The sequence below is a fragment of the Caproicibacter sp. genome, assembly GCF_046707225.1.
In the GTDB taxonomy this organism is placed as follows: Bacteria; Bacillota; Clostridia; order Oscillospirales; family Acutalibacteraceae; genus Caproicibacter.
On record NZ_JBJKOP010000026.1, the window covers coordinates 115,344 to 161,275 of the forward strand.

Consider the following 45,932-nt stretch of genomic DNA (forward strand, 5'->3'; position numbering starts at 1 on the left):
GGAAGTGACCGGCGGGGACGTACTCGGCACCGTGCAGGAAACGGAAATCGTGGAGCACCGCGTTCTGGTTCCGAACGGGATGGACGGCACCGTCGTGTCGGTCACGGAGGGCGATTTTACCGTGGAACAGTCCGTGGCGAAAATCAAAACGGCGGACGGCGCGGAGCAGGATGTTACGCTGATGCAGAAATGGCCCGTGCGTGTCGGCCGTCCCTATAAAACCAAGCTGTCGCCCGATATGCCGCTCATTACCGGCCAGCGTATCATCGACACCATGTTCCCGATCGCGCGCGGCGGCACCGCGGCGGTTCCCGGGCCGTTCGGAAGCGGCAAGACCGTCGTGCAGCACCAGCTGGCAAAATGGGCCGACGCGGATATTGTCGTCTATATCGGCTGCGGCGAGCGCGGCAACGAGATGACGGATGTTCTGAACGAATTCCCGGAGCTGAAAGACCCGAAAACGGGTTACTCGCTGATGAAGCGCACCGTGCTGATCGCCAACACCTCCGATATGCCGGTTGCCGCGCGTGAAGCTTCGATTTACACGGGGATCACCATCGCGGAATATTTCCGCGACATGGGCTATTCCGTCGCTCTGATGGCGGACTCCACCTCCCGCTGGGCGGAAGCCCTCCGCGAGATGTCCGGCCGTCTGGAGGAAATGCCCGGTGAAGAGGGCTACCCGGCTTACCTCGGCAGCCGTCTGGCGCAGTTCTACGAACGCGCGGGGCGCGTCGTGACTCTCGGCAAAGAGGGCCGCGAGGGTTCGCTTTCCGTCATCGGAGCGGTTTCTCCCCCGGGCGGCGACATCTCTGAGCCTGTTTCGCAGGCGACGCTGCGCATCGTGAAAGTATTCTGGAGCCTTGACTCCGCGCTGGCTTACGCACGGCATTTCCCGGCCATTAACTGGCTGACCAGCTATTCGCTCTACACCGATTCGCTGGGAAAATGGTTCAATGAAAATGTTCATGAGGACTGGATGGATCTGCGGGCGAGGGTTATGCTTCTGCTTCACGATGAATCCGAACTGGATGAAATCGTCAAGCTGGTCGGCATGGACGCGCTCTCCGCACCGGACCGCCTGAAGCTGGAAGCCGCGCGGAGCGTCCGCGAGGACTTTTTGCAGCAGAACGCTTTCAATGAAGTGGATATGTTCACGCCGCTGGAAAAGCAGTACCTGACGATGAAGCTGGTCCTGCGTTTTTACGACGATACGGTTGAAGCCCTGAGACAGGGGGCGCCCGCGGACGAACTCGTGAAGCTGGCGGTCCGTGAACGGATCGGACGATTTAAGTATATTCCGGCGGATCAGGTCGCCAAGGAATTTGATGCGATTACAACGGAGCTCGCAAAAGAAATTGAAGAGCTGCTCAGCCGAAAGGAGGACTTCTGATGCCGAAGGAATATAAAACCATTCAGGAGGTCGCGGGTCCTCTGATGCTGGTGCGCGGCGTGGAAGACGTCGCTTACAACGAGCTTGGCGAAATCGAGCTTGCGAACGGCGAAAAACGCCGCTGCAAGGTGCTGGAAATCGACGGCGGCAACGCGCTGGTACAGCTGTTCGAAAGCTCCACCGGAATCAACCTGGATAACAGCAAGGTGCGCTTTCTGGGCCGCAGCATGGAGCTCGGTGTTTCGGAGGATATGCTCAGCCGCATTTTTGACGGCCTTGGGCATCCGATTGACGGCGGGCCGGAGATTCTGCCGGAAAAACGCCTCGATATCAACGGCCTGCCGATGAATCCGGCGGCGCGCAACTATCCGCAGGAATTCATTCAGACCGGCGTTTCCGCGATCGACGGACTGAATACGCTGGTGCGCGGGCAGAAGCTGCCGATCTTTTCCGCCAGCGGCCTGCCGCACGCGAATCTGGCGGCGCAGATCGCCAAGCAGGCGAAGGTTATCGGGACGGAAGAGCCGTTCGCCGTGGTGTTCGCCGCCATCGGCATCACCTATGAGGAATCGAACTACTTTATCCAGAGCTTCCGCGAGACCGGCGCCATCGACCGCACCGTCGTGTTCGTCAACCTGGCGAACGACCCGGCTGTCGAGCGTATCGCTACGCCGCGCATGGCCTTGACCGCCGCGGAATATCTCGCGTTCGACAAGAACATGCACGTGCTTGTCATCCTGACGGACATCACGAACTACGCCGACGCGCTGCGTGAAATCTCCGCCGCGCGAAAGGAAGTTCCGGGCCGCCGCGGATATCCGGGCTATATGTACACGGACCTCGCGTCCCTGTACGAACGCGCCGGCAGGCAGAAGGGGAAGAGCGGCAGCATTACGCTGATTCCGATTCTCTCCATGCCCGAAGACGACAAGACCCATCCGATTCCCGACCTGACCGGATATATTACGGAAGGCCAGATCATCCTGAGCCGCGAGCTTTACCGCAAGGGGATCGCGCCGCCGATCGACGTTCTGCCGTCGCTGTCCCGTCTGAAGGATAAGGGCATCGGCAAGGGCAAAACCCGCGCCGACCACGCGGACACGATGAACCAGCTGTTTGCCGCCTATGCGCGCGGCAAGGACGCGAAAGAGCTGATGGTCGTTCTCGGCGAAGCGGCCCTGACGGAGATCGACAAGCTTTACGCAAAGTTTTCCGACGAGTTTGAAAAGCAGTACGTTTCGCAGGGCTACGACAGCAACCGCGGCATTGAAGAAACGCTGGACCTTGGCTGGAAGCTGCTTTCCATCCTGCCGCGCGGCGAACTCAAACGAATTAAGGATCAGTATCTGGACGAATATTACGGCAAGTTTTAGGAAGGGGGCGACGGTATGGCCGCCACACATGTGAATCCGACCCGTATGGAGCTGACCCGTTTAAAGAAAAAGCTGGTCACGGCGATGCGCGGGCATAAGCTCCTCAAGGATAAGCGCGACGAACTGATGCGGCAGTATCTGGACCTGGTCCGCCTGAACCGCTCCCTGCGTGAAAAGGTCGAGGAGGGAATCCGCTTTGCCAACCGGAATTTTGTCCTGGCCCGCGCAGGCATGCCGGACGAGGAGGTCAACGTTGCCCTGATGGCCCCGAAGCAGGAGGTTTCTCTGGAAGTTTCCGAGCGCAACGTCATGAGCGTGGAGGTCCCGGTCTTTGAGTATCAGACCAGAACCTCCGACCCGAACGACATTTACTCCTACGGCTTCGCGTTCACCTCCGGCGATCTGGACGACGCGGTGAAATCCCTCGCCGACCTGATGCCGGATATGCTCAGGCTTGCGGAAGTGGAGAAGTCCTGCCGCCTGATGGCCGCCGAGATCGAAAAGACCCGCCGCCGCGTCAACGCGCTGGAACACATCATGATTCCCGATTTGCAGGAGAACATCAAGTATATCACGATGAAGCTCGACGAAAACGAGCGCTCCACGCAGATTCGCCTGATGAAGGTCAAGGACATGATGCTGGAGGAAGCCCACCACTACAAAGAGAGGGCCGAAGAGGCTTTCGCGGGCTAAGTTTTAGCGGAACAGGTGATTTTGACCTACTTTTTACCAAGAATAGAATAGCACGCAATAAAATAAGGCGGTACTGACCGGAATGATCCGGGAAGCACCGCCTTTTGTTTGGAAGTAAGACATATGAGAAAGAAAAAGAAAATTATAAGAAAGATACTGGTATCTGCTGTTGGTCTCGTCGTCTTGTTTCTGCTGAGCATGACGATTTTCAATCAGATCATGTTGACAAAAGAATCCAAATGGATAAAACCTAATGGGACATTCGTAACGGTTGACGGTTATAAAATGCACGTATACACAGTAGGGCCGAAGGAAAACAGACCTACTATATTGATTTTGTCGGCCTTTGGGACTGCCGCACCCGGATACGACTACAAGGTACTGTATTCAAAACTGTCGAGTGAATATCATATCGTCGTTGTTGAAAAATTCGGGTACGGCTATTCGGATATAAGCGGTCTGCCACGAGATGTCGGCACGATTGTAAAAGAATACCGCGAGGCATTAAGGCTTTCGAATGAAAATGGTCCTTTTGTGCTAATGCCCCATTCCATGTCCGGTCTGGAAGCCCTCTATTGGGCACAGCATGATCCAAACGAAGTTTCGGCGATCGTGGGGCTTGATATGTCTGTCCCTGAGTATTACCGGTTTCGGGATCATAACCCTATTACGCGCTTTTTGAGTTCTTCCAAATTCCTGAAGGCTTTGGTTTCTATGGGCTTGGATCGGATTCCGGGCGTCGGTTTAATAAGCGATAGAAGTTTGACGAAAGAAGAATTTGCCCAAAACCAATACTTAACATACAAAATGCTGCTGAACAAGGATGTGTTAGCGGAGTCGGACGCGGTTAAAAGCAATGCCCAGACAGTTCAGAAGGGCGGCATGCCAAATATCCCGATGCTTCTGTTTTCGTCGAATGGTACCGGGCTTGGTGAGAAATGGGTACAATGTGAACGCAGCTTTGCGAGGCAATCAGGTAAAATCAAACTTATCCAGCTTGATTGCAGTCACATGATACAGTATTTCAAGTCTGCCGATGTTGCTCAAGAGACAAAACTTTATTTGCAAGAAATCTTCGCTGAATAAAACAAATCAACAGCATAGCGGTGGAGAGACAGTTCAGTTTCGTGATGGAAGATATTGTGTGAAAGAAGACCGGTTAAATTCAGAATTTTGAATCGGTGAATCCAAACCGAAAGCATAAAGTCTGGCAAAATCAAATCTCTGATGATATAATCGCCGTAGGAAAGCATATCAGGAAAAGGTCTTTGTCACAACGGCCCCTCTCTGCAAACGAAAGAGACCGTTTTGCGATAAAAGCCTTTGAAACCGAGAGGGCTGGGAGGGATTACCTATGAAAAAATGCCTGATACTCTATGAGTCTTACCACCATGGCAATACGGAAAAAATTGCTCGCGCGATGGCAGAGCAAGCAAACGCCAAAGTCTGTACGATTGACAAGGTCCATACGGTCCGAGTGGAAGAATATGAAATCATTGGTTTCGGAGCGGGAATTGCTTACGCCAGACCTTACGATAAAATGCTGAAGGCGGCAGCGCAGTTAAATCTGCAAGGGAAAGCTGTGTTTGTGTTCTCTACAAGCGGGATGGGAAAGGCTAAATATAACTCCGCGCTCGTTGAGCTGCTGAAAAATGCGGGTGCTTCCTTAGTTGGTACCTTCGCCTGCAAAGGGTATGACACGTTTGGGCCGATTAAGATGATAGGCGGTATCGCAAAGGGCCATCCCGATGAAAAGGATATTGCCGCGGCGAAACGGTTTATTCAGCAAATGGTAGTTTCGTAACAACGGATCAAAGAAAAGGGAAAATAATGATCATGCCGCTGCCTCAACTTTCGAAATATATTCGCAATTAAGGATAAAATAAAAGCACAGAATCTTTCTAAATACAATCGGAGGTTTAGCGATGTATTATTCCAGCGGTAACTATGAAGCGTTCGCGCATCCTGAAAAGCCGGAAGGTGTCGACAAAAAATCCGCTTACCTTGTCGGTTCCGGGCTGGGCGCACTTGCGGCGGCGTGCTTTCTTGTTCGCGACGGCCAAATGGATGGGCACAAAGTGCATGTTCTTGAAAAAGACCCGATTCCAGGCGGGGCCTGCGACGGATACCATTATGACAACCTCGGGTATGTGACGCGCGGCGGCCGTGAAATGGACAACCACTTCGAGTGCATGTGGGACCTGTTTCGGTCGATTCCATCGATTGAAACAAAGGGCGTCAGCGTTCTTGACGAATACTATTGGCTTAATAAGCACGACCCCAATTACTCGCTGATGCGCGCGACGGTAAATCAGGGCGAAGATGCCCGCACCGACGGCCAATTCGGGCTTTCCGACAAAGGCGCTCTGGAGATCATGAAGCTTTTCTTTACGCCGGAGGAAGATTTGTATGAGAAACGAATTGACGAAGTCTTCGATGAAGAAGTCCTGAATTCACATTTCTGGATGTACTGGCGCACGATGTTTGCTTTTGAGAACTGGCACAGCGCGCTGGAAATGAAGCTGTACCTCAAACGGTTCATTCATCACGTCGGCGGCCTGCCGGACTTCAGGGCGCTCCGTTTCACAAAGTACAATCAGTATGAGTCCATGATCCTGCCGATGATCGAATACCTGAAATCATACCATGTTCAGTTTCACTATCTTACCAAGGTTGTAAATGTGGAATTTGATATTCAGAAGGACAGAAAAATCGCAAAGCGCATTCTCGTCGAACGGGACGGAAAAGAGGAACACATCGATCTGACCGAAAACGATCTTGTCTTTCTCACCAACGGCGGCTGTGTCGAAAATTCCGCCCTTGGGGACCAGAATCACCCCGCGCCGTTTCATACGGAGATTAAAAAAGGCGGCGGATGGGACTTGTGGCGGAAAATTGCCGCGCAGGACCCGGCCTTTGGCCATCCGGACAAATTCTGCTGCGACCCGGAGCAGAGCAACTGGATGTCCGCGACCGTGACAACGCTGGATGACCGCATTCCTCCTTATATCCGGAAAATCTGCAAACGGGACCCTTTCAGCGGCAAGGTGGTTACCGGGGGCATTGTTACCGCCAAAGACTCCAACTGGCTGCTCAGCTGGACCTTTAACCGTCAGCCGCAGTTCCGGGATCAGCCGGAAAACCAGCTGGTGGGCTGGGTATACGGGCTGTTCAGCGACAAGCCGGGCAATTATGTGAAAAAGGCAATGCGTGAGTGCACGGGCAAAGAAATCTGTATGGAGTGGCTGTACCATATGGGCGTGCCGGTAAGCGAGATCGACCAACTGGCTGAAAACAGCGCCAACACCGTGCCCTGCATGATGCCCTATATCACCGCCTTTTTTATGCCCCGCAGCGCAGGCGACCGCCCGGCCGTCGTACCGCAGGGCGCCGTGAACTTCGCGTTCCTGGGGCAGTTTGCCGAAACGGAGCGGGACACCATCTTTACGACGGAATATTCAATCCGTACCGGGATGGAAGCGGTCTACACTCTGCTGGGGATCGACCGCGGTGTGCCGGAGGTTTGGGGCAGCGCCTATGATCTTCGCGATTTGCTCAGCGCGGCCGTCCAATTACGCGACGGCAAAAAAATCACGGATATGGACCAGGGACTCATTGAAAAACTGGCGCTGAAGGCAATCCTGAAAAAAGTCGGCGGTACCGATATTGAAAAGCTGTTGAAGGAATATCATGCGATCTGATTTTTGCTCCTTTGTTTAATGGTATTTTAATGTAATTGTTTATCATTAAGGTCAAACAGATTTTTAAGGAGACATGAAACTTGAACGTCCAGTTTTTGTTTGACCTTTTTCTGCACTTGGACCGTTATCTGAGCACATTGTTCAGCCAATATCCGTTTTGGGCATACTGGATATTGTTTTTGATCATCTTCATTGAAACCGGGTTGGTTGTCACTCCTTTTTTGCCCGGCGATTCCCTGATTTTCACGACCGGCGCCATCGCCGCGGCGAGCGGACAGATTTCCGTGCCGTTTGTACTGCTTTTGCTTTACGTCGCCGCCGTCGCCGGCGACACGGCGAACTATTATATCGGCTGTTTTTTCCGCGAAAAAGTGAATCAAAAGAAAGAGATTCGTTTCATAAAGGCGGAGTACCTTACGCGGACGCAGGCTTTCTTTGACCGAAACGGCGGAAAGACGATCACCGTTGCCCGGTTTATCCCGATTATTCGGACGTTTGCCCCGTTTGTGGCGGGAGCCTGCACAATGTCCTATCCCCGTTTCTTAGGGTATAATATCGTCGGAGGAATTGCCTGGGTATCGCTCCTGTTTTATCTGGGATTTTTCTTCGGAAATATCGGTTATGTAAAAAGCCATTTTGGCCTCGTAGTCATTGCGATTATCGTCCTGTCGGTTATCCCGGGGGCGGTATCCTTTGTAAAGAGTGGATTGGCAGGGAGTCGCACCCAACGGGAGCAATCAAGTCAGGGAGGAAAGAAATGTGGTAACGGCACCCGCAAAAAGGATATTGATCGTTGAGGATGAAAAACGGATCGCGCGGTTAATCGAACTGACCCTGCTCCACGAGGAATATGACGCTGAAATCCGCTACGACGGATTGAGCGGCCTGAAAAGCGCCTCGGAACGGGAGCCCGACCTGATTCTTCTGGACTTGATGCTTCCTGAAATCGACGGCCTGGAGGTATGCCGCAGGGTTCGGGAATTTTCTTCTGTGCCGATCCTCATGCTGACCGCGAAAGGCGAGACGGAAGATAAGGTGGCGGGACTCGACATCGGTGCTAACGACTATATTACAAAGCCGTTTGAAATTGACGAACTGCTGGCGCGCATCCGCGCGGCGCTGCGAAGCAGCGCGTTGGCGGAGGAAACTCCGGAATGGAGGATTCATGATCTTTGTATCAACCTGCCGAGACATACCGTGAAACGCGGTAACATTCCTATTTCCCTGACCAAACGGGAGTTTAACCTGTTGACTTATCTTGCGAAAAACGAGGGTATCGTTCTGACAAGAGAACAAATCCTCGACCGCGTCTGGGGCATTGACTACGAGGGCGAAGCAAACGTGGTTGACGTATATATCCGTTACCTGCGCGGTAAAATCGATGAACCGTTCGAACCAAAACTGATTCATACGGTGAGGGGGTTCGGGTATGTTCTCAAAGATGGGCCTGATTGAAAAAATACGGCCCCGAAAAATATCATGGAAGCTGACAATTTCCTATGCCGTTCTTTTTTCCGCTGTTTTAATCGCACTGAATGCCGGAACGCTTTTTGGCATCCGGTTTTACTTGAGAGAGCAGGCAAAATCCCAGGTGATCAGCAGCACCGCCGATACCCTGAATTTGATTTCCGCAGGACAGAGCATTGATCTGTCCGATCCGGACTATCTGAGCGAAGCGGAAGCATTCCCGTCCATAGGCGTCCGGATCACCGACCTGAGCGGCAACACGGCCGCTTCATCCGACCGTGTGCTTCAGACGCTGCCGACACCGGAAGAAAATATCGGGTCCGTTTTTCTGACGGAGAGGAGCGACCATCATTTCGTTGCGGAGAACAGCCGGATCGAAAAAATGGGGCGGGTGATCGGTTATCTTCAGATATCCTATAATATGGATTCGGACTATCGCTTTATGAAGCTGCTGGCGGTTTTTTTGGCGTTCACCGATTTTCTCGGGGTGGCGCTGTCGGTGCTGACCGGCTTCCTGCTTGCAAGGCGCGCACTCAGGCCCATCGACAGCCTGACGAAGGCAGCCGCGCGGATCAGCGCCGGAGACCTGAAACAGCGGGTTGTGGTGGGAATGGCGGACGATGAGCTGACACGCCTTGCCGTTACGTTCAACGACATGATTGAAAGGCTGCAAACCGCCTTTGAAAAGCAAGGCCGCTTTGTTTCCGACGCTTCCCACGAACTGCGCACGCCGATTGCGGTGATTCAGGGTTATGCCGCCCTGATTGAAAAATGGGCGAAAGACGATCCCCAGGTACTGGCGGAATCCGTATCGGCGATTCGCAAGGAGGCGAAGGGCATGGCTGCCATGACCGAACAGCTGCTGTTTCTCGCGCGCGGCGACAGCGGGAAACGCAGGCTGAAAAAGGAGACCTTCCGGGCGGCCGGCCTGCTGGCGGAATTGGCGGATGACAGCATGCTTGTTGACCCGGACCACAATTTTGAGTGGAAGGCGCCGGAAGAAATTTTTCTTTTTGCGGACCGGGAGCTTCTCAAACAGGCGCTGCGTGCCGTAGCGGACAACTCCGTCAAGTACACCCCAAAAGGTGGAAATATTCGGTTCCTGGCCTATCCTGCCGACGGACTTGCCGTGCTGGAAATTTCTGATACCGGGATTGGCATCCCGCACAGCGAGCTTTCAAAATTGTTCGACCGTTTCTACCGTGTGGATAAAAACCGCTCCAAGGAAACGGGAGGGAGCGGTCTCGGCCTGTCCATCGTAAAGGAGATCGTGGAGGCGCACGGAGGAACCGTGTCGGTCCAAAGTGAAAAAGGATCCGGAACGACCGTTTCGATCCGGCTGCCGGATGGAAGCGGCGAGAATTCCGGGGCACAATTTTAAAGGATTGGCGGCGCTTTTATCATTGCGCAGATCAGGGGGGTCCTTGCGGACCAAAATCTGATTCACATCGGTTTTGAAATTACTCTGTTGCTCAAAGGAATCGACGGCCTTTTGGAAATCGCCGGCGGTTTTCTGATGATGTACTTGAACCCGGATCGGATCAGCAGATTGGTGTTCCTTTTGACAAGTCACGAATTGTCGGAAGACCCGAAGGATCTGATTGCCAATTCGCTGCTCCGGTTCAGCCACAGCTTTTCCATCGGCACGCAAAGCTTCGGGGTGATTTATCTTTTGTCCCACGGGGCGATCAAGCTGGTGCTGATTCTTCTGCTGTGGCGAAGAAAGCTCTGGGCCTATCCGCTGACCATCGCTTCGCTCCTGCTTTTTATCGCTTATCAGATTTACCGCTATACGTTCAGCCATTCCGTGTTTCTCCTTTTTCTCACGGCATTTGATCTCCTGATGGTTGCTCTGACTGAACTGGAATACAGAAAAATGAAATATTCTGTGTAGCCCGCGTCCTATTTCGGACCCTCCCTGGCAAAAGCACCTTTTCTGTTGATGAACGAGAGTAAAATCGCCAGCCACGCGAATCCCGCGAGGAATCCGCCGACAACGTCGCTGGCATAATGCACGCCGAGGTAAATCCGGCTCAGGCCGATGAAGAGGATCAGAATCATGAAAAGCACCGAAAAAAGCTGTTTCCACGGCTTTTTCAGGAAGATGACGCACAGATAGATCAGATAGCCGTAAAAAGCCGCGCCGATCATGGAGTGCCCGCTCGGAAAGCTATATCCGCCTGCGTGGACCAGCACTAAAATATCCGGTCTTGTACGATGAAAAAATGTTTTGAATAAAAGATTCATCCCGGCAGCGACAAGAAGGTTCACGGTCATGATTTTTGTGTAGTACAGAACGCGTTTCCTTTTCCAGGAAACGTACCAGAATACCGCCAGAATCGAACCCAGCGTATACGAAGCCCCTGAATCCGAGAGAAGCTTGATCCAGACGGTCAGGTCCGGCGAAATAAGCGTTTGGAAGTTATGATAGATCAGGCTGTCGAATGGACTGAGCTCGTTTTCCAGAAGCTCCGAAGCCCATAGGATAAAAGCGACCGCAAGAATACCAAAGGCGGTAAATAAGAGCCGTTCCGGCTGCAGATACTTTTGAATCAGACCCTGCGTTTTGTCCCTTGGCGATGCGAAATGTTTCATATTCCACCTGCCTTACTATATTTTTTCACAACCCATGCTTCCGCCTTAAAATAGATTTCTGAAGTTTTTTTCAACAGGAATTTGTGATACAGAAAGCCGCTGCCGGCTGCGATCAGATACGACGCGGCAACATCCAGGGGGTAATGATGCCCCACATAGATCCTTGAAAAGCCAACCAGAAAGGATAAAACGATCATTAAAAGGCCTAACACCCGGTTCCCGTATTTCAGGCCGATCGCGATGCTCATCGAGGCCGTCGCGTGATCGCTGGGGAAAGAGGAATCCGGCGCATGCGGGTAAAGCAAATGCACTTGATGTTCCGTGAACGGCCGTGGAACATATATTATCGTTCCTATTATAAGGTTTATTATGAGGTTGACCGCTGTCAGCAGAACCGTTTGGAATGCCGTCTCCCTGTATTTCCTGTTTTGATTGATGATTCCGGACAGATACAGAATCAGAACGCAGAAAGCCATGAGATACGGAAGATATTCCGATGAAAATAGCATGATATGATCCAGCAGTGGATTCCGGTTTGCCAGCCCGTTAATCAAAAGAAATACTTTGTAGTTCATGCAATTCGCCCTCCGGGTTGAAGTTTAGAATTCTATTTTAAACATTCAGATTAAAATAACGTTAAAAATCAATTCTTTGTCTGGCTTTCGGCCATGGCAAATGAGGAATATTTACGGACGGACCGGGCCGTAACGCTGGCATAAGCGGAGGAAAGCCTTGAATTTTTGCCAAGAGAGTGATATTATTTGATAAACCGTAAGTCAAAGAGGGCTTCCTTTTCACAGGAAAGCCCTCTTTTTTTGTCGGTTTTAAGAATCTGAACAGGGGGAATGCCAAATGTACAAAGACATCTGCACCGTGTCGGTTGTCACCTTTCACGCGGCATGGGGTCAAAAAGAAGTTAACTTAAACAGAATCAAGGGATACATTGAATGTGCTGCCAAAAGGGGAAGCGATTTTGTCATTTTTCCGGAAATGGCTTTGACCGGGTATGACGATGAATCCGACAAGCCGCTGAAAGAAAAAATGCAGTATCGGCTGGCGGAAACCATTCCCGGCCCGACAACGATGGAAATAGAGAAACTTGCGAAGGACCTTGGCATATATGTGGTCATGGGAATGCCGGCAAGAGACGAGCAGAATTCCGACGTAATTTATAACGCGCTCGCGGCTTTTTCACCGGAAGGTTTAGCCGGAGTCTATCACAAAATGCATCTGCCTCCCCCGGAGCCGAACTGGGCGACACGGGGAGATAAACCTTTTATCCTGGAGACCCCCTGGGGCCCGGTCGGATGCGCGATTTGTTACGATTCGTACTGTTTCCCGGAATTGATGCGTTATTATGCCTCAAAGGGATGCAGACTGTATATTAACTCGACCGCGCTTGCCAAGTGCCACGGCAAGTGCCTGGGCACGTCAACTCTGGAAGCCGCCGTCATTCGGGAGGGAATCTATATCGCTTCCGCAAACCTTGGAGGACTGGATGTGGATAATTACTTCTGGGGCGGCAGCTCCATTATGGGCCCAAGCAGAAAGACATGGGAGACCTATTATTATGCCGGCCATAAATTCACGGATGAATGCGCCGACGAATCGGAAATGTTCACGGCTACCATCGACCTTTCTCTGGCGACCAGATTTTTATTTAAACAGAATCCCGCTGTAAATGGGACCGATTGGAGACCCGATAAGTATATTGAGCTGTTTCAGGACAGCCTCTCCAGCCCGGATTATGGGAAATAGGCATTGGAAGCCGCTGCACAATCAGAAGAAGACGGTACCAACCGGCAAGACCGGGAGGTACCGCCTTTTTGTTTTCCTTTGACGCCGTGTGCCGCGGCGAATTTATTTATAGAATGGAAAAATAACGGAATATTAATTGATATAATCAAGATGGGAAAAATATCATAAAGATAAACAGGCTTCTGTGCAGAGAATCTCATTTTGGATGGATTACAAGGAGGTAATTATGATTACACTGGTCCTATTGATTATCGGTATCAACATTGTCTATGTTTCCATCAATACCCTGCGTACCATTCTCGTGATTAAAGGGCAGCGCCTTTTTGCCTCCGTGATTTCGGTCTTTGAAGTCGGGGTTTATCTGTTTGGGCTTACGATCGTATTGAAAAACCTCGACAAGCCGGTTAACATAATCGCTTACTGTATCGGTTACGGCGCGGGCGTTTATATTGGCAGCCTCATTGAGCAATACCTTGCGCTGGGGTATGTGGAATTTCAAATTATCGTCGATTCCGTGGAACAGGATCTGCCGCGCCTTTTGCGGGAAAAAGGGTACGGCGTAACCTCGTGGAGCGGGGAGGGGAAAGACGGTTTACGGCTGATTCTGCATGTTCTGGCCAAACGGAGCAATGAAAAAAAGCTGATGAAATATTTGAATGAAATTGCTCCGAACGCTTTTGTGATCTCTTATGAACCGAAAAATTTCATCGGCGGGTTCTGGACAAAAAACATACGGAAGTTTTGAATTGCTTTCGAATTTCGCCGCTCGGAGAAATGCCTCCGGGCGGCGCTTTTATGGGCTTCGGAAGCATCTGGCGCTGTCGGACTGCCCGCGGGCCGTAAGAAAAGAGCGCGGCAGGGCGAAACGGGGTATGCCGGACTTGCCGAAATTTCAAATTTTATTAAAATTTGCGGTATTTGTCTAATAAATGGGTTTTTGTGACCGATACATGTTATAGAAATGAAATAAAATCGAGGGATAAAAATTGTTAAAATTATCACACAAAAGAAAATTTACTCAAAAATCCATTAAAAGAACTCTTCTGATTCAACTTATTGGTTTTGCGGCGCTGATCAGTATTTTATGCGGCGTAGTAAATTCAATCATTCTTTACCAAACCGCTATGGATAATATGAATAAAAGAATCAGCGAAAGTGCGACTGCATATAATCACTCGGTTCAGAACGCAATTTCGACTTATAAAGCGGAAATTGAGTCGATCGCGGCGGACCCCATCATTACGGATATGAGCAAGACGGATAAGGAACGAGAAAATCAAAGGAACGCTTTGGCAAAAAAATATGGATTCGACTCAATTGTTGTGACAGACGCCGCGGGAAACACATCAAACGGAGCCCATGTGGAAAAACGCGAGTACTTTAAGCAGGCGATGGCGGGAAATACATTTTTCTCCTCGACTCTTGTCGGTTCGGTAACCAAAAAGACAGAACTGATCATCGCGACAAAGGCCGACAACAACCAATATAACGGCGTTGTTTACGGGATGTTATTAAGCGATATCTTCAGCAAAATGATCAGCGATGTTTCGATTGGTCAAACCGGTTATGGCTTTATGGTTGACAAAGACGGAAAAGTGATTGCACACAAAGACCAGTCGGTAGTGACGAAATTTACAAATTATATTGATATGGCAAAGAAAGACGGCACCTATTCCAGCGCCGCCTCCGCAATACAAAATATGATACAGGGCAAAAGCGGGACGCAGTCCTTTCAATTAGAAGGCAATGACTTAACGGTTAGCTATCAGCCGATTCCGGATACGGACGGATGGTCGATCGGCGTTGTGGCAAAAACCTCTGAAATGCTGCAAAACTTTTATATCTCCATTTCCATAACACTCATTTTGATGATTCTCTTTATTCTCTTATCGATATTTATGGCGCTGAGAATTGCAAATCCCCTTGTTACCCCGATTGTTAGTTTGGCGCACAGAGTCGAACAGCTTTCGGACGGTGACTTGCACTCCGAGGTTCCGCAGGTTAACACACAGAACGAAATCGGTGTATTGTCTGCCTCATTCACGAGCACGGTGCAGACGTTAAACGAATATATTGAAGAAATTTCGCAGGTATTAAATCACCTGGAGCGAGGGGATTGCACCGTAACCGCCGTCCGGGAGTATAAAGGGGATTTCATAAAAATCAAAAATTCCCTGCAAAACATTGTGTCAAACCAGAACGACATCTTCGGCAAAATCAGGCTGTCTTCCGACCAGGTGGCTAACGGGGCAAGCCAGATATCCGATGCAGCGCAGGCTTTGGCACAGGGCGCGACCGAGCAGGCAAGCTCCATTGAACAGCTGTCGGCTTCAATCACTGAGGTAAATACAAAAGTGAATCACAACGCCGACAGCGCCGCGACGGCAAATGAGTTTTCAAAGAAAGCATCCGCTGAGATTGAACAGGGCAACCAGCAGATGCAGCATATGGTTGACGCAATGAGTGAAATCGACGAATCTTCCAGTCAGATTCAGCAAATTATTAAGGCGATTGAAGACATCGCGTTTCAAACCAATATTCTCGCACTGAACGCGGCCGTGGAAGCGGCGCGCGCGGGCTCTGCGGGGAAGGGCTTTGCGGTTGTAGCGGAAGAAGTCCGCAACCTGGCAAGCAAAAGCGCCGACGCCGCGAAAAACACTTCAAACTTAATTGCGGCCTCTTTGACAAGTGTCGGCAGGGGAAAAGAAATAGCGGATAAAACCGCAAAATCGTTTGGCCTGATCACGGAGCTGGTTGAAAAGGTTGGCGAGCTGGTGAATAATATTTCATCTGAATCCAACGAACAAGCAGCCTCCATTCACCAGATCATGTTGGGTATTGACCAGATTTCCGCGGTTGTTCAAACGAATTCCGCTTCCAGTGAGGAAAGCGCCGCGACCAGCGAAGAATTGAGCGGACAGGCACAGGAACTGAAAAACACATTAGCTGCAATTAAGCTGAAAGATTCCTCGAACGGTCAAAACTAGTCCTTACCATCTGTGCAAAAATGGAATGAAATGAGGCGGAATGCTGCGAATGCAGCATTCCGCCTCAAATTTTATCCCGCCGTCAGGCCTGTTTTCTCATCGCGGATCGTCATGAAATATGTACGGGCACGCCGTTTACCTCGACTCCTTCCTCCGCGCGGATTAAAATATATTTGGCGCCGTCGATGACCCGGGTTTCCACCAGGTCGCCGCGCTCCGGGTTTACGCGGATCGTCACGTCGGGGGTGCGAACCTCCAGCTGCTTCATGTCGATCAGATTCCGCGGACTGATCTGAGTTTCGGAGCCAAACTCTTCGTCGTATTTTTCTTCAAACGCGGTTACGCGGGTCTCGGAAAGTCCGCAGGAAGCAAGAACTCCTTTTACCGTGCCCTTTGAAACGACCAGCGGTTCTTTCTCTTTGCTTGCCTTGTGCTCCTCGATCATTTCGGATAATTGCTCGTGAACCGCCTGAACGACTTCCAGACTGCATTCTTCCGCGACGGCCTCGCCCAGGATCGACTGAAAGGTTTCTTTCTGGACGGCGGCCGGCATCGGGATTTCGCTTTTAAACACGGTATCAACGAACTCCGCGTGGTTTTCCTCAATATTACGGGAATAATAGAGGGCGCTGTAGATGTTGGCGCTGCGGTCATCGAAAGCCGGGAACAGGAAGCCCAGCTCCGGGGGAGAAACAACCCAGTCCGCCGTAATATTGCGGAAGGTGTTTTCGGAGACATAATACCCGAGCGCGGGTTTTCGCGGCTTTACCGGGCAGATGCTGCACAGAAAATAGGAATAGATCTCCGAAGAGTCCTCCTGCGCTTCTCCGTCCTTCGCATAGAAAGGAATGTCGTACTGATCCGACGCCAGAAGAATCAGATAATTTCCTTCCATTCCAAGGGTTTCAATAATACGGCCGTAGAATTCGCGCACGGCGGCGTCATCCTTCAGCGCGGATTCTCTGAGCGCCATGAGCAGCTTGTGCTCCTCACCCTCCAAAACCTGCCGTGTCGCAAACTCAATATCAATTAAATTTTTTCCGACCGTGCCGGACAGCGTTTTTTTCAAAATCGCCAGAAGCTCTTCGGATTCCTCCTGAGGCATCAGGCCGAGCGGCTGGCTGAACTCTGAAACAATTTCTCTCTGATCATTGACATAGCAGCCGCGAATCCGGGTAATATTGCTTTTATCCGGACGAAAGCGGCGGCGGATTTCCGCAATTTCTTTTTCGTTCATTCAGATCCCCGTTTCCTATCGTTATTATTGTCCTGAAATATTATTATAGGATGAAAAAACGATTTTGTCATCCTGCCCTGCCCCTTGCGTCCGTAAAAAGAAAGCGGTATGATAAAACGGAATCAGGAAAAATATACCGAAACGGGGGGAACGTCAATGGAAGAGGAGAAAAAGCAGGGGTCGGTCGAACTGAAAAAGTTTATCATCGCGGTTGCGGCCGCGCTGATCGGGGTGGTCGCAATCGTGGGAATCGCTTTCAGCGCATTTTTCCGGCTGTCAAACAGCGGCAGGACGAGCGGAGCGGCGCAGAATCAGTCCGGCGGCGATACCATTACAGTCTCCTATACGCAAAAAGACCGGGTGGTTCCGGATTTGGCGGAAATCAGCTTCGGAGTGGTCACGGACGCAAAAGAAGCCGGGGACTGTCTTTCGCAAAACAGCACGGATGTCAATCAAGTGGTGCTGGCAATCAAAAAGACAGGAATCGAGGAAAAGAACATTCAAACCAACGGCTATTCGCTGACGCCGCGGTACAGCTATACGGATGGAAAAGAAGAGATGGTCGGTTACGAGTGCAGAACCGACATTGCAGTAAGCGGAGTCTCCATTGACAAAGTCGGGACGGTGCTCGACGGGTCGGCTGCGGCGGGGGTCAACAAGATTGATTCTGTTCGGTACAGTTACAGCAAGTACGACGACGCCTACAGTACCGCGCTGACGGAAGCGACAGGCAAATGCAGAGCTTTGGCCGATAAAATTGCCGCGAAAAACGGAGTCGGCGTGAAAGGCATCAAAGCGATCAATGAGAACAAGGAAGGCTCCGCTCCGCCTGTCGTTTACAACTCGTCGATGAAACTGACGGCGGACGCGGCGGAATCGTCCACACAGGCGGCGGCGGGGCAGATCGACGTGAACGCGTCGGTTATCATTACCTATGAGATCGAAAAATAAAGCGTATGCCAAGCTTGCCCTCATCTTTTAAAACGGTGGGAGCGGCGTTTGCAAAGGCGATGAAGGAGAGTTTTCGGAATGTCGGTCAGGGGCTTCATGGAATTCGTGGAAATACGGACAAAGGCCGCAAGCGTGATCCCTTTTTTGCTTGGAACCGTTTATGCCCTTCACCGGTTTCGGACTTTTCATCTGAAAAATTTTGTTCTGATGCTGGTTTCTCTTCTCTGCATCGACATGGCGACCACGGCGATCAACAACTATATGGATGAAAAAAGGGCCTGCAAAAAGCGTGGAGCGACGCATCCCGCGGCTGAAAAATACGGTTTTGGGAAGGCGGCGGCTCTCGCGGTGATTTTCGCCCTGCTGCTCGTGGCCGCGGCCTTCGGCCTGCTGCTGTTTCTGAACACCGACTTTGTGGTGCTGGCCCTGGGGGCGGTTTCCTTTGCGGTCGGCGTGCTGTATTCGTTCGGCCCCGTTCCCATCTCCCGCACGCCTTTCGGCGAGCTTTTTTCCGGCGCGTTTATGGGGGTTCTCATCCCGTTTCTCGCGTTTTATATCCAGACAAATCACCTGGGCCTGCTTCGTTTGGCTTTGCAGGGCGGCGTGTTCCGCATAGCGGTCAATCTGCCGGAGGTCTTTTATGTTGTTCTGGTTTCGCTGCCCGCCGCCGTCGGAATCGCGAATATCATGCTTGCGAATAATATCTGCGATATGCGGGAAGACGCTGAAAACGGAAGATACACGCTCCCGATTTATCTTGGAAAATACAACGCGCTGAAGGTTTTTGCGGCCCTGTACTACACGGGCTATCTGGCACTGGCGGTTCTGCTGGCGGCCGGGGTCGTTCCGCCGGTTTGCATCCTTGTGTTCGGCACTTTTGTGCTTGTGCGAAAACGAATCAGGGCTTTTCGGGAAAAGCAGAGCAAGAAAGAGACCTTTGTGCTGTCGGTCCAAAACTTTGTTCTGATGAACGGCGCTCTTGTTCTCACACTGGCCGTTTCCGTCGCGGCGGGGGGCGTTTTGTAAAAGCCGCAGGAGAATCTCCGGCGGAGAGAAGTCTTTTGCGGAGCAGTCCTGCTGCGCGGTGGCGGCAGACCCGGAAATTGAAGCGCAAAGACGCCCGTGTGTCTGAGAACCTTTCAGGCATGCGGGCGCTTTGCGCTTGGATGCGGGATCCGGATTCATGTTTCCGAATCCGCACTTTTTCGGGTTGAAAGAATATTATATTGGTATCACTGAGAAAGGAGGGCGCAAGATGGATTGGATGAGAGGATCGTACGGCAATTCGCTCGGGCTGGCCGGACAGCAGACCTGCCTGAAGGATTACGGGCCGGAACCTTTTGTCGTTAATATTGAGAAGGCGACTCTTTGTAACAGAAATTACCGTACCGCGTTGTGGACAGGCGAAAACCTGCAGGTAACGCTGATGTGCATCTGTGCCGGGGATGATATCGGGCTTGAAATTCATCCCGATGTCGATCAGTTTATACGAATCGAGTGCGGCCGGGGAATTGTTAAAATGGGGAACGAAAAAAATCAGCTGACTTATGTCAGAAGAGTCTGCGACGGCGACGCGATTATGGTACCCGCCGGGACGTGGCACGACGTGATCAATACGGGTAACTGTCCGCTGAAGCTGTATGCGATCTACGCGCCGCCGGAACATCCCCGCGGAACGGTACAGGAAACGAAGGCGGAGGCTTTGGCGGCGGAAAGGCAAAATGATTCTTCAAAGTAAAGGGAAACTGACGTCCGTTTTCTTCGGCGTCAGTTTTTTTAAGATTCGGCGTCCGGCCTTTACGAAAATGGAAAAAATGGGTAAAATGAAATAGACCGTTTCTCCGAATGAACAGAAAAGGAAATGGAAAATCTATGAAACCTCAAATTGCCTTTCATAAGGTGTTTTACCGCAGCGGTGAAAAAGCAATTCTGAAAGACCTTTCGCTTGAAATATTCCCGGGCGATTACATTTCGGTTGTCGGGCCGTCGGGAAGCGGAAAAAGCACGTTTTTAAAACTGTGCTGCCACCTGATCAGCCCGACGGAAGGCAGCATCCTGATCAACGGGGCCGATGCGATGAAGCTGGACCCGGTCGAACTGAGAAAAAAGATCGGTTACTGCTTCCAGACGCCGGTTCTCTTCGGCAGGACGGTGGAGGACAACCTGAGCTATCCCTATCGGCTTCGATACCGGAAGATGGACGGGGACCGGGTGAACAAACTTTTTTCGCTTTTTCAAATGGACCCGGATTATTTAAAACATGAAATTGTAAATTTATCGGGTGGGGAAAAACAGAGGATCGCGCTGATCCGCTCCCTGTTGTTTCAGCCGGAGGTGCTTCTGCTGGATGAGGCGACTTCGGCGCTGGATCCTGAGAATACGCTGATCGTCGAGCGTGTGATCCGGACGCTGAATCAGGACGGCGTCACGGTACTGTGGATTACCCACAATCCGGAACAGAGCAGAAAATACGCCGGAAAGCTGCTTGCGATTGAAAACGGCGAAATCAAATCGATGGAGGCGCTGAAATGAACACAGCCAATATCAGTTTTTCCTCTCTGATGATCGCATCGCTGCTTGTATTCGTCTCGCTGCTTTTTTCCTATTTTCAAAAGTTGAAGCTGGAGAAAGAAATTCTCGTCAGCGTCCTGCGGGCGGTCGTTCAGCTGATTGCCGTCGGATATGTCCTTCAGTATATCTTCGGGCTCGAAAATCCTCTGTTCACTACGCTGTTTGTGCTTTTGATGACGTTCAACGCTTCCCATAACGCCGCGAAGCGGGGAAAAGGAATCCGGAACGGCCTTTTGATTTCGTTTGTCTCCATCGGGGCGGGGGCGGGGGCCACTCTGGCGGTTCTGGTTGCTTCGGGCGCAATCCGCTATGTGCCCAATCAGATCATTCCCGTCGGGGGAATGATTATCAGCAACGCTATGGTCGCGCTGGGCCTTTGCTACCGGCAGATCACAGCGGATTTTCAAAGCCGGAGGGATGAAATTGAAACCAAGCTTTCCCTCGGCGCAGATATTCTGCCCTCCTCCATCGAAATCATCCGTGATTCCATCCGGACGGGGATGGTCCCGACCATAGATTCCGCCAAAACGTTGGGAATCGTTTCGCTTCCCGGAATGATGACGGGGCTGATTCTGGCGGGCACGTCCCCCGTTCAGGCGGTGCGTTACCAGATTATGGTGACCTTTATGCTTCTTTCAACAACCGCGGTCTCTTCTTTTCTGGCCTGTTACCTTTGCTACCGGGGCTTTTTCAATGACAGAAAGCAGCTTGTTTAGAATTTGACCGGACACGCTTTTCTGCTGCACCGGCGAAGCGGTGCGTTCCTCCCCGCCCAGACCCGGAACGCGCCTCTAAACGCCGGCGAAAGCGGGTGAAAGCTTGCGGGCGCTGAGGTAATATGTGCTTTGCTTCGATGCTTTGGACGATGCGAACGGAATGGCAATTATGATCCGGTAGGTGAATTTTGCATCGAAAGGCATGATGACTTGCATTTTACCGAAAAGCAGGGTATAATGAAAATGTTATTTTCGCCCGGATTTTGATGAAAAGAAACGGAACTGGACGGGAACCCCATCTGGAAAGCCGTCCCGCATAAGCACATGGAGGAATTCAAATGGAAATCAAGAAAGCCGCAATGATCGGTTTGGGGGCAATTGGGTCGGTCTATGGAAAATTGCTTCATCAGGCATACGGAGACGACTTTGCCGTAATTGCAGGCGGCGCGCGCGCCCAGCGGCTGAAGAAAAACGGCATGAAAGTCAACGGGCAGCCCTTTTTTCCGTGTGTCGCGGAACCCGGAGCGGAATTTGCGGCGAATCTGATCCTTGTCTGCGTTAAAAATTATCAGCTCGACCAGGCAATCGAGGATATCCGCGGATTTGTCGGCCCTGGCACGGTGCTGCTCCCGCTTCTGAACGGCGTGACGGCAAAGACACGCCTGAAGCACGCGTATCCGGAAAACGCGGTTCTGAACGGGCTCTCCATCTATATCGACGCGGTAAGGACGGAAAGCGGCGTCGTGAACACCAAGAACGGAGTGATTCAGTTTGGGGAAGACGACAATGCGGTTTTATCCCCCGAGGTCGCCATTGTAAGGGACTATCTGAACGGCGCGGGCATTAAAACCGAAGTTTGCCCGGACATGATCCGCGCGGTCTGGAAAAAATGGATGATGAACGTCGGAATCAACCAGGTTTCCGCCATCACCCGTTCTCCGTATGGGAAGATCGCGTCGGTTCCTTCCACGCTGCAACTGTTTCACGAGGCGATGATGGAAGTCGTCGCGCTTGCTAAGGCTTCCGGAATTGATTTGAGCGAAGCGGACGCCAGAGAATTCGAAGCAATGATGGGAAATTTTTCGCCGGAAGGAAAAACCTCCATGCTGCAGGACGTCGAGGCGAAACGACAGACGGAAGTCGATTATTTTGCCGGGACGGTTGTGGAGCTGGGAAAGGAGCTGAAGGTTCCGACTCCCGTAAACCACGTTTTGCTTTTGCTGCTTCAATCCATTCAGGCTGTTTATTAAACAAACGCCCCGCCGCGGCAGAAGCCACGGCGGGGCGTTTGGGTTACTCCGCTGTTTAGGGGTTTTTCGGAAGTCCCGGAAAATCGAGCGTTGCGAAATAGTCCGCGGGGGTCTCGGCGCGGCGAATCAGATCGAAGGAACCGTCCTCGCGGAGAAGAACCTCCGCACTGCGCAGCTTTCCGTTGTAGTTGTAACCCATGGAGTGCCCGTGCGCGCCCGCGTCGTGAAGCACAAGAAGGTCGCCCATATCGATTTTCGGCAGCATCCGGTCAATGGCGAATTTGTCGTTGTTTTCGCATAAGCCGCCGGTTACGTCGTACTTGTGGTCGCAGGGCGCGTTTTCCTTTCCCATGACGGTGATGTGGTGATATGCCCCGTACATTGCGGGACGCATCAGGTTGGCGGCGCAGGCGTCCAGACCGATATATTCCTTATAAATGTGCTTTTCCCGAATGGCCTTCGCAACCAGAATTCCGTAAGGCCCAAGCATGAAGCGGCCCATCTCCGTGTAGAGCGCCACGTCCCCCATCCCCGCCGGAACAAGAATTTCGTCGTAGACTTTTTTAACTTCGCGGCCGATTTTCAGAATGTCGGGCGGGGTTTGACCCGGACGATAGGCAACGCCTACTCCGCCGGACAGATTGATAAAGGAAATATGCGCGCCGGTTTCGCGGTGCAGATCAACCGCCAGCTGGAACAAAACCCCCGCCAGAGCGGGATAATATTCGTTTCCGGTTGTGTTGCTGGCAAGAAACGCGTGAATCCCGAAATTTTTAGCGCCCAGTTTTTGAAGTTTTTGAAAGCCTTCCGTCATCTGCGCCCGCGTGAAACCGTATTTGGATTCTCCGGGGTTGTCCATAATGGCGTTGCTTGCCTTGAAAACTCCGCCCGGATTGTAGCGGCAGCTGATCGTTTCCGGAATGCCCGCGAGCCGCTCCAGAATCTCGATATGCGTAAAATCGTCCAGGTTGATGGTCGCGCCCAGCTTTGCGGCCAGCAGAAAATCTTCGTCCGGCGTGTCGTTGGAGGAAAACATGATCTCTTCGCCCCTGAGCCCGACCGCGTCGGAAAGCATCAGCTCCGTCAGGGAAGAGCAGTCCGCGCCGCAGCCTTCCTCTTTGAGAATTTTCAGAAGGGTCGGGTTCGGGGTTGCCTTCACTGCGAAATATTCCCGGTAGCCGGGATTCCAGGAGAAAGCCTTTTTGATTTTTCGAACGTTTTCCCGAATGCCTTTTTCATCATAGAGGTAGAATGGAGTTGGAATTTTCTCTTCGATTTCTTTCAGCTTTTCCAGTGATACAAAAGGTGTCTTTGTCATGCTTGCTCCCTTTCCTTTGTCAGCTCAATCAGCCGGATTTCGTTTTTCAGGTCTTCTTTGAACAGGCTGACCAGATTGTCTTTTTTGGAATACAGACAGGTCGAGTTTTCCCCGTCGTCCAGATCGCCGGTCAAAACGCTGGAGGAATCGGCGATCAGCCGGATTTGTTTTTGCTTTTTTTCCGTGCAGTAAACGGTTGCGCCGGGCAGGTCAAGCGGGTGGTCGGTGATGACGACGACTTTCAGCCCGCGCTCCGTCATGCCGCGCAACTCCGGCAGAATCCGGACGATCAGCTCCGCCGACATCGAAGCGTATACCCTCTCCTCGGCCCCGCGCAGAAGATTTCTCATTTTCAATAGGATGTGTTTTTCCCCCGCGACGGTAATGTACCCCTCGGAGTCCGTACGGCGCTTCGGCTGCAGCAGGCTCAGCTCCTTGGCGTCTTTCTGCAGGCTGTAAATGCAGTTGCCGCAGAATTCCGCAACGGGGACCGGCGTATACCGCGCCGCGGCGCCTTCCATCAGCCGCGCCGCGCCCTTTTCCACAAGGCCGGAAAGCGCCGAATAGGCGTTGGAGCGGGAAATCCCCGTCACCTTCGCCGCCTCGTAGCCGGTCAGGTCCCCCTGCGAAAACAACGCCCAATAGAGTTTTGCTTCCTGTTGTGTCAGCCCGAAATGGGTCAGCAGTAAAACGGAATCCATCACGTCACTCCAATTAGTGTTACTATATAGGAACACTATATTAAATTTAACGGCGCTTGTCAAGAAGGATTCGTAAAAAACAAAAAGATTTTACATTTTGTGTGATTTTATCACATACAAACCTTGTAGGTGTGGTTATAATAAAATCACAAGAAATAAAACTGAAAGGAAGAAAACAATATGGCAGTTGTAACGGTAACACAGGATAATTTTGAATCTGAAGTTTTAAAGGCCGATAAACCGGTTCTCGTGGATTTTTGGGCGTCTTGGTGCGGCCCCTGCCGCATGGTTTCCCCGATTGTGGATGAAATCGGCAACGAATCCGACGGAAGATATATGGTGGGGAAGGTCAATGTTGACGAACAGCCGGATATTGCGGCGAAATATAATATCATGAGCATCCCTACTCTGATTGTTTTCAAAGACGGCAGGCCGGCCCAGACTTCGGTCGGGGTGCGCAGCAAGCAGGATATTCTTTCAATGCTGGATTAAGTTACTTCTCTCCCCCTTTTTGGTTTGATCATGATAATAAAAAGATCCGAAGAGCCGCTGTTCCGGCCCTTGCGGGTCTTTTTGCATTCTGCCATAATAATGAAAAGGGGGTAAATCCATGCTTCAAATTATATTGGGCGATATAACCATGCAGAAAGCGGATGCGGTCGTAAACGCGGCGAACTGTTCGCTGCTGGGCGGCGGCGGGGTCGACGGCGCGATTCACCGGGCGGCCGGACCGGAGCTGCTGATAGAATGCCGGGCGCTGCACGGCTGCGAAACGGGAAAGGCAAAGATTACCGGCGGATACCGTCTGCCCGCGAGATTCGTTATTCACACGCCCGGACCGGTCTGGCGCGGCGGAGCCTGCGGGGAAGATGAGCTGCTGGCCGGCTGTTACCGCGAAAGCCTGGTTCTTGCCTCGCGCAATGGCTGCGCAACGGTCGCGTTTCCATCCATCAGCACGGGAATTTACCGATTTCCGCTGAAAAGGGCCGCCCGTATCGCGGTTTGTGAAATCCTTGCTTTTTTACAAAACGACCGTGTCGTTCGGGAGGTAACCATGGTTTGCTTTGACGCTGAAACCAAGTCCGCCTACGAAGCGGCGCTGAGGGAGCAGATTGGCCGCTGACATTCAACTTCTCTTTCAACAGCAGGATGTTTTTTGCCTTATTTCACAAAAATTCTCCCGTAAAATTTCATTTACGATAATTCCAATTCCGAAAAAGATTGATTGAAATTTAACTAATTCGGGTTTATAATGAAATTATTGGAATTCTGTAATGAAATTAAGGAGGAGTTTTATGGAAGCAACTATTTTCGCACCAATCGGAGCTGTCGTTGCGCTATTGTTTGCGTGGTACCTCGCGGTCAAAGTCTTGAAAGCGGATGAAGGCAGCGGCAAGATGAAAAAAATTTCCCTTGCGGTGCGCAGGGGCGCGAATGCTTATCTGAAGCGTCAGTACACCGGTGTCGCGATTTTTTTCGGGGTTATGTTCATTGTTCTGCTGATCATGGCGTTCGCGGGATTCCTGACAATATTCGTTCCGTTCGCCTTCCTGACCGGCGGCTTTTTCTCAGGCCTGTCGGGATTTATCGGGATGAAAATTGCGACGAATGCAAACGACCGCACGACGAACGCCGCGCAGCACAGCTTAAACTCCGGCCTGCACGTCGCCTTTTCGGCGGGCGCGGTCATGGGGTTTGTTGTGGTAGGATTGGGGCTTGTCGATATCTCCTTCTGGTATTATTTCCTGAAATTCTGGTACTCGAACCCGGCGCATCTCGCGGCGGTTGCGGGGCAGGCGCTTGAAGACGCGCAGGTTCAGGCCATTACCACGGCGATGCTGACGTTCGGCATGGGCGCTTCCTCCATGGCGCTGTTCGCGCGTGTGGGCGGCGGTATCTTTACAAAGGCAGCCGATGTCGGGGCCGACCTGGTCGGCAAGGTTGAAGCCGGTATCCCGGAAGACGATCCGAGAAATCCCGCCGTCATCGCCGACAACGTGGGCGACAACGTCGGTGACGTCGCCGGCATGGGCGCCGACCTGTACGAATCTTATGTCGGTTCCATCATTTCAACGGCGGCCCTCGCTTCCGCGGCGGGGCTCGGTTTCAGCGGAGTAAGCATTCCGATGGTCATGGCCGCGGTCGGGATCGTCGCTTCCATCGTCGGCACTTTCTTTGTCAGAACCAAAGAGGGCGCGACGCAAAAGAATCTTCTGACCGCGCTGCGGCGCGGCACCTGGATCAGCGCGCTGCTGATCGCGATTGTATCCTATCCGCTGATCCGTTTCGGTCTGGGCGCCGATAAGACCGGACTCTACTTTGCCATTCTGTCCGGGCTGCTCGCAGGCATCCTGATCGGTATTTCCACCGAATATTTTACTTCCGATACCTATCAGCCCACGAGGGACCTTGCCGCGGATTCTTCCGGCGGACCGGCTACCGTGATAATCGGCGGGCTTGCGCTCGGAATGAAATCCACTGTTTTTCCGGTCGTGATCGTCGGCGTTTCCGTACTGGCGAGCTATTTTGTTTCCGGCGGAGCGGCGGACTTTAACCACGGATTGTACGGCATCGGCCTGTCGGCCGTCGGCATGCTTTCCACGCTTGGAATCACGCTTGCGACGGACGCTTACGGTCCTGTGGCGGACAACGCGGGCGGTATTGCCGAAATGTCGGAACTTGGCGAAGAAGTGCGCGAACGCACCGATGCGCTCGATTCCCTGGGAAATACGACGGCCGCGACCGGCAAGGGATTTGCGATCGGTTCCGCCGCGCTGACGGCGCTTGCCCTGATCGCCTCCTATATGGATTCGGTCAAGGTTCGCGATCCCTCCTTTCAGTTTAACCTGAGCATTACGAACCCGATCGTTCTGGTAGGTCTGTTTATCGGCGGGGTTCTTCCGTTTTTGTTCTCCGCGTTTACCATGAACGCGGTCGGACGCGCCGCGCAGAGCATTGTGAACGAGGTTCGTCGGCAGTTCCATGAAATCACGGGCCTGATGGAAGGAAAGGCGGAACCGGATTACGAAACGTGTGTCGATATCTGCACCCGTTCCGCCCAGAAAGAGATGGTGGCTCCCGCTCTGGTTGGAATCGCAACGCCGATCGTTGTCGGCCTGATTCTGGGTGTAAACGGCGTGGTCGGAATGCTGGCGGGCGCTACGGTGACCGGGTTTGTCATGGCGGTCATGATGGCGAACGCGGGCGGCGCCTGGGACAACGCGAAGAAATACATAGAGAGCGGAAAGCTTGGCGGCAAGGGCAGCAGCGCGCATAAAGCGGCGGTGGTCGGCGACACGGTCGGCGATCCGTTCAAGGATACGTCCGGCCCATCTTTGAACATTTTGATCAAGCTGACCTCCATGGTCTCTATTGTGTTTGCGGGCCTTATCCTTTCACATTCAATTTTTTAATCAAAGTTTGGTCTCTTCGTGTTGACATTGCGGCTTAAAATGCTATAATAACAATCGTTTTGTTTGTTGATGCCGAACACGGAGGGCCCGATGCGGGAGATTGAATTTACCGGGAGACGCGGATCTGTTTTCTCAATCACATGGCCGATTTTTGTGGAGCTTGTGCTTCAGATGCTGGTCGGCAACGCGGACCAGATGATGGTCAGCCGTTACTCCCAAAGCGCTGTGGGCGCCGTCAGCAACGCGAATCAGATGATTGGGCTTTTGATTCTGTTTTTCAACGTTGTCAGTATGGCGTCCACAATTTTAATTACCCAGTATATCGGCGCCGGGAAACCGGAGCGCGCGGAAGAAATCTATTCTTTGTCGCTGTTTGTCAACCTGCTGGCTGGCCTTGGGGTCAGCGGTCTGCTGATGTTTTGCAGCAGGCCGATCTATACCCTGATGAAAGTGCCCGGCGAGCTGATGGACCAGACCTGCTTGTATTCGTCCATCGTGGGCGGCGGAATGGTGTTTCAGTCGCTTTACGTTACCTTCATCGCCTTTTTCCGCAGCAACGCCATGATGAAAGTAACCATGTTCGTTTCTGCTGTTTTGAATCTGGCAAATATCGGGGGAAATTTTATCCTGATCAACGGCTTTTGGGGAATTCCGGCCCTGGGTGTGGCGGGCGCGGCAATTTCCAGTGATATGAGCCGCTTGATCGGGCTTTTTGTGATTGTGCTTTTGTTCCGCAGGCTGGTGGGGTCCCGTATCTCCGTGCGGGCGCTGCGCCCGTTTCCGTTTGAGCAGCTGAACCGTCTGCTGCGCATCGGTCTTCCCTCGGGGGGCGAATCCATCTCCTATAACCTTTCGCAGCTCGCGATTCAGGCGATGTGCAACCTGTTTCCGGTGTTTGTCATCAACACAAAGGCCTTTGCCGGGACTTTTGCCATGATTACCTACATTTTTGCGTCGGCAATTTCACAGGCGACGCAGGTTATGGTCGGCTATCTGATGGGCGCGCGCCGCACGGAGGATACGAACCGCAGGGTGATGGCGACGCTGAAGCTTGCCGTGGCGGTTTCTTTCCTGATTTCCGTCCTGCTTTATTTCGGCAGCGACTGGCTGTTTGGGCTCTTTACCGACGACGCCGGCGTCATTCGGCTCGGCCGGCGGATTCTCGCGGTTGAAATGATTCTGGAAATCGGACGCGCGGTGAATATTGTTCTTGTGGGAGCCTTGCAGGCCGCCGGAGATATCCGGTTTCCGATTTATGTATCGGTGATCGACGTCTGGATTGTGGCGGTCGGCGCGGGGTATTTGCTCGGCGTTTGGGGAGGCTGGGGCCTTAGCGGAATCTGGGCCGCGATGGCCGCGGATGAATGCATCCGCGGCATGGTCCTTCTGATTCGCTGGAGAAGGGGAATGTGGAGATCAAGGAATCTTTTGGCATAAATCCGAATTGATTCCGACTGGGAAAGGACGGCAAGGTATGGTGCGGGCGGTGATTTTCGATATGGACGGTCTGATGTTCGACACGGAGCGCCTTTATGATCAGGCGATCGAACAGACCGGCAATGAGATGGGGTACTTCGGTATCGCGGATCTGGCGCGTGATATGATCGGGGTTAGAGAGACCGACTGTGTCCCTCTGTATCAAAAGCGTTTCGGCAGCGGGTTTTCTTACCCGCGTTTTGCGGCGCGCAGGCAGGAGATCATCGACGAATTCATTCGAAAAAACGGCGTGCCGGTCAAGCCGGGGCTGTTTGAACTCCTTCGGTATTTAAAGCAGGGCGGGTTCCGACTGGCGGTCGCGACCTCGACCTCGCGCCGCCACGCTTCCGATTATCTGGAACAGACCGGAGCCGCCGGATACTTTGACCGGATGATTTTCGGCGATATGGTGGAGCATGGCAAGCCCTCCCCGGAGATTTATTTGAAGGTCGCGGAAGCGCTCGGCGTCTCGGCGGAGGATTGCATTGCGCTGGAGGATTCGCCGTGCGGAATTCAGGCGACTTGTGCGGCGGGAATGAAAGCCGTGATGATTCCCGACCGGATCGAACCGGACGCGGCGCTGAGGAAACTGTGCTGGTCCTGTGAGCCGTCGTTGACCGACGTGATAAAATTAATTGGGGAAACAAGTTCTGAGGAGGGCGCGGTTTGAAAATACTGGTGGACGCGGACGCCTGCCCGGTGAAGGAAATCATCGTCCGTCAGGCGAAAAGCCTCGGAATCCCGGTCACGATGCTGATTGACACGAGCCACGTTCTTGACGACGGCTACAGCACGGTAATTATCGTCGACAAGGGAAGGGACAGCGCGGATATCCGGCTGGTCAACCTGATAGAACCGGGCGATCTGGTCGTAACGCAGGATTTCGGTGTAGCCGCCATGTCTCTGAGCCGCGGGGCGACCGCTTTGAATCAGAACGGGATGGTTTACGGGGAGGACAACATGGACCGCCTGCTGTTTGAGCGCGCCCTCGGGCAAAAGATACGGCGCGCGGGCGGCAAAGCGGGAAAAAACAGAAAAAGAACGAAAGAAGACGACGAATCATTTGCGCGTCAGTTGGAAAAGATGATTCGGAGAACGGGAAAATCGGAGGAACAGTTCAATCATGGATCAAATTTATGACGTAATCGTAGTAGGCGCGGGCCCGGCGGGCATTTTCACCGCTCTGGAACTTGACAGGCTGGCGCCGGACAAAAAAATACTGGTTGTGGATTCCGGCAGTGCGCTGGAACGTCGCTCCTGCCCCGCGCGGACCCTCGGACAGTGCGCCCACTGCGCGACCTGCAGTATTATGAACGGCTGGGCGGGCGCGGGGGCGTTTTCCGACGGAAAGCTCTCCCTTTCGGAAGAAGTCGGCGGCAATATCACCGAATATATGACGGTTGACAAGGCAAGGGAGCTGATCCGTTATGTGGACGGAGTCTACCTGCACTACGGCGCACCGGATCAGGTTTACGGCAAAAGCGATAAGTTCGCGGATAAAATCGCTTATGAGGCGCGTAAGGAAAACATCCGCCTGATTCCGTGCCCGGTGCGGCACATGGGAACCGAATATTCGTTTAAAGTGCTGCTTGAAATGTACCGTTACCTGAGCTCGCGTCCGAATTTCGAGTTCCGGGAGAGAACGACCGCCGAATCCGTTCTGGTCGAAAACGGAAAAGCGGCGGGCGTGCGCCTGTCGGGACCGGACGGCGGGCAGGCGGTCAGGGGAAGGCGTGTTGTGGTCGCCCCCGGGCGCGGCGGAGCCGACTGGCTTTCGCGCATCGCGCAGGAGACCGGGCTGGACATTACCAATAATGAGGTGGACATCGGCGTGCGGGTCGAGGTGCCGAACGCGGTAATGGACCCGTTGACCAAATATCTCTATGAGGCCAAGCTGGTCTACTATTCGGATACGTTTGAAAACCGCGTGCGCACCTTCTGCATGAATCCGGGCGGCATTGTCAGCGAGGAGCACTACGACGTCGGTTCCGGTATCGCGGTCGTGAACGGCCATTCCTACGCGGAGGAGGAACGGCACACGGACAACACGAATTTTGCGCTGCTGGTTTCCACAAAATTCACGGAGCCGTTTCATCAGCCGATTGAATACGGGCGCTACATCGCGCAGCTCGGCAACATGCTGACCGGCGGCGGAATCATGGTGCAGCGGCTTGGCGACCTGCTGATGGGCCGCAGAACGGACGCGACGCGCCTTTCCAAGTCGACAACGATTCCGACGCTGAAAAGCGCGGTTCCGGGCGACCTGTCGTTCGTTCTGCCGCACCGCCACCTGACCAGCATTGTGGAGTCGCTGCGCGCGTTCGACAAGCTGGCGCCGGGGCTTTATTCCAAGAATACGCTGCTTTACGGCGTGGAGGTCAAATTCTATTCCTCCAAGGTTTCGGTGGGGCCCAATTTCGAGACCGGGGTGGAAAATCTGTATGCCATCGGCGACGGCGCGGGCATCACGCGCGGGCTGATGCAGTCCTCCGTGACCGGAGTGGTTGTGGCGAGGGACATCGCGGAGAAAAATCCGTAAATGAAAAACAAGGCCGGTTCAATGGAAATTCCATTGAACCGGCCTTGTTTTCTACCTCTATGCCGTCGCAGTCCGCAGATTTCTGATCGTGTCGCCGATGACCCCGGAAATCAGACGGTGACCGTTTTCATTCGGGTGGATTCCGTCCTCGCAGAGGAGGGATTGATAATTGTGTGTTTCCAGAAACGCGCTGCTGATATCGATGAGCGGAACGCTGCATTCTTTGGCAACCCGGCATACGGCCAGGTTGTACCGTTCGTGCCAACGGTAAATATGCTCAATGTCGCCCAGAAATTTTAAAATTGCGCCTGCGTTCAGTCCCTTTGAAATCCACGCGAAATACCGTTTCGCATCGATCGGGGGCAGTGTCAGCAGAACCGGTCGGCTTCCGCTTCTTTTCACCTGCTCGATCAGCTCCGTGTACTTTTGCTCAAAGATGCCGACCGGCGTTTTCGGCAGATGTTCCTGTTCGGGATTTTCTGAAATATCAGCCCAATCAAAGTCACAGTCGTTGCCGCCGAATTCCAGAATCGTATAATCGAAGTTGGAGAGCTCGTTCCAGTGCCGCCGCAGGAGATCCATTCCCTTAGTAACAGTGCAGCCGAATTTTGAATAATTCCGAATCATGACCGGAAAGCTGCCTGAAATCCGGTTGGCGAAACTGTCGCGCAGAAGGATGTATTTTTTCAGTACACTGTCGAAAACTACGCCTTTCGATACTGAATCACCAAAAACGCAAACAGATAGATCCATACCGCATTCCTCTTCTTTCTACTGTTTAACATTTCGTGATCTGCTTATTAAAACTATATCGTGTAATTATAAATATGTCAATAGGGTATGCAGAAAAAGTAAAAAAGATACTGGTCTGTAAATAATTTTAAATAGAAAAATATTCTAATAATTCCCTTGAAAAATAGAAAAAGGGCGTTATAATATAAGTGGATTAAATTAGTCTACTTTTATCTGAAGCCATACGGGGTAAAATAAATCATAAGTTAAAATGTAGAAAAGGGACGGTGAAACAAGAATGGTAAATGTAAGAAAATGCGCAATCATCGGATGCGGATTCGTGGGGGCGGCGTCGGCTTTCAGCCTGATGCAGAGCGGCCTGTTTTCCGAGCTGGTTCTGATCGACGCGAATCGTGACAAGGCGGAAGGAGAAGCAATGGACCTGAGCCACGGCGCTCCGTTTGCGCGCCCGATTGAGATTTCGGCGGGCACCTACGATGATATTGCCGACTGCGGGCTGATTGTGGTAACCGCCGGCGCCAACCAGAAGCCGGGCGAGACGCGGCTGGATCTGGTCAATAAGAACGTTGGGATTTTTAAGCAAATTATCCCCGAAATCAAAAAGAGACAATGCGAGGGGATCCTGCTGGTTGTGTCAAATCCGGTGGATATCCTTACCTATACGGCCCTCAAGCTGTCCGGGTTCCCACCCAGCCGCGTCATCGGCTCCGGCACGGTGCTGGACACGGCGAGGCTGAAATATCTGCTCGGGCAGCATTTGGGTGTCGACAGCCGCAGCGTGCATGCCTACATTATTGGCGAACACGGCGACAGCGAACTGGCGGTGTGGAGCAGTGCCAATATATCCGGTGTTGAGCTGTACCGCTTCTGCGAGCTGTGCGGGCACTTTGAACACGAACGGAATATGCAGAAGCTGTATGAGGACGTGCGCGACAGCGCCTACGAGATCATTCAGAAAAAGGGCGCGACCTATTACGGCATCGCCATGGCGGTTCGCCGCATCGCGGAGTGCATCATGAGGGACGAACGCTCGATCCTTCCGGTTTCCAGCCTGATAGAAGGCCATTACGGACTGAACGGAATCTGTATGGGGATTCCGACAATCGTCGGCAGCGAGGGTGTGGAAAAGGTGGTGGACATCGGCCTGAGCGGCGACGAACAGCTGAAGCTTCTCAAATCCGCCGAGTCTCTTAAAAAAGTGCTGGATACTCTTGAATTGTCATGAGGAACAGCGATTTATTTCGGAGGGCTGAAAAGCCCTCCCTTTTTTATCTATTTATGACTCCGGAAATGAATCCGGCGAAATGCCGGAAATGAGATGCCGGGTACCAGGCAAATACATTCAAATGGCTATTGACAAAAGGGGGACGGAGGCATAAACTATTAGTGTTAGCAGAGACTAACTGAAGGGTATGATCAGACTACGAAAGGAGGAAAGGGAAAATGACGCTTGATCGGCTGAAGATCGGAAAAAGTTCTAAAATTGTCGAAGTGCGGGGAGAGGGCGCGCTGCGCCGCCGCCTGTTGGACATGGGACTGACGCCGAACACGGAGGTGATGGTAAGAAAAATGGCGCCGATGGGCGACCCGATTGAGATTCATCTGCGGGGTTACGAATTGACTCTCCGGATGGACGACGCAAAAAACATCGTAATTGAGGAGGCATAATTAAATGATCCTGGGGCTTGCGGGGAACCAAAACTGCGGTAAAACAACCCTTTTTAATCAGCTGACTGGATCCAATCAACATGTGGGGAACTTCCCGGGGGTCACCGTTGCAAGAAAGGACGGGCAGATCCGAGGGCATAAAGACGTTACGGTGGTCGATTTGCCGGGGATATATTCCTTATCCCCCTACTCAAATGAAGAGATCGTAACGCGCGATTTTTTGCTGAACAACAATCCGGACGCCATCATTAACATTGTGGATGCGACCAATATTGAGCGAAATCTCTATTTGAGTATGCAGCTCATCGAACTGGATATTCCAATGGTGATTGCTCTCAATATGATGGATGAGGTACGGGCAAACGGCGGGACGATTAAAATCAACGAGTTTCAAAAACAGCTTGGCGTTCCGGTGATTCCGATTTCGGCGAGTAAGAACGAGGGCGTAGAGGAGCTGATCGACACCGTCCTTGAGGTCGCCGAGGCCAAGCGCGCCCCCAAACGGCAGGATTTTTGCTCCGGCGCCGTACACCGGACGATTCATTCCATTGCGCATATGGTGGAAGACCACGCGCAGCGCATCAAGGTTCCGCCGCGGTTTGCAGCAACAAAGCTGGTGGAGGGGGACGAGCCGATGAAAAAGGCCCTCCGCCTTTCCGAAAACGAAATCGAAATGGTGATGCACGACGTGACGGAGATGGAGCGGGAGCTGAGCACAGACCGGGAAGCCGCGCTTGCCGATATGCGGTATTCCTTTATCGAAAGCCTCTGCGCTTCCACCGTTGTGAAAATGGGGGAGTCCAGAGAGCACCGCAGGAGCGTCGCCATCGACAGGGTGCTCACCGGTAAATATCTGGCGATTCCGATTTTCCTTCTGATCATGATGCTGATTTTCTGGCTGACGTTTGCCGTGATCGGCACCGCCTTAAGCGACCTGCTTTCCCTCGGAATTACCGCCGTGACGGACGCGGCGGATGCCGGGCTGGCGGCGTACGGAATCAATCCGATCGTGAAATCACTGGTGATTGACGGCGTGTTCGCCGGGGTGGGCAGTGTGCTTCAGTTCCTGCCGATCATCGTGGTTCTGTTTTTCTTTTTGTCGATTCTGGAGGACAGCGGCTATATGGCACGCGTCGCGTTTGTCATGGACAAACTGCTGCGCCGGATCGGCCTGTCGGGCCGGAGCTTTGTTCCGATGCTGATCGGTTTCGGCTGCTCCGTGCCCGCCATCATGTCAACGCGGACGCTGTCGAGCGAGCGCGACCGCAAGATGACGATTCTGCTGACTCCGTTCATGAGCTGCAGCGCCAAGCTGCCGATTTACGCGGTTTTTACCGCGGCGTTCTTCCCGAAACATGCCGCGCTTGTGATGATTCTGCTGTATGTGATGGGGATTCTGATGGGAGTCGGGAGCGGCCTGCTGATGCGGGGAACCGTGTTCCACGGCAATCCGGTCCCGTTTGTCATGGAGCTGCCGAATTACCGGATGCCCAGCGCGAAGAGCGTTCTGCTGCTCATCTGGGACAAGGCTCGCGATTTTCTGGTTCGGGCGTTCACCGTGATTTTCGTGGCTACCATCATCATCTGGTTTTTGCAGACGTTTGACACAAGGCTGAATCCGGTCTCCTCCGGTTCCGACAGCATGCTGGCGATGATCGGCCGGTGGATTGCGCCGGTTTTCGCTCCGCTGGGGTTCGGCGACTGGATGTCATCCACCGCGCTGATTACCGGGTTCACCGCCAAGGAAGCGGTCATCAGCACGCTGGCGGTCCTTACGGGTACGGACGTGTCAAATCTGCCGCAGGCGCTTTCCACTCTGTTTACCCCGCTGACGGCTTTCACATTCCTGACGTTCACGCTGCTGTACACGCCCTGCGTCGCGGCGATCAGCGCGGTGCGCCAGGAGATGGGCAGTGCCCGCAGCGCGGTCGGCGTCGTTTTTTACCAGTGCGGCGTCGCATGGGTTGCCGCTTTTCTGGTTTATCAGGTGGGACGCCTGGTTGCAGGCTGAAAGAAAGGGGATGCTTCGATGAGTCCGGTCGATTTGATTGTTCTGCTGATTGTGGCGCTGCTGTTCTTTTTTGCAGCGCGCTATTCCTGGCGGCACAGGAATAACTCCTGCGGCGGGGACTGCTCGGCGTGTCCCTATCATCAGAACTGTGAGAAGAAAGAGAAAAAATAAGAAAACGTCCCCGGAGCAATTCGTTGCTGCGGGGGCGTTCCGCATTCCGCGGGGTTGACAAACGGAATTTTTATGTTACGATGGAAAGCATTAACTTCTGCGGGGTGAAAAAATGATTCGAAACATCGTGTTTGATATGGCATGGGTGCTGTTCCGCTACGAACCGATGCGCTTTACCAGGGAACATGTCCCGGATGACGCGGACGCGGAGCTGATCCACCGGGAACTGTTCTGCGCGCCGGAATGGCTGGAAACCGACCGCGGAACCCTGAGCGACGAAGAATATTTCGCGCTGGTCTCCGAACGGATCCCGAAGCGCCTGCACGAAACGGCGCGTTACTTGTATGAGCACTGGCACGACGTTCTGGTGCCGATCGATGAAATGGAAGCGGTGGCCGGGCGGCTGAAGGCAAACGGATATTCCGTCTACCTGCTCTCCAACATGAGCGGCAGATTCTACCGCTTTTACAGGAATATCCCCGCCATGAAGCACTTTGACGGAATGATCGTATCCGCCGACGAGCGGTGCGTTAAGCCGGAACCCGAAATTTATCAGGCCCTTTTTCGCAAATACCGCCTTTTGCCGGAGGAATGCTTTTTCATCGACGACCGGCCTGAAAATGTGGAGGCCGGGGAAAAGCTGGGAATGCGCGGCTTCTGCTTTGAACAGGATATTCCCGCGCTCTGCGCCGCGCTGCGGGAGGCGGGCGTGCGAGTCTAGCCCCGGGTCAGGATTCGTTGAAACGGGACAAAAAGGCCTTTGTGCGTTCGCTCTGCGTGTTTGCGAACACCTGCTCCGGGGTGCCCTGTTCGACAATGGCGCCGTCGGCCATAAAGACAACCTGATCGGCCACGTCCCGCGCAAAAGCCATTTCATGGGTGACGACCACCATGGTCATATGCTCGGCGGCCAGCTCCCGGATGACCTTCAAGATTTCCCCGGTCAGTTCCGGGTCCAGCGCGCTGGTCGGCTCGTCGAAGAACAGAAGGTCCGGATTCATGGCCAGCGCTCTCGCAATGGAAACGCGCTGCTGCTGCCCGCCGGAAAGCTGGCACGGGTAAAAATCCGCCTTGTCGGACAGCTCCATTTTTTTCAGCAGCTCCATTGCGGAGGCCTCGGCCTCCGCCTTTTTTTTGCCAAGAACGTGCATCGGGGCTTCCGCAATGTTCCGCAGTACGGAAAAGTGAGGAAAAAGGTTGAAATTCTGGAACACCAGCCCGATGTGCAGGGCAATCCGGCGGCAGGCCGCCCGGTCGGAATAGACGGCGGACTGATTTTTACCGGTTTTCACCAGTGTTTCTCCGCAGACGGAAATCTCGCCCCGGTCGACGGTCTCCAGCTGCGTCAAGCAGCGCAGAAGCGTGCTTTTGCCCGAGCCGGACGGGCCGATGACGGTCAGAACCTCTCCTTTTTCCACGTCGAGGGAAATCCCTTTCAGAACACCGGTTCCGTCAAAGCTTTTGTACAGGCTGCGCGCGGTCAGTAACGGCATAAGGCTCCTCCTAACGGTAATAATTCATACGGGCTTCCGCGACGGTGAAACAGCGGGTCACAACGGCGTTCATCAATAGGTAGAATACGGCGGCGATCGCGAACGGCGCCATGCTGACGGCAGAGGAAACCCAGTCGGAGGTGACGCGCAGCAGCTCTGTTACGCCGATGACCTGTGCCAGAGAGGTGTCCTTGACCAGATTGATAAATTCATTGCTCATGGGCGGCAGAATCATTTTGCAGACCTGCGGCAGGACGATGCGGAAAAACGTCTGCCGTTTTGTAAAGCCCAGGACCCGGGCCGCTTCGTACTGCCCCGCCGGGACCGCGTCGATCCCTCCGCGGAAAATTTCGGCAAAATAGGCCGCGTAATTCAAAAGAAAGGCGACCTGCGCGGCAACCACGCGGTCAAGCTGGATTCCGGTCAGCGGCTTCAGACCGTAAAATATGAACAGGAGCTGAAGCATCAGCGGGGTGCCCCTCATCAGCAGGATGTAAAACCGCACGGGCAGATTGACCGCCTTACGCTTTGACCTGCGCCCCGCGGCGACAAGAAGCCCCAGCGGAACGGAAAACAACAGGGTCGAAAAGAAGATGCGCAGAGACATCAGCGTGGCCTGCAGCATTTGTGAAAGCAGCACGGTGTAATTCATAGGGGATCAAGCCCTCCATCGATTGATAACTCGCCGGGGCGGAGCAGCCCGCTTATTTGCCGACGGTGGTGACGTCTTTCCCGAACCATTTTTTCGAAAGATCGGCTATGGTTCCGTCTTTGGCCATATCCTTCAGAGCGCCCTCGATTTTTTCCTTGAGGGCGATATCGGATTTCCGGAACGCCACAACGTAGTCCTCCGTGGCAAGCGATGCGTCCTTGCCGTCCTGATCCTGCAAAACAGAGTAGGCGCCGGGATTTTTCGTCAGATAATAGCGGGCGACGATTTCGTCAATGGCGATTGCGTCGATGGTGCCGTTCTGAATTTCGAGAACCGCTTTGCTGTAATCGTCAATTTTCACGACGCTTTTCAAAGAGCTTTTGAAATCAGGATTGTCGTTTAACGCGGTTTCGGCGCTGGAATCCGCCTGTACGCCGACGGTTTTGCCTGCGAGGCCGCCAAGACCTTTGTAATTTGAGCCGGCTTTTACAAGAATGATCTGATTGTTTTTCATATAAGGGATACTTAAAGCGAATTCCTGGTCCCGCTGGGGAGTTTTGGAAAAACCGTTCCAAAGACAGTCCACGTTGCCGTTGTTCAGCTCCGCCGTCTTGTTGTCCCAGTCGATCGGCTGCAGCGACAGTTCAATGCCAAGGCGTTTGCAGGCCTCTTTGGCAAGGTCAATGTCAAAGCCGACCAGATCGCCGGTCTGTGTGTCGACATATCCCATCGGCGGAAAAGCCTTGTCCAGCCCCAAAACCAGTTTTCCGGCTGATTTGACTTTGTCCCATGAACCGTCCGGCGCGGAGGACCCGGACGCCGCCCCTGAAGAGACCGCGGCGGAAGGGGTCTGCTGTGTCGCGGCGGGGGCGGAAGAACAGCCGGCAAAGGAAATTGTCAGGGCTGCCGTCATTAAGAAACTGATCAGTTTTTTCATAAAATCCATCCTTATGTAAATTCATTGGTACCTTACTATATTAACGAATTAGCAGAGTAAAGTAAAGAGGCAAAAAGATTTTTGCCGACTTTTCCGCAAACCATTATGCGGCTGGGCCGGGCCGTTACGGCAGAACAAAAACGGCGCGAGGCTTTTTTCTGCCTCGCGCCGTCCTTATCGGGAATCAAATTTCGTAATCCGCGCTTGCTCTGGCGCAGACGAGCGTATGAACCACGCTTTTGATGGCGAGATGGGCCGGATGCGTTTGGTAGGCCCGCTCGGCCTCCTCGGTGGAAAAAGTGCAGTTTAGAACAAGGTCGAAGTCGCCGCCATTGTAGTTTTGCCCCAGTTCTATGGCTTCCAGGCCGTCTACGGTACCCAGCAGAGCCTGAAATTTATGTCTGAGGTCCGCTGCGATTTCGTTGACACGGTCCTTTTCCTCCGGCTTCAAGGTCCAGAATACAAGATGTCTGATCATGGTTTGCCTCCTTTACAGATCGAATAGATTCAGGCCTGTCACCGCGTCGGCGCGCCGCCCCAAACCGCCGTCTATGATTTGAATAATAATTTCGCCGGTTCCGCTGACGACAGCCTCGTTCAGGTGGCCGCCGACCACCTGCCCGTCGGCCTTTGCAAAATTGGCGTGCAGATGCAGATAAGCCCGTCCGCTCATTTCAGTAACGCTGCCGACGAGCGAGGTCAGTTCCATTACGCCGTCAAAGGTATTGGAATAGTACCGGTGCTCCGCGACACGGTAAAGGCCGACCACGGCGTGGTCGACGGCGCCGAGGCCCGTGATGGACCCGAATTTGACGTTTTCCTGTTCACACGCGCTCTGAATCGCCTGAATCAGCTCTTCGCCACGGTCCACCCGCAAAACCAGCGTGTTGCCGAATTTTTTGCATTTCATAGAGATAATCCCCCTTATTCCCGATGCAGGCCGTCAAGCCCGAGATCTTCTTTCAAAAGTCCGGCGAATTTCACCGCACCGTTGCCGAAACGGCCGCGGATGCAGTCCATCGCGGTTTCAAGCCGCTCTTCCTTTTCGCTGCCCCGCAAATCATTCCCGCCGAAAAAGCAGAGCTGTTCCCCCGGCGCGTCTTCGGGCACCAGTCCGGTTCCGGAAAGCGAAAGCATTCGGATCGGCGCGCTCGTATTCCAGCAGGCCGCCATCAGCTCCTCTCCGGCCGCCGCCAGGAGACGGGCAAGGTGAGTGGGAGCGGAAAGCGTTTTCTGCCGGGTGATATACCGAAATGACGGGTCCTTGATTCCGACCTGTACCACCCAGCATTTCAGCTTTTGCCGTCGCAGACGGGAGGCCACGCTGTCCGCAAGGGCCTGAACGGCTTTCCGGATGTCCTCCGGGCCGCTCAGGTCACGGCGGAAGGTGACGCTGTTGCCGACGCTTTTTATTTCCTGCCTGTTCCGTCCGTCCGCCACGGGACTTGAGTCTCTGCCGTTTGCAAACTCATACAGCTGTGCCCCGGCTTTCCCAAGGCGGGAAGACAACCGTTCCGGGCTGCACGCAGCAAGGTCGCCGATGGTGTGAATTCCAAGGCCGGCCAGCGTCTGCGCGGCCTTTTCGCCGCAGAACATTAACGCGTCGACGGGAAGGGGCCAGACGATTCTTTGATAATTCTCGGGGCTGATGACCGTCGTCGCGTCCGGTTTTTTATAGTCGCTGCCAAGTTTAGCGAAAATCTTGTTAAACGAAACGCCGACGGAGATGGTGATGCCAATTTCGCGGCGAACCGTTTCACGCAGACGGTCCGCAATCTGCCGGCCGTCGCCGAACAGTACCCGGCTCCCCGTCACGTCCAGCCAGCTTTCATCAATGCTGAACGGCTCCACCAGATCGGTGTATCTGCGGTAAATTTCATTAATCTGTTGGGAAATCCGCCGGTATTCCCGAAACCGGGGCGCGGCCAGAACCAGCCGGGGGCATTTGCGCTTTGCCTGCCAGATGGTTTCTGCGGTGCGGATGCCGTATGCTTTCGCCTGCTCGTTTTTCGCAAGGATGATCCCGTGCCGGCTCTCCGGATCGCCGCAGACCGCCATCGGTACGTTTTTGAGCTCGGGGCGCAGCATACATTCGACGGATGCGAAAAATCCGTTGCAGTCACAGTGTAAAATCGTGCGTTCCATGCGGCACACCCCTTGAATATCATACCATATTCTCTGGCCGAAAAACAGAATTCGCATAAAAAAACGGGGAGAAAACGAGGGCGTTTTATGCTTGGCTATGCGTTGAATACGTATTTGTCCAGGCGGTTCAGTGCCTCTTTGACCCTGCTTAGAGGAAGCGCCAGGTTCATGCGGATGGAGGAGGCCCCATGGAACATGCGGCCGTCCTGCCAGGCGACGCCGACGTCCCAGCCGCTTTTCAGCAGCTCGTCAAGAGTTTTGCCGTGGCTTTCGCACCACTGCCCGCAGTCAGGGAAAAGCATGTAGGTTCCCTGGGGCTTGGACACGTTCACGCCGCTGAAACGGCGCGCAATATAATCGCAGGCGTAGTTCACATTGCCGCTTAACACTTCGCGGAGCTCGTCCAGCCATTCATAGCCTTCGGGCCGGTAAGCGCCGATCAGCGCGTGCATGCTCAGCACGTTCATTTCGTTATAATGGGATTTGCTGCTTTGCGCCCGAACGCGGTCGCGCAGATAGGAATTATAAATGATATGGTATGACCCGACCAGCCCGGCAAGATTGAAGGTCTTGCTGGGCGCGTAAAGCGCGACGGTGCGGTTTCGGGCGTCTTCACTGACCGACTGGGTGGGAATATGTCGGTTTCCGTTTAAAATAAGGTCGGACCAGATTTCGTCGGAAATTACAATACAGTCGTTTGCCGCATAGACCTCCATGGCTTTTTCAATTTCCCACTGTTCCCACACGCGTCCGCAGGGATTGTGGGGGCTGCAAAAAATCGCCGCGTGGATTTTGTTGGCCTTGATTTTCGCGTCCATGTCTTCATAATCCATGCGCCAGACGCCGTTTTCATCCTGCCGCAGAGGACTGTGCACGATTCTGCGGCCGCTGTTCGTGACACTCTTGGTAAAACCAATATAGGTGGGGGAGTGCAGAAGAACGGCGTCGCCGGGCGCGGTAAACGCGCAGAGGGTGGAGATTACTCCGCCGAGGACGCCGTTTTCGTACCCGATGCACTCGCGGGTCAGGCCGGTTACCCGGTTGCGGCTTTCGTGCCACTTGATGATAGAATCGTAGTACTCGCCGGTGGGATCGAAGTACCCGAAGGCGGGGTGCTTTACTCGTTCGATCATCGCCTGCTGTACGGTGGGGACCGTAGGAAAGTTCATATCCGCAACCCACATCGGGATAACGTCGAAGCCCTCTTTCGGCAGTTCGGGAACAAATCCGGGCGCCGTACCCAAACCGTCCACCGCGACCGCGTCTTTTCCCCGGCGGTCCATAATAGTAGTAAAATCGTATTTCATTTTAGAATTTCCCTCATTTCCTTGGAATAAAAAATGAGGCGTCCTTTTCGGGAAGCCTCTCTGCTTTCTTTAAGCTCTACTATACCCTTTTTTGAGGCGAATTGCAATGGATTACGCAGTCAGCCGGAGCACCTTGGCGGAGCCCGCCGCGCAGGAAAAGAGCTAGTTTTTGCTGAATCCTTTATAAAGTGCCGCAAGCGACTTTTTTTCAATGCGGGATACTTTCGGACTTCGCAATTAGAAATATTCAGGCGTTTTTAATACCATCCCCTTGAAGATGGCTCAATTCCTTGATGCGGAAATGAATGATGATCTCTTTTTGCTCGGTGAGTTCGATTCGGGAGATAAGGCTTACCAGCAGTTCCTTGTTTGTCTCCACGCTGTCGATAAATTTATGCATCAGCTGCTCTGCATCCATATCAGGTGCGGAGCCTTTTTTCTCCACGTTTTTCAATGTCTTCATTTTGTCCTGCAACGCAATCCGTTCCCGCTTGATTCTGTCATAAATCCGCTGAAAATCTGCTTCATCCAATGTACCGGCAAGTTTGTCATTATATACCTTATCAAGGTGGGCGGTAAGTTTCTCGCACTGCTGTTCTGCCTGCCTTAGTTCTTCCGCCGGGCCGTTCCTGTTTGCTTTTTCCTTTTTCGCAGATTTTACCTGCTCGGCGCAAGCTTCCCGGTCAAGGTATTGCGAGCAGATTGCCCGCACCTTTTCTAAAACCGCTTCGGTCACGGTATCCACGCGCGCGCAGTGGCAGGTGCATTTTCGTTCCGTTGTAAAGCGCTGATAAGTTCGGCATACAAAGTAGAGAACCTTTCTGTTTCCGGACAGCGTCCGCTCCAAAACACCAAGTGGATATCCGCATTCATGGCAGTAGATTAAACCCTTGAGAAGGAATTCATGGGTGCGGGAGCGGGTATTTGTTCGGCTGGAAATCATCATTTGCACTTTGCGGAAAGTTTCTTCCTCCACAATTGGCTCATGGGTTCCCTCCACAACCGTCCATTCCTCAGGCGGGAGTTTTCGGCAGGCGTCGATCTTATAATTGATCTTGCGGATGCGCCCCTGTACCATGTTGCCGATATAGACCTCGTTTTTCAACATGAATGTCACACGCTCGGAGCTCCATTTCCCACTGTAAGGGCCTTTTTTCCCGGGAGTCAGTTTTGCGTACTGTGATGGGGTAGGGACGCCCTCGTGATTGAGGGCAACGGCAATTTCACGGCAGGATTTGCCTTCAAGGGCAAGTGAAAATATTTTGCGGACAACTTCTGCTGCATGCGGGTCAATCTCAATGGCGTTTTTATGTTCCTTTGAAATCTTGTAGCCATAGGAAGCCTTGCCGCCGATGAACTGTCCCCTGCGCTGCTTATCCCGCTTGACGCTGGTGATTTTTTTGCTGATATCTTTTGCGTACATGTCGTTCATAATTGCCTTGAACGGTGTAATGTCGTTAATACTGCTGTCGATTCCCGTATCCACGCCGTCAAGCAGGGAGATGTAGCGAACGCCGTTCATGGGGAAAAATTTTTCAAGGTAGTAGCCGGTTTGGATATAATCCCGGCCCAAACGCGACATGTCCTTCGTGACCACCATGTTGACCTTTTTCTCTTTGATATCGGTGATCAGACGCTGAAAGCTGGGACGGTCGAAATTGGTGCCGGAAAAGCCGTCGTCAATATAGGTGTCGAAAACATCCAGCCGTTGTTCCCTGGCAAACTCGGTCAGCAGGCTGCGCTGGTTGGTTACGCTTTCGGATTCCTTGTCATGATCATCCTCCTTGGAAAGACGAATGTAAAATGCAGTTTTATAGTCCATTGGGTTGCTTATTTTTGTGTACATTCTGTACCTCCAACAGGCAACCACCCATTTGGGTCATGATAACTCTTTTCAGTTTCACTAGCAAGGAATAACGCAAAAGATTCCGCTAGAATATTTTTGGCGTCTTCTCCATTTTCTTCGTAACAGCAGGTGGTTTTTACACTTCCTTTTTTTCTATCCTGACTCACGGTAACACCCCCTGAGCTATGCTTACGCAAGGTCCGTTTGTCCGTATGATAAAACGAATAGGTAATTGTGTTCCTTGCATTTTGAAAAAAATCAGCGACATTGGCGTTGCTCTGCCGCCGTTCCTGCTTAGCTGGTGGGCAACCTGAAATCGCAGGTGAAGAGCAAGGCAGAAATGGAAGGCCGAATGAAATTGAAGGCTCTATGGGAAGTATGTATCTGGGGAATGAGACAAGGGCGTGTAATAGATAGAGCGTTTGAAGAGCCAAAAACTGGAGACATTAAGACTCTGCAAACAAACTTTAACAAAACGAGCAAATTGATGGAAAGAAACATTCAGTGCTCCCATTAGCAGGAATAATGAGCAGACCCTAAGATTCTCCGTAACAAAGCACAGCTAAGATCTGTTAATAAATTCAAACTACAGAAAAAGCCCCTTAAGAGGATCCGGAAAGTGTTAATCATTTTCCGGGTAACCTCTTAAGGGGTTCGTTGTTAAGATTTCGTATGGTTCTACTTAAAAGATTCCAAACTGGCGCCAGGAATTGCCGTAAGGCTTTGTCGTTTCTCCTTTTACGATAATGCGAACGGACGCATGAGTCAGGAAATGATTTTTGGAGTCGTACACATCAATCATTGCATAGG

The 45,932-nt window shown here is 52.8% G+C and carries 45 protein-coding genes and 1 pseudogene (1 of these 46 only partly in view); 31 read left to right on the plus strand and 15 right to left on the minus strand.

Annotated features, from left to right (window positions below; translation table 11 throughout):
• The 10 genes from ACLQ3M_RS04670 to ACLQ3M_RS04715 form a co-directional block, all read left to right on the plus strand.
• Positions 1–1,393, plus strand: the 3' portion of a protein-coding gene (locus tag ACLQ3M_RS04670) for a V-type ATP synthase subunit A (protein WP_411676539.1). Its footprint begins 380 nt before the window's first position; 1,393 of the gene's 1,773 nt are visible here — the last part of the coding sequence; its start codon lies off the left edge, out of view; its stop codon occupies positions 1,391–1,393.
• Positions 1,393–2,766: a V-type ATP synthase subunit B gene (locus ACLQ3M_RS04675; RefSeq protein ID WP_066642969.1), complete on the plus strand. Its 1,374-nt coding sequence runs from the start codon at positions 1,393–1,395 to the stop codon at positions 2,764–2,766. Before ACLQ3M_RS04670 ends, ACLQ3M_RS04675 begins: the two co-directional genes overlap by 1 nt.
• A 15-nt stretch (positions 2,767–2,781) precedes the next feature.
• On the plus strand, positions 2,782–3,459 hold the full coding sequence (locus ACLQ3M_RS04680; protein WP_411676540.1) for a V-type ATP synthase subunit D: 678 nt from the start codon (positions 2,782–2,784) through the stop codon (positions 3,457–3,459).
• Positions 3,460–3,582: 123 nt separating this feature from the next.
• A complete protein-coding gene (locus ACLQ3M_RS04685; RefSeq protein ID WP_411676541.1) occupies positions 3,583–4,545 on the plus strand; it encodes an alpha/beta hydrolase in 963 nt (320 codons plus the stop codon).
• A 268-nt stretch (positions 4,546–4,813) separates the two neighbouring features.
• A complete protein-coding gene (locus ACLQ3M_RS04690; RefSeq protein WP_411676542.1) occupies positions 4,814–5,263 on the plus strand; it encodes a flavodoxin family protein in 450 nt (149 codons plus the stop codon).
• Positions 5,264–5,384: 121 nt separating this feature from the next.
• A complete protein-coding gene (locus tag ACLQ3M_RS04695) occupies positions 5,385–7,160 on the plus strand; it encodes an oleate hydratase (protein WP_411676543.1) in 1,776 nt (591 codons plus the stop codon).
• Positions 7,161–7,240: 80 nt separating this feature from the next.
• Positions 7,241–7,957, plus strand: coding sequence for a VTT domain-containing protein (locus ACLQ3M_RS04700; RefSeq protein WP_411676544.1), 717 nt, complete (start codon positions 7,241–7,243; stop codon positions 7,955–7,957).
• Entirely contained in the window at positions 7,920–8,615 is a 696-nt protein-coding gene (locus tag ACLQ3M_RS04705; protein ID WP_411676545.1) for a response regulator transcription factor, read from the plus strand. The genes ACLQ3M_RS04700 and ACLQ3M_RS04705 overlap by 38 nt, the downstream gene beginning before the upstream one ends.
• Positions 8,590–10,008, plus strand: coding sequence for an ATP-binding protein (locus tag ACLQ3M_RS04710; RefSeq protein ID WP_411676546.1), 1,419 nt, complete (start codon positions 8,590–8,592; stop codon positions 10,006–10,008). Before ACLQ3M_RS04705 ends, ACLQ3M_RS04710 begins: the two co-directional genes overlap by 26 nt.
• A gap of 78 nt (positions 10,009–10,086) precedes the next feature.
• Entirely contained in the window at positions 10,087–10,521 is a 435-nt protein-coding gene (locus tag ACLQ3M_RS04715) for a DUF2127 domain-containing protein (RefSeq protein WP_411676585.1), read from the plus strand.
• An 8-nt stretch (positions 10,522–10,529) separates the two neighbouring features.
• Here the strand turns inward: ACLQ3M_RS04715 and ACLQ3M_RS04720 are convergent, their stop codons facing one another.
• Positions 10,530–11,222, minus strand: a complete 693-nt coding sequence (locus ACLQ3M_RS04720) for a phosphatase PAP2 family protein (RefSeq protein WP_411676547.1) — start codon at positions 11,220–11,222, stop codon at positions 10,530–10,532.
• Positions 11,219–11,797 (minus strand): undecaprenyl-diphosphatase, encoded by a 579-nt coding sequence (locus ACLQ3M_RS04725; RefSeq protein WP_411676548.1) that lies wholly within the window; start codon positions 11,795–11,797, stop codon positions 11,219–11,221. Before ACLQ3M_RS04725 ends, ACLQ3M_RS04720 begins: the two co-directional genes overlap by 4 nt.
• 277 nt (positions 11,798–12,074) lie before the next feature.
• On the opposite strand from ACLQ3M_RS04725, the gene ACLQ3M_RS04730 reads away from it, so the two are divergent.
• From ACLQ3M_RS04730 to ACLQ3M_RS04740, 3 genes are all read left to right on the plus strand, one after another.
• Entirely contained in the window at positions 12,075–12,980 is a 906-nt protein-coding gene (locus ACLQ3M_RS04730; protein WP_411676549.1) for a carbon-nitrogen hydrolase family protein, read from the plus strand.
• Between the two features lie 226 nt (positions 12,981–13,206).
• Positions 13,207–13,725, plus strand: coding sequence for a DUF2179 domain-containing protein (locus ACLQ3M_RS04735; RefSeq protein WP_411676550.1), 519 nt, complete (start codon positions 13,207–13,209; stop codon positions 13,723–13,725).
• Positions 13,726–14,113: 388 nt separating this feature from the next.
• Positions 14,114–15,967: a methyl-accepting chemotaxis protein gene (locus ACLQ3M_RS04740; protein ID WP_411676551.1), complete on the plus strand. Its 1,854-nt coding sequence runs from the start codon at positions 14,114–14,116 to the stop codon at positions 15,965–15,967.
• Positions 15,968–16,076: 109 nt separating this feature from the next.
• Here the strand turns inward: ACLQ3M_RS04740 and ACLQ3M_RS04745 are convergent, their stop codons facing one another.
• The gene (locus tag ACLQ3M_RS04745) at positions 16,077–17,204 is read right to left on the minus strand and encodes a DUF4317 domain-containing protein (RefSeq protein ID WP_411676552.1); all 1,128 of its coding nucleotides are present in this window, start codon (positions 17,202–17,204) and stop codon (positions 16,077–16,079) included.
• Between the two features lie 156 nt (positions 17,205–17,360).
• Between ACLQ3M_RS04745 and ACLQ3M_RS04750 the strand changes: the two genes are divergently transcribed.
• From ACLQ3M_RS04750 to ACLQ3M_RS04775, 6 genes and pseudogenes are all read left to right on the plus strand, one after another.
• Positions 17,361–18,155 (plus strand): SIMPL domain-containing protein, encoded by a 795-nt coding sequence (locus tag ACLQ3M_RS04750; protein ID WP_411676553.1) that lies wholly within the window; start codon positions 17,361–17,363, stop codon positions 18,153–18,155.
• 78 nt (positions 18,156–18,233) lie between these two features.
• Complete coding sequence (locus ACLQ3M_RS04755; protein WP_411676554.1) at positions 18,234–19,181, plus strand: 1,4-dihydroxy-2-naphthoate polyprenyltransferase; 948 nt, start codon at positions 18,234–18,236, stop codon at positions 19,179–19,181.
• Positions 19,182–19,470: 289 nt separating this feature from the next.
• Positions 19,471–19,893: pseudogene (locus ACLQ3M_RS04760) on the plus strand (cupin domain-containing protein); the annotation flags it as partial.
• 134 nt (positions 19,894–20,027) lie between these two features.
• Positions 20,028–20,687, plus strand: a complete 660-nt coding sequence (locus ACLQ3M_RS04765) for an ATP-binding cassette domain-containing protein (RefSeq protein ID WP_411676555.1) — start codon at positions 20,028–20,030, stop codon at positions 20,685–20,687.
• Positions 20,684–21,442, plus strand: coding sequence for an ABC transporter permease (locus ACLQ3M_RS04770; RefSeq protein ID WP_411676556.1), 759 nt, complete (start codon positions 20,684–20,686; stop codon positions 21,440–21,442). The genes ACLQ3M_RS04765 and ACLQ3M_RS04770 overlap by 4 nt, the downstream gene beginning before the upstream one ends.
• Before the next feature lie 338 nt (positions 21,443–21,780).
• A complete protein-coding gene (locus ACLQ3M_RS04775) occupies positions 21,781–22,692 on the plus strand; it encodes a ketopantoate reductase family protein (protein WP_411676557.1) in 912 nt (303 codons plus the stop codon).
• A gap of 55 nt (positions 22,693–22,747) precedes the next feature.
• Here ACLQ3M_RS04775 and ACLQ3M_RS04780 read toward each other — a convergent pair whose 3' ends face one another.
• The gene (locus ACLQ3M_RS04780; RefSeq protein WP_411676558.1) at positions 22,748–24,010 is read right to left on the minus strand and encodes a diaminopimelate decarboxylase; all 1,263 of its coding nucleotides are present in this window, start codon (positions 24,008–24,010) and stop codon (positions 22,748–22,750) included.
• Complete coding sequence (locus ACLQ3M_RS04785) at positions 24,007–24,711, minus strand: TrmB family transcriptional regulator (RefSeq protein ID WP_411676559.1); 705 nt, start codon at positions 24,709–24,711, stop codon at positions 24,007–24,009. Before ACLQ3M_RS04785 ends, ACLQ3M_RS04780 begins: the two co-directional genes overlap by 4 nt.
• 180 nt (positions 24,712–24,891) lie before the next feature.
• Here ACLQ3M_RS04785 and trxA point away from each other — a divergent pair, with 180 nt between their 5' ends.
• The 7 genes from trxA (at position 24,892) to ACLQ3M_RS04820 (ending at position 32,139) form a co-directional block, all read left to right on the plus strand.
• Positions 24,892–25,203, plus strand: coding sequence for a thioredoxin (gene trxA / locus ACLQ3M_RS04790; protein WP_066645914.1), 312 nt, complete (start codon positions 24,892–24,894; stop codon positions 25,201–25,203).
• Positions 25,204–25,321: 118 nt separating this feature from the next.
• Entirely contained in the window at positions 25,322–25,834 is a 513-nt protein-coding gene (locus ACLQ3M_RS04795) for an O-acetyl-ADP-ribose deacetylase (protein WP_411676560.1), read from the plus strand.
• A 172-nt stretch (positions 25,835–26,006) separates the two neighbouring features.
• The gene (locus ACLQ3M_RS04800) at positions 26,007–28,124 is read left to right on the plus strand and encodes a sodium-translocating pyrophosphatase (protein ID WP_411676561.1); all 2,118 of its coding nucleotides are present in this window, start codon (positions 26,007–26,009) and stop codon (positions 28,122–28,124) included.
• A gap of 90 nt (positions 28,125–28,214) precedes the next feature.
• Positions 28,215–29,561: an MATE family efflux transporter gene (locus tag ACLQ3M_RS04805; RefSeq protein ID WP_411676562.1), complete on the plus strand. Its 1,347-nt coding sequence runs from the start codon at positions 28,215–28,217 to the stop codon at positions 29,559–29,561.
• Positions 29,562–29,598: 37 nt separating this feature from the next.
• Positions 29,599–30,270 (plus strand): HAD family hydrolase, encoded by a 672-nt coding sequence (locus ACLQ3M_RS04810; RefSeq protein WP_411676563.1) that lies wholly within the window; start codon positions 29,599–29,601, stop codon positions 30,268–30,270.
• On the plus strand, positions 30,267–30,740 hold the full coding sequence (locus tag ACLQ3M_RS04815; RefSeq protein WP_411676564.1) for a YaiI/YqxD family protein: 474 nt from the start codon (positions 30,267–30,269) through the stop codon (positions 30,738–30,740). The genes ACLQ3M_RS04810 and ACLQ3M_RS04815 overlap by 4 nt, the downstream gene beginning before the upstream one ends.
• On the plus strand, positions 30,724–32,139 hold the full coding sequence (locus ACLQ3M_RS04820) for an NAD(P)/FAD-dependent oxidoreductase (RefSeq protein WP_411676565.1): 1,416 nt from the start codon (positions 30,724–30,726) through the stop codon (positions 32,137–32,139). The genes ACLQ3M_RS04815 and ACLQ3M_RS04820 overlap by 17 nt, the downstream gene beginning before the upstream one ends.
• Before the next feature lie 57 nt (positions 32,140–32,196).
• On the opposite strand, the gene ACLQ3M_RS04825 is transcribed toward ACLQ3M_RS04820, so the two are convergent.
• Positions 32,197–32,892: an SGNH/GDSL hydrolase family protein gene (locus tag ACLQ3M_RS04825; RefSeq protein WP_411676566.1), complete on the minus strand. Its 696-nt coding sequence runs from the start codon at positions 32,890–32,892 to the stop codon at positions 32,197–32,199.
• Positions 32,893–33,169: 277 nt separating this feature from the next.
• Here ACLQ3M_RS04825 and ACLQ3M_RS04830 point away from each other — a divergent pair, with 277 nt between their 5' ends.
• The 5 genes from ACLQ3M_RS04830 (at position 33,170) to ACLQ3M_RS04850 (ending at position 37,463) form a co-directional block, all read left to right on the plus strand.
• Entirely contained in the window at positions 33,170–34,117 is a 948-nt protein-coding gene (locus ACLQ3M_RS04830) for an L-lactate dehydrogenase (protein WP_411676567.1), read from the plus strand.
• Positions 34,118–34,335: 218 nt separating this feature from the next.
• Complete coding sequence (locus tag ACLQ3M_RS04835; protein ID WP_411676568.1) at positions 34,336–34,560, plus strand: FeoA family protein; 225 nt, start codon at positions 34,336–34,338, stop codon at positions 34,558–34,560.
• A gap of 4 nt (positions 34,561–34,564) precedes the next feature.
• Complete coding sequence (gene feoB, locus ACLQ3M_RS04840; protein WP_411676569.1) at positions 34,565–36,571, plus strand: ferrous iron transport protein B; 2,007 nt, start codon at positions 34,565–34,567, stop codon at positions 36,569–36,571.
• Positions 36,572–36,589: 18 nt separating this feature from the next.
• Positions 36,590–36,742 carry a FeoB-associated Cys-rich membrane protein gene (locus ACLQ3M_RS04845; protein WP_411676570.1) on the plus strand — a complete coding sequence of 51 codons (153 nt, stop codon included), beginning with the start codon at positions 36,590–36,592 and terminating at the stop codon, positions 36,740–36,742.
• A gap of 112 nt (positions 36,743–36,854) precedes the next feature.
• A complete protein-coding gene (locus tag ACLQ3M_RS04850) occupies positions 36,855–37,463 on the plus strand; it encodes an HAD family hydrolase (protein ID WP_411676571.1) in 609 nt (202 codons plus the stop codon).
• Between the two features lie 7 nt (positions 37,464–37,470).
• Here ACLQ3M_RS04850 and ACLQ3M_RS04855 read toward each other — a convergent pair whose 3' ends face one another.
• The 9 genes from ACLQ3M_RS04855 to ACLQ3M_RS04895 form a co-directional block, all read right to left on the minus strand.
• Positions 37,471–38,235 (minus strand): amino acid ABC transporter ATP-binding protein, encoded by a 765-nt coding sequence (locus ACLQ3M_RS04855; RefSeq protein ID WP_411676572.1) that lies wholly within the window; start codon positions 38,233–38,235, stop codon positions 37,471–37,473.
• 10 nt (positions 38,236–38,245) lie between these two features.
• Positions 38,246–38,887 carry an amino acid ABC transporter permease gene (locus tag ACLQ3M_RS04860; protein WP_411676573.1) on the minus strand — a complete coding sequence of 214 codons (642 nt, stop codon included), beginning with the start codon at positions 38,885–38,887 and terminating at the stop codon, positions 38,246–38,248.
• Positions 38,888–38,939: 52 nt separating this feature from the next.
• Positions 38,940–39,824 carry an amino acid ABC transporter substrate-binding protein gene (locus ACLQ3M_RS04865; RefSeq protein WP_411676574.1) on the minus strand — a complete coding sequence of 295 codons (885 nt, stop codon included), beginning with the start codon at positions 39,822–39,824 and terminating at the stop codon, positions 38,940–38,942.
• A gap of 184 nt (positions 39,825–40,008) precedes the next feature.
• Complete coding sequence (locus ACLQ3M_RS04870; protein ID WP_411676575.1) at positions 40,009–40,302, minus strand: Dabb family protein; 294 nt, start codon at positions 40,300–40,302, stop codon at positions 40,009–40,011.
• Between the two features lie 12 nt (positions 40,303–40,314).
• Positions 40,315–40,734 (minus strand): PPC domain-containing DNA-binding protein, encoded by a 420-nt coding sequence (locus ACLQ3M_RS04875; RefSeq protein ID WP_411676576.1) that lies wholly within the window; start codon positions 40,732–40,734, stop codon positions 40,315–40,317.
• Positions 40,735–40,748: 14 nt separating this feature from the next.
• Positions 40,749–41,969, minus strand: coding sequence for a DNA polymerase IV (gene dinB, locus ACLQ3M_RS04880; protein ID WP_411676577.1), 1,221 nt, complete (start codon positions 41,967–41,969; stop codon positions 40,749–40,751).
• Between the two features lie 95 nt (positions 41,970–42,064).
• A complete protein-coding gene (locus tag ACLQ3M_RS04885; RefSeq protein WP_411676578.1) occupies positions 42,065–43,276 on the minus strand; it encodes a MalY/PatB family protein in 1,212 nt (403 codons plus the stop codon).
• Positions 43,277–43,523: 247 nt separating this feature from the next.
• Positions 43,524–45,122: a recombinase family protein gene (locus tag ACLQ3M_RS04890; RefSeq protein WP_411676579.1), complete on the minus strand. Its 1,599-nt coding sequence runs from the start codon at positions 45,120–45,122 to the stop codon at positions 43,524–43,526.
• Positions 45,107–45,289 (minus strand): hypothetical protein, encoded by a 183-nt coding sequence (locus tag ACLQ3M_RS04895; RefSeq protein WP_411676580.1) that lies wholly within the window; start codon positions 45,287–45,289, stop codon positions 45,107–45,109. The genes ACLQ3M_RS04890 and ACLQ3M_RS04895 overlap by 16 nt, the downstream gene beginning before the upstream one ends.
• Between the last annotated feature and the right edge of the window lie 643 nt (positions 45,290–45,932).

Bases quoted from the DNA above. Each gene is read 5' to 3' on its own strand.
- ACLQ3M_RS04675 (WP_066642969.1), top strand. From the start codon at position 1,393: ATGCCGAAGGAATATAAAACCATTCAGGAGGTCGCGGGTCCTCTGATG.
- ACLQ3M_RS04680 (WP_411676540.1), top strand. From the start codon at position 2,782: ATGGCCGCCACACATGTGAATCCGACCCGTATGGAGCTGACCCGTTTA.
- ACLQ3M_RS04685 (WP_411676541.1), top strand. From the start codon at position 3,583: ATGAGAAAGAAAAAGAAAATTATAAGAAAGATACTGGTATCTGCTGTT.
- ACLQ3M_RS04690 (WP_411676542.1), top strand. From the start codon at position 4,814: ATGAAAAAATGCCTGATACTCTATGAGTCTTACCACCATGGCAATACG.
- ACLQ3M_RS04695 (WP_411676543.1), top strand. From the start codon at position 5,385: ATGTATTATTCCAGCGGTAACTATGAAGCGTTCGCGCATCCTGAAAAG.
- ACLQ3M_RS04710 (WP_411676546.1), top strand. From the start codon at position 8,590: ATGTTCTCAAAGATGGGCCTGATTGAAAAAATACGGCCCCGAAAAATA.
- ACLQ3M_RS04720 (WP_411676547.1), bottom strand. From the start codon at position 11,222: ATGAAACATTTCGCATCGCCAAGGGACAAAACGCAGGGTCTGATTCAA.
- ACLQ3M_RS04725 (WP_411676548.1), bottom strand. From the start codon at position 11,797: ATGAACTACAAAGTATTTCTTTTGATTAACGGGCTGGCAAACCGGAAT.
- ACLQ3M_RS04730 (WP_411676549.1), top strand. From the start codon at position 12,075: ATGTACAAAGACATCTGCACCGTGTCGGTTGTCACCTTTCACGCGGCA.
- ACLQ3M_RS04735 (WP_411676550.1), top strand. From the start codon at position 13,207: ATGATTACACTGGTCCTATTGATTATCGGTATCAACATTGTCTATGTT.
- ACLQ3M_RS04740 (WP_411676551.1), top strand. From the start codon at position 14,114: ATGAATAAAAGAATCAGCGAAAGTGCGACTGCATATAATCACTCGGTT.
- ACLQ3M_RS04745 (WP_411676552.1), bottom strand. From the start codon at position 17,204: ATGAACGAAAAAGAAATTGCGGAAATCCGCCGCCGCTTTCGTCCGGAT.
- ACLQ3M_RS04750 (WP_411676553.1), top strand. From the start codon at position 17,361: ATGGAAGAGGAGAAAAAGCAGGGGTCGGTCGAACTGAAAAAGTTTATC.
- ACLQ3M_RS04755 (WP_411676554.1), top strand. From the start codon at position 18,234: ATGTCGGTCAGGGGCTTCATGGAATTCGTGGAAATACGGACAAAGGCC.
- ACLQ3M_RS04765 (WP_411676555.1), top strand. From the start codon at position 20,028: ATGAAACCTCAAATTGCCTTTCATAAGGTGTTTTACCGCAGCGGTGAA.
- ACLQ3M_RS04770 (WP_411676556.1), top strand. From the start codon at position 20,684: ATGAACACAGCCAATATCAGTTTTTCCTCTCTGATGATCGCATCGCTG.
- ACLQ3M_RS04775 (WP_411676557.1), top strand. From the start codon at position 21,781: ATGGAAATCAAGAAAGCCGCAATGATCGGTTTGGGGGCAATTGGGTCG.
- ACLQ3M_RS04780 (WP_411676558.1), bottom strand. From the start codon at position 24,010: ATGACAAAGACACCTTTTGTATCACTGGAAAAGCTGAAAGAAATCGAA.
- ACLQ3M_RS04785 (WP_411676559.1), bottom strand. From the start codon at position 24,711: ATGGATTCCGTTTTACTGCTGACCCATTTCGGGCTGACACAACAGGAA.
- trxA (WP_066645914.1), top strand. From the start codon at position 24,892: ATGGCAGTTGTAACGGTAACACAGGATAATTTTGAATCTGAAGTTTTA.
- ACLQ3M_RS04795 (WP_411676560.1), top strand. From the start codon at position 25,322: ATGCTTCAAATTATATTGGGCGATATAACCATGCAGAAAGCGGATGCG.
- ACLQ3M_RS04800 (WP_411676561.1), top strand. From the start codon at position 26,007: ATGGAAGCAACTATTTTCGCACCAATCGGAGCTGTCGTTGCGCTATTG.
- ACLQ3M_RS04805 (WP_411676562.1), top strand. From the start codon at position 28,215: ATGCGGGAGATTGAATTTACCGGGAGACGCGGATCTGTTTTCTCAATC.
- ACLQ3M_RS04810 (WP_411676563.1), top strand. From the start codon at position 29,599: ATGGTGCGGGCGGTGATTTTCGATATGGACGGTCTGATGTTCGACACG.
- ACLQ3M_RS04820 (WP_411676565.1), top strand. From the start codon at position 30,724: ATGGATCAAATTTATGACGTAATCGTAGTAGGCGCGGGCCCGGCGGGC.
- ACLQ3M_RS04825 (WP_411676566.1), bottom strand. From the start codon at position 32,892: ATGGATCTATCTGTTTGCGTTTTTGGTGATTCAGTATCGAAAGGCGTA.
- ACLQ3M_RS04830 (WP_411676567.1), top strand. From the start codon at position 33,170: ATGGTAAATGTAAGAAAATGCGCAATCATCGGATGCGGATTCGTGGGG.
- ACLQ3M_RS04835 (WP_411676568.1), top strand. From the start codon at position 34,336: ATGACGCTTGATCGGCTGAAGATCGGAAAAAGTTCTAAAATTGTCGAA.
- feoB (WP_411676569.1), top strand. From the start codon at position 34,565: ATGATCCTGGGGCTTGCGGGGAACCAAAACTGCGGTAAAACAACCCTT.
- ACLQ3M_RS04845 (WP_411676570.1), top strand. From the start codon at position 36,590: ATGAGTCCGGTCGATTTGATTGTTCTGCTGATTGTGGCGCTGCTGTTC.
- ACLQ3M_RS04850 (WP_411676571.1), top strand. From the start codon at position 36,855: ATGATTCGAAACATCGTGTTTGATATGGCATGGGTGCTGTTCCGCTAC.
- ACLQ3M_RS04855 (WP_411676572.1), bottom strand. From the start codon at position 38,235: ATGCCGTTACTGACCGCGCGCAGCCTGTACAAAAGCTTTGACGGAACC.
- ACLQ3M_RS04860 (WP_411676573.1), bottom strand. From the start codon at position 38,887: ATGAATTACACCGTGCTGCTTTCACAAATGCTGCAGGCCACGCTGATG.
- ACLQ3M_RS04865 (WP_411676574.1), bottom strand. From the start codon at position 39,824: ATGAAAAAACTGATCAGTTTCTTAATGACGGCAGCCCTGACAATTTCC.
- ACLQ3M_RS04870 (WP_411676575.1), bottom strand. From the start codon at position 40,302: ATGATCAGACATCTTGTATTCTGGACCTTGAAGCCGGAGGAAAAGGAC.
- ACLQ3M_RS04875 (WP_411676576.1), bottom strand. From the start codon at position 40,734: ATGAAATGCAAAAAATTCGGCAACACGCTGGTTTTGCGGGTGGACCGT.
- dinB (WP_411676577.1), bottom strand. From the start codon at position 41,969: ATGGAACGCACGATTTTACACTGTGACTGCAACGGATTTTTCGCATCC.
- ACLQ3M_RS04885 (WP_411676578.1), bottom strand. From the start codon at position 43,276: ATGAAATACGATTTTACTACTATTATGGACCGCCGGGGAAAAGACGCG.
- ACLQ3M_RS04890 (WP_411676579.1), bottom strand. From the start codon at position 45,122: ATGTACACAAAAATAAGCAACCCAATGGACTATAAAACTGCATTTTAC.